Origin of the sequence: Streptomyces sp. TG1A-8 (assembly GCF_030499535.1) — a bacterium.
GTDB lineage: Bacteria > Actinomycetota > Actinomycetes > Streptomycetales > Streptomycetaceae > Streptomyces.
Window position 1 is genome coordinate 4816386 of the sequence record NZ_JASTLB010000001.1, and the last position, 57671, is coordinate 4874056.

Below are 57671 nucleotides of genomic sequence, written 5' to 3' on the forward strand. Positions count from 1 at the left end.
GCCCCGAGGGCCGGCACGCGGTCTCCGTGAAGCGGCTGCGGCCGGGCGAGGACGTCGTCCTCACCGACGGGCGCGGACGCTGGACGCAGGGCGTCGTGCAGGCGGCCGAGGGCAGGGACCGCCTGGTGGTCGGGGACCTGGAGCCGGTCCGCGAGGAACCCCCGCCCGCCCCCCGGATCACCGTCGTCCAGGCCCTGCCCAAGGGCGACCGGGGCGAACTCGCCGTCGAGACGATGACCGAGGTCGGCGTCGACGCGATCGTGCCCTGGCAGGCCTCCCGCTGCATCACCCAGTGGAGGGGCGAGCGCGGTCCCAAGGCCCTCGGCAAGTGGCGGTCCACCGCCCGCGAGGCCGGCAAGCAGTCCCGCCGGGTCCGCTTCCCCGAGGTCACGGACCCCGTGACGACCAAGCAGGTCGGCGCGCTGCTGGCCGGGGCCGCCTTCGCCGCCGTCCTGCACGAGGGCGGCGCGGAACGCCTCGCCGCCGCCCCGCTCCCCGAGGACGGCGAGATCGTGCTGGTCGTCGGGCCCGAGGGGGGCGTGTCCCCCGAGGAACTGGCGCTGTTCGAGGCGGCGGGCGCGCGGCCCCACGTGCTCGGCCCCACGGTGCTGCGCACGTCCACCGCCGGCACCGCCGCCGCCGCCCTGCTCCTGGGCCGCACCGGCCGCTGGGCCTGAAGCCCCGGGGGACCCCGTGGAACCCGCCCGGCCCGGGCCTCCCCGTCGAGGAGCGACTGCTGCCGCGCGCCTGGCGACGGCCCGGTGGCATCGCCCGAACGGGTGAGTGGCCGTATCCGGCCTTCCGTCGCGCGGAGGGGCGGTGGCACGCTGACCTGCATGGGGGATTCGAGACCGACGCGGCGCCGGCCGCGGGCCGCGCGGGCGGTGGCCGTGGCAGGGCTCGTGGTGGTGGCCGCGGGCGCGACGGCGGCGTGCGACCCGGCCGGGCTGGGTTCCGTCACGGTCGCCTACACCACCGACACGACCGCGACCGCCGAGCTGGGACGGCACCACGTGAACGTGGACTGGCTCACCTGCACCGGGGCCTACGCCGACGGCGGCAAACCCGCCGGCTCGCCCTCGCCGACGGAGACCGCCGTGGTCTCCGTCGACTGCCAGGGGCGGACGGAGGACGGACGGAAGATCACCGTCACCGGGAAGGTGACCAGGGCCGTCAACGGCGCCTGCGTGCGCGGGGACCTGACGGCGAAGGTCGGCGGCAGGCAGGTGTTCCACGCCGACGGGCTCGGCGACTGCGACGCCACACCCGGGCCGACGTACCGGCCGCCGACGGCCCGGCAGCCCTCCGGCGGGCGGCCCACGGTGACGGTCACCGTCACCCGCACCTTGTGGTGCAGGAACGACCCCACCTGCTGGCCCGTGGAGGGCAAGTGATCCGAACCGGCGGCGGGACGCGCCGGCCGCCGCATAAGGTGACGGGGTGACTCAGGGCACTGCGACAGGATCCTCCGGCTACCTCCGATTCCCGCACCTCCGCGGGGACTTGGTGACCTTCGTCGCCGAGGACGACGTATGGCTGGCCCCCCTCGACGGGGGCCGGGCCTGGCGGGTCGGCGCGGACAACGTGCCGGTGAACCACCCCCGTATCTCGCCCGACGGCGCCACCGTCGCCTGGACCTCCACCCGCGACGGCGCCCCCGAGGTGCACACCGCTCCGGTCGACGGCGGCCCCGCCGGACGGCTGACGTACTGGGGCAGTTGGAGGACCCAGGTGCGCGGCTGGACGCCGGACGGCGCGGTCCTCGCCGTCAGCACCGCCGGCCAGGCCAGCCTGCGCCGCAGCTGGGCCCGTGCCGTCCCGCTGGACGGCGGACCCGCCACCACCCTGCCCTACGGGCCCGTCGGCGACGTCGCGTACGGCCCGCACACCGTGCTGCTGTCCGCCCCGATGGGCCGTGAGGCCGCCTGGTGGAAGCGGTACCGCGGGGGCACGGCGGGCAAGCTGTGGATCGACCGCACCGCCGGGGGAGAGGAGGGCGGCGGGGAGTTCGTCCGGCTGCACGAGGACCTGGACGGCAACGTCGAGTACCCGTTCTGGGTGGGCGAGCGGATCGCCTTCCTGTCCGACCACGAGGGCACCGGCGCGCTGTACTCCTCCCTCGCCGACGGCTCGGGCCTGCGGCGGCACACCCCGCTCGACCGCTTCTACGCCCGGCACGCCGCCACCGACGGCCGCCGCGTCGTCTACTCCAGCGCGGGCGAACTGTGGCTCCTCGACGACCTCGACGCCGCCGAGCCGCGCCGCCTGGACGTCCGGCTCGGCGGCCCGCGCGTCGACCTGCAGCCCCGCCCGGTGAACGCCTCCCGCTGGTTCGACTCGGCCGCCCCCGACCACACCGCGCGCGGTAGCGCGGTCGCCGTGCGCGGCGCCGTCCACTGGGTCACCCACCGCTTCGGGCCCGCCCGCGTGCTCGCCGCCCGGCCCGGCGTCCGGGCCCGGCTGCCCCGCACCTTCCGCGCCGAGGGCGAGGAGTGGGTGGTGTGGGTGACGGACGCCGAGGGCGAGGACGCCCTGGAGTTCGCGCCCGCCACCGGCGTCGCCGTCGGCGCGACCCCGCGCCGGCTGGCCGCCGGCCGGCTCGGCCGCGTCCTGGAACTCGCCATGGCCCCCGACGGCAGCCGCGCCGCCGTCGCCTCCCACGACGGACGGCTGCTGCTCGTCGAACGCGAGACCGGCGAGGTGCGCGAGGTCGACCGCAGCGAGGACGGCGACGTCCGCGACCTCGCGTTCTCGCCCGACTCCGGCTGGCTCGCCTGGTCCCACCCCGGCCCCCGCCCGCTCAGCCAGCTGCGCCTGGCCCACACCACCGACCTGTCGGTCACCGAGGCGACCCCGCTGCGCTTCCAGGACTACGCGCCCGCCTTCACCCCCGACGGCAGGCACCTCGCCTTCCTGTCGAACCGCTCCTTCGACCCGGTCTACGACGAACACGTCTTCGACCTGGCCTTCGTGGAGGGCGGCCGCCCGTACCTGATCACGCTGGCCGCGACCACCCCGTCCCCGTTCGGCCCGCAGCGGCACGGCCGTCCCGCCGAGGCTCCCGACAAGGACGAGACCCCTGACAGCGAGGGCGTCCCGAACACCCGGATCGACCTCGACGGCCTCGCCGACCGCATCGTGCCCTTCCCGGTGGAGGCCGCCCGCTACTCCAACCTGCGCGCCGCCCGGGACGGCGTCCTGTGGCTGCGGCACCCGGTGCGCGGCGTCCTCGGCGCCTTTCGCGCCACGCCCGACGACCCGGACCCGAAGACCGAGCTGGAGCGCTACGACCTCGCCCAGCGGAGCCTGGAACACCTCGCCGCCGACGCCGACCACTTCGAGGTCAGCGGCGACGGCAAGCGCGTCCTGCTGTGGACCGGCGGCAGGCTCAAGGTCGTCCCCGGCGACCGGCGCGCCCCGGGCGACGAGGACGGCGACTCCCACTTCACCGTCGACCTCGGCCGGGTCCGGCAGACCGTCGACCCGGCCGCCGAATGGCGGCAGATGTACGAGGAGACGGGCCGCATCATGCGGGACAACTTCTGGCGGCCCGACATGGGCGGCCTGGACTGGGCCGGCGTCCTCGACCGCTACCGGCCCCTCCTGGACCGCCTCGCCACCCACGACGACCTGGTCGACCTCCTGTGGGAGGTGCACGGCGAACTCGGCACCTCGCACGCCTACGTCACCCCGCGCGGCGGCTTCGGCGGCGGCCCTCGCCAGGGCCTGCTCGGCGCGGACGTCTCCCGCCACGAGGACGGCAGCTGGCGCATCGACCGCATCCTGCCCTCGGAGACCTCCGACCCGGACGCACGCAGTCCGCTCGCCGCGCCCGGCGTCGCCGTGCGCCCCGGGGACGCGATCCTCGCGGTCGGCGGACACCCGGTCGACCCGGTGACCGGGCCCGGCCCGCTGCTCGTCGGCACGGCCGGCAAGCCGGTCGAGCTGACCGTCTCCCCGTCCGGCGGCGGCGACCCCCGGCACGCGGTCGTGGTCCCGCTCGCCGACGAGGAGCCGCTGCGCTACCACGCCTGGGTCGCCGATCGCCGGGCCCACGTCCACGGCAGGTCGGGCGGCCGGCTCGGCTACCTGCACGTGCCCGACATGCAGGCGCCCGGCTGGGCCCAGATCCACCGCGACCTGCGCGTGGAGGTCGCCCGCGAGGGCCTCGTGGTCGACGTGCGGGAGAACCGCGGCGGCCACACCTCCCAGCTGGTCGTGGAGAAGCTGGCCCGGCGCATCGTCGGCTGGGACTTCCCGCGCGGCATGCGGCCCGAGAGCTACCCCCGCGACGCGCCCCGCGGACCCGTGGTCGCCGTCGCCAACGAGTTCTCCGGCTCCGACGGCGACATCGTCAACGCGGCGATCAAGGCCCTCGGCATCGGACCGGTGGTCGGCACCCGTACCTGGGGCGGCATCATCGGCATCGACAGCCGCTACCGCCTGGTCGACGACACCCTGATCACCCAGCCGAAGTACGCGCTCTGGCTGGAGGGGTACGGGTGGGACGTCGAGAACCACGGCGTGGACCCGGACGTGGAGGTCGTGCAGCGCCCGCAGGACTGGGCGGCGGGCCGGGACGTCCAGCTGGACGCGGCGATCGGACTGGCGCTGGAGGCACTGCGGGAGCGGCCCGCCAAGACCCCGCCGGACCCGCCGGCCTGAGGGGCGCGGGGCGGTGCCCGCGCGCGGCTGCGCCCCACGTACCCGGCCGGCCGCCGCCGGCCCCGCCCGGCCGACTACCATGCCCCGTACTGGATCACCGGCGTCAGGAGGCACACGTATGGCAGGCGAACCGCAGGACGACTGCCTGTTCTGCAAAATCGTGGCGGGACAGATCCCGGCCACGGTCGTCCGGGAGACGGACACCACCCTGGCCTTCCGGGACATAAACCCCCAGGCGCCCACCCACGTCCTGGTGATCCCCAAGGCCCACTACGAGAACGCCGCCGCCCTCGCCGCCGGCGCCCCCCGGCTCGCCTCCGACGTGCTCGCCGAGACGCAGGCCGTCGCCGACGAGGAGAAGCTGGACAGCTACCGCACGGTCTTCAACACCGGCGGCGGCGCCGGCCAGACCGTCTGGCACGCCCACGCGCACGTCATCGGCGGGCGCGGGCTGGAATGGCCCCCCGGGTAGAGCCCCGTGTCCGTCCGCGAACTGGTGGTCCTCGGCACCGCCAGCCAGGTCCCGACCCGGCACCGCAACCACAACGGCTACCTGCTGCGCTGGGACGCCGAGGGCATCCTGTTCGACCCCGGCGAGGGCACCCAGCGGCAGATGCTGCGCGCCGGGGTCGCCGCCCACGACCTCGACCGGATCTGCGTCACGCACTTCCACGGCGACCACTCCCTGGGCCTGGCCGGGGTCATCCAGCGGATCAACCTCGACCAGGTGCCGCACGAGGTCACCGCGCACTACCCGCGCTCCGGGCAGCGCTTCTTCGACCGGCTGCGGTACGCCACCGCCTACCGGGAGACCGTCCGCCTCACCGAGGCACCGGTCGACGCCGACGGCACCCTCGCGGTGACGCCGTCGTACACGCTGGAGGCCCGCAGGCTGTCCCACCCCGTGGAGTCCTACGGCTACCGGCTCGTCGAGCCCGACGGGCGCCGCATGCTGCCGGGGCGGCTCGCCGCGCACGGCATCGCGGGGCCCGACGTCGGCCGCCTCCAGCGCGAGGGGGCGCTGCGGGGCGTGACGCTGGACGAGGTCAGCGAGGTGCGGCGCGGGCAGCGGTTCGCGTTCGTCATGGACACCCGGCTCTGCGACGGGGTGCACGCGCTCGCCGAGGGGTGCGACCTCCTCGTCATCGAGTCCACCTTCCTGGACGAGGACCGGCGACTGGCCGAGGACCACGGCCACCTGACGGCGGGCCAGGCGGCGGCCGCGGCCCGGGACGCCGGCGTGCGGCACCTGGTGCTCACCCACTTCAGCCAGCGCTACCCCGAACCGGAGGCGTTCGAGCGGCAGGCGCGCGCCGCCGGGTTCGCGGGCGAGCTGACCGTGGCGCGCGACCTGCAGCGGGTGCCGGTGCCCAAGCGCGGATGAAAGCGCAGGTGACGGGGTCGTAGGATGCTCTGATGCCCCTTCCCAAAGCTGAACTGCACCTCCATGTCGAAGGCACCCTGGAGCCGGAGCTGGCGTTCCGGCTGGCCGAGCGCAACCACGTCGCGCTGCCGTACGCGGACACCGGCGCGCTGCGCGAGGCGTACCGTTTCGAGGACCTGCAGTCGTTCCTGGACCTGTACTACGAGCTGATGGCCGTCCTGCGCACCGAGCGGGACTTCGAGGACCTGGCCGACGCCTACCTCGCCCGCGCCGCCGCGCAGGGCGTCCGGCACGCGGAGATCTTCTTCGACCCGCAGGCCCACCTCGCCCGGGGCCTGAGCATGGGCACGGTGGTGGAGGGGCTGTGGCGGGCGCTCGGGCGCAGCGAGGAGGACCACGGGATATCCACCCGGCTGATCATGTGCTTCCTGCGCGACGAGTCCGCCGGGTCCGCCCTGGAGACCCTCCGGGCCGCCGAACCGTACCTGGACCGGATCACCGGCGTCGGACTGGACTCGGCCGAGGTCGGGCATCCGCCGGCGAAGTTCCGCGAGGTGTACGAGGCCGCCGCCGCCCTCGGCCTGCGCCGCGTGGCGCACGCCGGTGAGGAGGGGCCGCCCGCGTACATCACCGAGGCCCTGGACGTGCTCGGCGTGGAGCGGATCGACCACGGCCTGCGCTGCGTGGAGGATCCGGCGCTGGTCGAGCGGCTGGTCCGGGACCGGGTCCCGCTGACCCTGTGCCCGCTGTCCAACGTCCGGCTGCGCACCGTGGACACCCTGGCCGACCACCCCCTGCCGGCGATGCTCGACGCGGGCCTGATGTGCACGGTCAACTCGGACGACCCGGCCTACTTCGGCGGGTACGCGGGCGACAACTTCGACGCGGTGCGCTCGGTGCTGGGCCTCGGCGAGGACCGACTGCGCGAGTTGGCCCGCAACTCCTTCCTCGCCTCCTTCCTGGAGGACGACGAGGAGCGGCGGGCGCGCTGCCTGGCCGAGGTGGAGGCGTACCGGTTCGGGTAGCCGTGCGGCGGTGCCCGGCGGCACCGCCCCATTGACGCCCGTGGTTCGCGTACCTAACCTCCATTTGCATATATGGACGACGTCTAGGAGCCGCCCCGTGAACCGCGACCTGACCATCACCGATGTCCGGCTCACGCCGATCCTGGTCGCCGACCCGCCGCTGCTGAACACCCAGGGCGTCCACCAGCCGTACACGCCCCGCCTGATCGTGGAGGTCGTCACCGCCGACGGCGTCACCGGTGTCGGCGAGACCTACGGGGACACCAAGTACCTGGAACTCGCCCGTCCCTTCGCCGACCGGCTCCGGGGCCGCCGGGTCAGCGACGTGAACGGTCTGTTCACGATCGCCGACGAGGTCGCCGTCGACGCCTCCCGGGTCCGGGACGCCGTCGACGTCGGCGGGCTGCGGGGCGTGCAGACCGCGGACAAGCTGCGCCTGTCCGTCGTCTCCGGATTCGAGGTCGCCTGCCTCGACGCCCTCGGCAAGGCCCTCGGCCTGCCCGTGCACGCCCTCCTCGGGGGCAAGGTCCGCGACGCCGTCGAGTACAGCGCCTACCTCTTCTACAAGCGCGCGGCCCACCCGGGGGGCGGGCCCGGCGAGAGGGACGACTGGGGCGAGGCCGTCGATCCGGCGGGGATCGTCGAGCAGGCGCGGCGCTTCACCGAGCGCCACGGCTTCACCTCCTTCAAGCTGAAGGGCGGCGTCTTCCCGCCGGACGAGGAGATCGCCGCGATCCGCGCCCTCGCCGAGGCCTTCCCCGGCCACCCGCTGCGCCTGGACCCCAACGGCGCCTGGTCGGTGGAGACCTCGCTGCGGGTGGCGGACGAGATCGGGGACGTCCTCGAATACCTGGAGGACCCCGCCCTCGGCACGCCCGCCATGGCCGAGGTGGCCGCCCGCACCGGCGTGCCGCTGGCCACCAACATGTGCGTGACCACCTTCGCCGAGATCGAGGAGGCGTTCACCCGCGGCGCCGTCCAGGTCGTGCTGTCCGACCACCACTACTGGGGCGGACTGCGCAACACCCAGCAACTCGCCGCGATCTGCCGCGCGTTCGGTGTCGGCGTGTCCATGCACTCCAACACCCACCTCGGGATCAGCCTCGCCGCGATGACCCACGTCGCCTCGACCGTCCCCGGCCTCCACCACGCCTGCGACTCCCACTACCCCTGGCAGTCGGAGGACGTCCTGACCCGGCGCCTCACCTTCGACGGCGGCCGGGTCACCGTCTCCGACGCCCCCGGTCTCGGCGTCGAACTCGACCGCGACCGGCTGGAGTTCCTGCACCGGCGCTGGCTGGACGACGACGGTGCCCTGCGCGACCGCGACGACGCGGCGGCCATGCGCGTCACCGACCCCGACTGGGTCACCCCGGCGGTCCCGCGCTGGTGACGCCCGGTCCGGCGGCATCCGGCGGCACCCGGCCCGGGTTCCCCCCGCCGACGCCCGGCCGCGGGCACCGTGGTGCACACTGGCCAGAACCCGCACCACGTCAGGGAGCGCACCGTGACCCCGTCCCACACCCTCGCCGGAGAGGAACCGGAGCACCTCACCCGGGCGGCACGCCGCCAGGCCCGGATCGACCCGCTCGCCGCCCTGCGCGCACCCGGCGATCCACCCTGGGACGTCTACCTCACGGGCACCGTCTTCCTCGACATCGTCTTCACCGGCCTGGACTCGGCGCCCGTGCGCGGCACCGAGTCTTGGGCCCGGGGCATGGGCTCCAGCCCCGGCGGGATCGCCAACATGGCCGCCGCCCTCGCCCGCCTCGGCCTGCTGACGTCCCTCGCGGCGGCGTTCGGCGACGACCACTACGGCGAGTACTGCTGGGACGCGCTGGAGCAGGGCGAGGGCATCGACCTGTCGCCGTCGCGGACGGTGCCCGGCTGGCACTCGCCGGTGACCGTGTCCATGGCCTACGAGGGCGAACGGACGATGGTCTCCCACGGTCACGAACCGCCCCCCGGGGAACCGGCGCCCGACTGCCCGCCGCGCGCCCGTGCGGCCGTCGCGTCCCTCACCCCCGGCAGACCCGCGCCCTGGATCGCGCAGGCCGCCCGGCACGGCACCCGGATCTTCGCCGACGTCGGCTGGGACGACACCGGTGCCTGGGACCTCGCGGGCCTCGCCGACCTGCGGCACTGCGAGGCGTTCCTGCCCAACGCCGAGGAGGCGATGCGCTACACCCGGGCCGGCTGCCCGCGGGCGGCGGCGCACGCCCTGACCGAGCACGTGCCGCTGGCCGTCGTCACGCTCGGCGCGGAGGGGGCGTACGCGGTGGACCGGCGCACGGGGGAGGCCGCCGAGGTGCCCGCGATCGCCGTGGAGGCGCTGGACCCCACCGGCGCCGGGGACGTCTTCGTGGCCGGGTTCGTCACCGGCACGCTGGCCGGCTGGCCACTGGCGGACCGGCTGGCCTTCGCGGGGCTCACGGCGGCCCTGTCCGTCCAGGAGTTCGGCGGTTCCCTGTCGGCGCCCGGCTGGGCGGAGATCGGGTCGTGGTGGCGCAAGGTGCAGTCCGTGCCGGGGCAGGACCCGACGGCCCTGCGCCGGTACGCCTTCCTGGACGGCCTGGTCCCGGAGGAACAGAGCCGTCCCTGGCCGCTGCGCCGGGCCGTGCCGACGATCGGCTTCCGCGGCCCGGCGTAGGCCGCCCGGGAGGAGGCGGGGCGGGCCCGGCGCCTCAGCCGGCCGGGACCGTCAGCCGCAGCGTCCCGTCCGGGGCGGCCAGCAGCACCGGGGTGTCCGCCCCGCCCAGGTCGGCCACGGCCGCCCGGTCCTCCGCCGTGACCTCCTGCGCCCCGCTGACCACGGCCGCCGCCTCCAGCGACTTCGCGCCGGACGCCACGGCCATGGCGACCGCCGTGCGCAGAGCGCTCAGGCGCAGCGAGGGCAGCGTCACCGATCCGGCGACGTAGGTGCGTCCGGTCTCGTCCCGCACGGCGGCCCCCTCGGGCACACCGTTGCGGGCCCGGGCGGAACGGGCCAGCGTGACGATCTTGCGGTCCTCGGGGTCGAGCTCGTTGCTGTCGGTCATGCCCCGAGCATACGAAGCCGCGAGGCGGCCGGGGCAGTCACCCCGGCCCGTTCACGGCCGGTCCAGCCGCAGCCGCTGCGCCCTGGGCAGCCCCGCGACGACGAGGTCGTACGAGTCCTCGACCAGCTCCCTCACCAGCCGGCCGGGCAGACCGCCGGCCACCGTCACGGTGTTCCAGTGCCGCTTGTTCATGTGGTAACCGGGGACGATCAGGCCCTCGTACCCGGTGCGCAGCCGGACCGCGTCGTCCGGGTCGCACTTGAGGTTGACCGTCAGGGGCCGCGCGTCCAGGTCCGTCAGGGCGAACACCTTGCCCAGCACCTTGAAGACGGAGGTCCGCGGGCCGAACGGGAAGTCCTCCACGGCCCCGTTGAAGGACAGGCACAGGGCGCGCAGCTCCCGAGGCGTCACCCGGACTCCTCCTCGCCGGCCGGCACCAGGGCCGGCGCCACGGGCTCCACCAGCACCGTCACGATCTTGTTCCGGCGGCCGGCCGCCGCCTCCGCCGTCAGCCGGAGCCTGCGCCCGTCGGGCAGCTCGACCTCGGCCGAGGCACCGGCGATGGGCACGCGGCCGAGCGACTTGGCGAGCAGCCCGCCGACGGTCTCCACGTCCTCGTCGTCGTACTCCTCCAGGCCGTACAGCTCGCCCAGGTCGGTGATGTCCAGGCGCGCGGTGACCCGGTACCGGCCGTCGCCGAGGTCCTCCACGGGCGGCAGTTCCCGGTCGTACTCGTCGGTGATCTCGCCGACGATCTCCTCCAGGATGTCCTCGATGGTGACGATGCCGGCGGTGCCGCCGTACTCGTCGATGACCACGGCGACGTGGTTGCGTTCCTTCTGCATCTCGCGCAGCAGGTCGCCGGCGTTCTTGGTGTCCGGGACGAAGACGGCCGGCCGCATCATCGTGGACACCGGGTCGCCCTCCGCGTCCCGGCTGATGTGCGTCCTGCGGACCAGGTCCTTCAGGTACACGATCCCCACGATGTCGTCCTCGCTCTCCCCGGTGACCGGTATCCGGGAGAAACCGGAGCGCAGGGCGAGGGTGAGGGCCTGCCGGATGGTCTTGTAGCGCTCGATGACGACCAAGTCCGTCCGCGGCACCATCACCTCGCGCGCCAGGGTGTCGCCCAGCTCGAAGACCGAGTGCACCATGCGGCGCTCCTCGTCCTCGATCAGCGACTCCTTCTCGGCCAGGTCGACCAGCGCGCGCAGCTCCGCCTCGGACGCGAACGGCCCGCGGCGGAAGCCCTTGCCCGGGGTGAGCGCGTTGCCGATGAGGATCAGCAGCGACGGAATGGGGCCCAGCACCCGGGCCAGCGGCAGCAGCACGTACGCCGCCGCCGTCGCGGTGTTCAGCGGGTGCTGGCGGCCGATGGTGCGCGGGGAGACGCCCACGGCGACGTACGACACCAGGACCATCACGCCGATGGCGACCAGCAGCGCCTGCCAGGTCGCCGGGAACTGCTGCAGGCAGGCGTACGTCACCAGGGCCGCCGCCGCCATCTCGCAGGCGACGCGGACCAGCAGGGCCAGGTTGAGGTAACGGGTGGGGTCGGCGGCGATCTGCGCCAGCCGGGCACCGCCCCGGCGGCCGGACTTCGCCGCCTCCTCGGCGCGGAAGCTGGAGACCCGGGCCAGGCCCGCCTCCGCGCAGGCGGCGAGCCAGGCCACGACGACCAGCGCGACCGCGCCGACCACGATCTGCGGACTCATGCGAGGACGGCCCGCCCTACGAGACGGTCGGCGCCGGGGAGGGCCCGGTCAGCCCCCGCTCGGCCCGCCAGCCGTCGACGATGGCGGCCTGCAGCCCGAACATCTCGGCCTTCTCGTCGGGCTCCTCGTGGTCGTAGCCGAGCAGGTGCAGCACCCCGTGGACGGTGAGCAGCTGCAGCTCCTCGTCCATCGAGTGCTGCGTCGGCGCCTCCGCGCCCTGCTTCGCGGCGACCTCCGGGCACAGCACGATGTCCCCGAGCAGCCCCTGCGGGGGCTCGTCGTCGTCCTTCGACGGCGGACGCAGCTCGTCCATGGGGAAGGACATGACGTCGGTCGGGCCCGGCAGGTCCATCCACTGGAGGTGCAGCTGCTCCATGGCGTCGGCGTCCACGACGATCACCGACAGCTCGGAGAGCGGGTGGATGCGCATCCGGGCGAGCGCGTAGCGGGCGACGTCGAGGATCGCCTGCTCGTCGACCTCGGTGCCGGACTCGTTGTTGACGTCGATCGACATGCTGGTGCTGGTCTACTTCCCCTGGGAGCCCTTGGCGCCGGTCCTGCCACGGCCGCCCCCGTGGGCGCCGTTCTCCGTGCCGTTCTTGCTGTCGTACTTCTCGTACGCGTCGACGATACGGCCCACCAGCCTGTGCCGTACGACATCGTCGGACGACAGCCGGGAGAAGTGGACGTCCTCCACGCCCTCCAGGATCTCCTGCACCTGCCTGAGTCCCGACTTCTGCCCGCCGGGCAGGTCGACCTGGGTCACGTCACCCGTGATCACGATCTTCGAGTCGAAGCCGAGCCGGGTGAGGAACATCTTCATCTGCTCGGGGGAGGTGTTCTGGGCCTCGTCCAGGATGATGAAGGCGTCGTTCAGCGTCCGGCCGCGCATGTAGGCGAGCGGCGCGACCTCGATGGTCCCCGCCGCCATCAGGCGCGGGATCGAGTCCGGGTCGAGCATGTCGTGCAGCGCGTCGTACAGCGGACGCAGGTAGGGGTCGATCTTCTCGTAGAGGGTGCCGGGCAGGAAGCCGAGGCGCTCGCCGGCCTCGACCGCGGGGCGGGTCAGGATGATGCGGTTGACCTGCTTGGACTGCAGGGCCTGGACCGCCTTGGCCATGGCCAGGTAGGTCTTGCCGGTGCCGGCGGGGCCGATGCCGAAGACGACGGTGTGCTTGTCGATCGCGTCGACGTACCGCTTCTGGTTGAGCGTCTTGGGCCGGATCGTGCGGCCCCGCGAGGACAGGATGTTCTGCGTCAGCACCTCGGCCGGGGTCTCCGGGCCGTCGCTCGTCCCGTTCTCGCTCGCCTTGAGCATGGCGATCGAGCGTTCCACTGCGTCCTCCGTCATCGGCTGTCCGGTGCGGAGCACCAGCATCATCTCTTCGAACACGCGGGACACCAGGGCGACGTCCACGGGGTCGCCGACCGCGCTGATCTCGTTGCCCCGGACGTGGATGTCGGCCGCCGGGAAGGCCTTCTCGATCACGCGCAGCAGGGAGTCGCCGGAACCCAGTACGGTGACCATCGGGTGCTGGGCGGGGACGGTGAACTGCGCTCTCGCCTGCTCCTGCGCGGAGGTGCGGTCTGTGGGTGTGTGAGTCATGGGCCGGCGCTGTAGGCCTGCGGTTCCTCCTCGTCACGGCCGCGTAGCTGAGGGCGGCCTCGCACTGTCCAGGGTACGACGGTGCGCCGACACCGGCGCAGGACTTTCCGACCGGCCGCCGCGGGAGGGCGGCGCGGGACGGCGCGGGCGCGGCGCGGGGGCGGCCGGGGGCCGCCCGGTGGTCACAGCGCGTCGGGGCCGCGCTCGCCGGTGCGCACCCGCACGACGGTCTCCACCGGCACCGCCCAGACCTTCCCGTCCCCGATCTTCCCCGTCTGCGCGGCCTCGACGACCGCGTCGATGACGTCGTCGGCGACCGCGTCCTCCACCACGACCTCGATGCGCACCTTCGGCACCAGGTCGATCCGGTACTCGGCCCCCCGGTACACCTCCGTGTGGCCGCGCTGCCGGCCGTACCCGCTCGCCTCGGTCACGGTCAGACCCCGCACGCCGAGTTCCTGCAGGGCGGTCTTGACCTCGTCCAGCCGGTACGGCTTGACGATCGCGGTGATGAGCTTCATGCCTGGCTCTCGACCTTCCGGGTGGGGGCCGTGGGGGCTTTGTGGGCTCCGGCGACGACGGAGTGGGCGACCGGGGCGCCGTGGCCCAGGACCCCGTGATCGTAAGCGGTCTCGGCGTGCACCGTAAGGTCCAGGCCGGTCAGCTCCTCCTCCTCGCTCGCGCGGAACCCCATCACCTTGTCGATCAGCCGGCCCAGGCCGTACGACACCGTGAACGCGTACCCCGCGACGGCCACCACGGCCACCAGCTGCTTGCCGAGCGGGACGAGCCCGCCGCCGTAGAGGAGGCCCTCCGTGCCGCCGGTCATCGCCCGCTGGGCGAACAGGCCGATCAGCAGGGTGCCGATGACTCCGCCGACCAGGTGAACGCCGACCACGTCGAGGGAGTCGTCGTAGTCCAGCCGGAACTTCCAGCCGACGGCGCGGGAGCACACGACACCCGCGGTCAGCCCCACGACCAGGGCGCCGGGCAGGGAGACCGTGCCGCAGGACGGGGTGATCGCGACCAGGCCGGCCACCGCGCCGGAGACGGCGCCCAGGGTGGTCGGGTGGCCGTCGCGCCGGTGCTCGACGAGGAGCCAGCCGAGCAGGCCGGTGCAGCCGGCGGCGAGGGTGTTGAGGAAGGCGGCGGCGGCCAGGCCGTTCGCGCCGAGCGCGGAGCCCGCGTTGAAGCCGAACCAGCCGAACCACAGCAGTCCGGCGCCGAGGACCACCATGGGCAGGTTGTGCGGGCGCACGGCGTCCTTCTTGAAGCCCAGCCGCGGGCCGAGGACCAGGCACAGGGCGAGTCCGGAGGCGCCGGAGGTGATCTCGACGGGCAGACCGCCCGCGAAGTCCAGGGCGCCGAGCCGGCTCCCGATCCAGCCGTCCGGGCCCCACACCCAGTGCGTGACGGGAACGTACACGAGCAGGGTCCACACCGGCACGAGGACCAGCCAGGCCGGGAACCGGGTGCGGTCGGCGACCGCACCGCTGATCAGGGCCGCCGTGATGATCGCGAAGGTGAGCTGGAAGGTGGCGAACAACAGGGTCGGGACCGTGCCGCGGACGCTGCCGGGGGTCAGGTGCGCCATGCCGGCCTCGCCGAGCCCGCCGATGAGCCCGCCGCCGACGTCGTCGCCGAAGGCGAGGGAGTAGCCGACCGCCAGCCACACCACCGTGACCAGGGCGATCGACACGAAGCTCATCATCAGCATGTTGAGGACGCTCTTCGCGCGGACCATGCCCCCGTAGAACAGGGCCAGTCCCGGGGTCATCAGCAGGACGAGGGCGGTCGCGGCGAGCAGCCAGGCGGTGTCGCCGGTGTTCACGTGGGCGGCGGCGAGGGTCACGGGCGTCTCCAACGGGACGGGGGCTCGTCAGAGGGTCACCGGTGGGCGTTTCCGGCCGTGTACGGGGATGTTTCCGCGACGTTTCGTTGCGCGTGGGTTTCCGGAAGCTCACCGGAGGCCGGGGTGGGGCCCGCTGGTACGGCGCGGTCCCGTGGATCAGGGACAATGGGCGCCATGAGCGTCCGTACCCAGTCATCCGAGCAGCCGGCCGAGGCCGTCCACCGCGCCGGCTTCGCCTGCTTCGTGGGCCGCCCCAACGCGGGCAAGTCCACCCTCACGAACGCTCTGGTCGGGCAGAAGGTGGCGATCACCTCCAACCGCCCGCAGACGACCCGGCACACGGTGCGCGGGATCGTGCACCGCCCGGACGCGCAGCTGATCCTGGTGGACACCCCCGGTCTGCACAAGCCGCGCACGCTGCTCGGCGAACGGCTCAACGACGTGGTCCGCGCGACGTGGGCCGAGGTCGACGTGATCGGGTTCTGCCTGCCGGCCGACCAGAAGCTCGGCCCCGGTGACCGCTTCATCGCCAAGGAACTGGCGGGGATCAAGCGGACCCCGAAGGTCGCGATCGTCACCAAGACGGACCTCGTCGACTCCAAGGCCCTGGCCGAGCAGCTGATCGCGGTCGACCAGCTCGGCAGGGAACTGGGCGTCGACTGGGCGCAGATCGTGCCCGTGTCGGCGGTCGGGGCCAAGCAGGTGGACCTGCTGGCCGACCTGCTGATCCCGCTGCTCCCCGAGGGCCCGGCGCTCTACCCCGAGGGCGACCTCACCGACGAGCCCGAGCAGGTGATGGTGGCCGAGCTGATCCGCGAGGCGGCCCTGGAGGGCGTCCGCGACGAACTGCCGCACTCCATCGCGGTGGTGGTGGAGGAGATGCTCCCGCGCGAGGACCGCCCCGCCGACCGCCCCCTGCTGGACATCCACGCCAACGTCTACATCGAGCGCCCCAGCCAGAAGGGCATCATCATCGGCCCCAAGGGCAAGCGCCTGAAGGACGTCGGCATCAAGTCCCGCAAGCAGATCGAGGCCCTGCTCGGCACGCCCGTCTTCCTCGACCTGCACGTCAAGGTCGCCAAGGACTGGCAGCGGGACCCCAAGCAGCTGCGCCGCCTGGGCTTCTGACGCCCGGCGGGGGCGGGCCGGACCGGGCCGTGGGAGTTGGCGATGCCGGTGTCCGCCGCCCCGGCCGCGCGCAGCGCCCGTACCGCGAGGCCGTGGGCGAGGAGTTGGTGGTGGGCGACCGGGAGCGCGTCGAGGAGGAGCCGCCCGCCGGGGGCGTGGGTGCCCGGGGCGTGCCCCGGGCACGTGTGCTCGGCGGGTTCGTTGAGGGTGATCCACTTCCGGACGCGGTCCCCGAGCCGTTCCGCGACGGTGGACGCGTACGCGGCGAACCGCTCCGCCGTGTCCCGCTCCCGCCAGTCCAGCGAGGCGGGCAGGTCCCAGTGGAAGAGGGTGGGCACGGGCCGCACCCCCGCCGCGCACACCTCGTCCACCAGGCGGTCGTGGAAGTCCAGGCCGCCGGGGGAGTTCACCCGGGGCCGGGAGACGGAGAAGCGGTACGCGCCCACGCCGAGGCCGGCCAGGAGCGCCGCGTCCTCCCGGTAGCGGTGGTAGTGGTCGCAGGCCACCGCCGCCGTCGAGCCGTCCTCCCCCCGCCCCGGCTCGGCCGTGAACACGTCCCACACCGACGCCTCGCGCTCCTCGGCGGCCCCTCGATCTGGTGCGCCGAGGTCGAGACGCCCCACGGGAAACCGGCCGGGAAGCGCGGGAACGGGGCCGGGCCGCCGCCCGGTGCGTCAGTCGCCATGGCCGGATCGTCGGCACCGCGGTGGGGGGAGTCAACGCCCCGGTGCCGCACGGGCGTCGCGGCACCCGGCGGTCGCCGGGGAGGACGCCGCCGGCACCCGTCAGGCGCCCTCCTTCAGCACGCGGGAGATCAGCTCCCGCTGGTCCTCGCTGAGTCGCGGGTCGGCCGCGTGGACCGTGCGGCCGTCCACCGTGATCTCGTAGCGGAAGCCGTCCGGGACCCCCGCCGGGGGCGCGGCCCGGCCGTCGGCGAGGGCCCGTTCGGCCAGGGCCCGCCACTCACCGGCGTCGGGCCGGCTCGAGGTGTCCACCTCGGCCCGGCGCTCGATGCCCGCGAAACCGCCCGTGCGCCGTACTCGAATCCGCATGGGTCACTGTGTAGTACGGATTCACGGCGTCCGCACCCCGACCTCCTCCCACGCCTTCTGCACGGCCCGGGTCTCGTCGCCGGCGCCGTAGCGTTCCCGGGCCGCCTCGACGGTCAGGGCGGCGAAGTCGGCGAACAGCGCGTCCTGCCGCAGCCCGCCGCCGGTCAGCGTGTCGTACCAGATCCGGCCGGCCTTCTCCCAGGCGTAGCCACCCAGGGCGGTGGCGGCCAGGTAGAAGGCGTGGTTCGGGATGCCGGAGTTGATGTGCACGCCGCCGTTGTCGCGGCCGGTGCGCACGTAGTCCTCCATGGTCGCCGGCTGCGGGTCCCTGCCGAGGACGTCGTCGTCGTACGCCGTGCCCGGCGCCTTCATCGAGCGCAGCGCGCTCCCGGTGACGCGCGGGGCGAGCAGCCCGGCGCCGATCAGCCAGTCGGCCTCGGCGGCGGTCTGCCGCAGCGCGTACTGCTTGATCAGCGAGCCGAAGACGTCGGAGAGCGACTCGTTCAGCGCGCCCGGCTGGCCGAAGTAGGTGAGGTTGGCGGTGTGCTGGGTGACGCCGTGGGTCAGCTCGTGCCCGATGACGTCGACGGGGATGGTGAAGTCCAGGAAGATCTCGCCGTCGCCGTCGCCGAAGACCATCCGCTCGCCGTCCCAGAAGGCGTTGTCGTAGTCCTCGCCGAAGTGCACGGTGGCGTCCAGCGGCAGCCCGCGGTCGTCGATGGAGTGCCGGCCGTACGCCTTCAGGTACAGCTCGAAGGTGGCCCCGAGGCCCGCGTAGGCGCGGTTGACGGAGGCGTCCGGACCCGGCTCGGAGCCCTCCTCGCGGACCTCGGCGCCGGGAAGGTCCCGGGTGTGCCGGGCGTCGTAGACGGTGCGGTGCGGCCGGTCGGCGGCGGCGTCCGCGGGCGGGGCGGCCGTGGGCGCCCCGATCACCGTGGTCAGGCGGCGGCGGGTGCGCTGGAGGGCGTCGTGCTCCAGGGAGCGGCGGGCGGGGCCGGAGAGCGCGGGGTCCTCGTTGCGGGCGAGCCGGTCGAGGACGTGCGGTGGCACGATCGTGCAGAAGACGGGCTGGAAGCCCCCGTTGGTGGTCATACCGGGCACCTTCGCACTGCGTGACGGCCCTGTCACCACTCGCCACCGTGATTGGTGAAATGCCGGGACATTCGGCGCCACGCAGGGTCACGAAGTGGTATGACGCACTTTTCGTCTCGTTTGTCCGGGCGGTCCCGCATACTGGAACAGGCCCGCACGCCGGGTGCGGCTCGGCTAGGCTGCGGAACATCATGCGTTTCGGGCTGCTCCTCCTTAGCTGCCGCGGCGAGGGCCTGTAGTCGAGGCCGACCCCCTCCCCGCGGAGCTTGGCGTTGCGTCGTCGGCCGTCCATCCGGACCCGGGAGCCGCCGGACCACCGGCAGCCCGGACTTCTCGAGGAGCCCACGCGATCATGGCGAACCGCCAGCAGCCCACCTCCATGCCGATCCACAAGTACGGCCGGTACGAGCAGGTCGACATCCCCGACCGCACCTGGCCCGACCGGCGGATCACCGCAGCCCCCCGCTGGCTCTCCACCGACCTGCGCGACGGCAACCAGTCCCTGATCGACCCGATGTCGCCCGAGCGCAAGCGCCGGATGTTCGACCAGCTGGTCAAGATGGGCTACAAGGAGATCGAGGTCGGCTTCCCCGCCTCCGGCCAGACCGACTTCGATTTCGTCCGCTCGATCATCGAGGAGGAGGGCGCGGTCCCCGAGGACGTGACGATCTCCGTCCTCACCCAGGCCCGCGAGGACCTGATCGAGCGCACCGTGGAGTCCCTGAAGGGCGCCCACCGCGCCACCGTCCACCTGTACAACGCCACCGCCCCGGTCTTCCGCCGGGTGGTCTTCCGCGGCTCCAGGGACGACATCAGGCAGATCGCCGTCGACGGCACCCGCCTGGTGATGGAGTACGCCGACAAACTGCTGGGCCCCGAGACCGAGTTCGGCTACCAGTACAGTCCGGAGATCTTCACCGACACCGAGCTGGACTTCGCGCTGGAGGTCTGCGAGGGGGTCATGGACGTCTGGCAGCCCGGCCCGGACCGCGAGATCATCCTCAACCTGCCGGCCACCGTGGAGCGTTCGACGCCGTCCACGCACGCGGACCGCTTCGAGTGGATGCACCGCAACCTCTCCCGCCGCGCGCACGTCTGCCTGTCCGTGCACCCGCACAACGACCGCGGCACGGCCGTCGCCGCCGCCGAGCTGGCGCTGATGGCCGGCGCCGACCGCGTGGAGGGCTGCCTGTTCGGGCAGGGCGAGCGCACCGGCAACGTCGACCTGGTCACCCTGGGCATGAACCTGTTCTCCCAGGGCGTCGACCCGCAGATCGACTTCTCCGACATCGACGAGATCCGTCGCACGTGGGAGTACTGCAACCAGATGGAGGTCCACCCGCGCCACCCCTACGTGGGCGACCTGGTCTACACGTCCTTCTCCGGCTCCCACCAGGACGCCATCAAGAAGGGCTTCGACGCGATGGAGGCCGACGCGCGGGCCAGGGGCGTCACGGTGGACGACATCGAGTGGGCGGTGCCGTACCTGCCGATCGACCCCAAGGACGTCGGCCGCTCCTACGAGGCCGTCATCCGCGTCAACTCGCAGTCCGGCAAGGGCGGCATCTCCTACGTCCTGAAGAACGACCACAAGCTGGACCTGCCGCGCCGCATGCAGATCGAGTTCTCCAGGCTCATCCAGGCCAAGACGGACGCCGAGGGCGGCGAGATCACCCCGAAGGAGATCTGGGCGGTCTTCCGGGACGAGTACCTGCCGAACCCCGACAACCCCTGGGGCCGCATCCAGGTCAGGACGGGCCAGTCCACCACCGACACCGACGGCGTGGACGCCCTGACCGTCGAGGCGACCGTGGACGGCGTGGACACCGTGCTGACCGGTTCCGGCAACGGCCCGATCTCCGCCTTCTTCGACGCCCTGCAGTCCCTCGGCATCGACGTGCGCCTGCTGGACTACCAGGAGCACACGATGAGCGAGGGCGCCTCCGCGCAGGCCGCCTCCTACATCGAGTGCGCGATCGACGGCAAGGTCCTGTGGGGAATCGGCATCGATGCGAACACGACGCGTGCGTCGCTGAAGGCGGTCGTCTCCGCGGTGAACCGCGCGACCCGCTGACGCCCCTGACCGGCTCTTTCGGGGCCCCGGCCGCCGTGCACGGCGGCCGGGGCCCCGTCGGTTATCGGCCACCGCGCCGACGAGGTCACGGAAAGGTCTCGTCCGGGGTACTGACTCAGGCTCCGTGGTGTGGCTAACATCACGCCAGCACGGCGATGCTGCCGTGCGGTTACGGAGGTGCGACGTGCTGCCAGTACGGGGACGAGACGGCCGTGCCACCAGGGCTGTGCGCATCCTGGGCACCCGCACCGCGTGGACACCCGTGGGGGACGGCGAGTTCTTCTGCCCCGGCTGCGGGGGCGACCGCAACTACCAGCGGCTCACCGGCCGCCGCCGCGTCACCCTCCTCGGGCTGCCCGTCCTGCCCCGCGGGTCGGCCGGACCGGTCGTGGAGTGCGCCGCCTGCCGCCACCACTACGGCACCGACGTCCTCGGCCACCCCACCACCCGTCGCTTCTCCGCGATGCTCCGCGACGCCGCGCACACCGTCGCCCTCGCCGTGCTGGCCGCGGGCGGCACCTCCTCCCGCACGGCCCTGGAGACGGCCGCCGCCACCGTCCGCGCGGCCGGCTTCGACGACTGCACGGAGGACCAGCTGGCCGCCCTGGTCGAGGCCCTCGCCGCCGACACCGGCCGGGTCCTGGGCGGGCCGTGCGGGGCCGGCCTGACCATAGAGCTGCACGAGGCCCTCGACCCGCTGGCCCCGCACCTGGCCCCGGCGGGCCGCGAGTCCCTCTTCCTGCAGGGCGCCCGCATCGCCCTGGCCGACGGCCCCTACACCCCCGCCGAACGCGGCGCCCTGACCACCGTCGGCGCGGCGCTGACCATCCGCGCCGACGACGTGACCCGGCTGCTGGCCGCCGCGCGGACCCCGTCCTGACACCCCGCCGGGCGGTTGCCGCCGCCGGCCGCACCTCCACCCGGCTCCCGGCGCTCCCCGGGCGGCCGGCCGCCCGCTCCGGCCCCGTCCGGCCCCGGCCCGGCCGGGATCCTGCACCGGACGGGCACGGCGGGCCCCTACGACACCGTCGGGTTCCGCCGGCCGGCCGTCCCCGGCGGCCGCTGGAGCAGTCCCGCCCCCGCGAGGAACCCGCCGACCCGCGCGACCTCGTCCGCCGACAGCGGCACCTGCGGCTCGGCCGTCACCGGGCAGTCGATCACGCCCCGCAGGTGCAGGGCCGCCTTGAACGCGCCCAGCGCCGAGGAGCTGCCGCCCATGCGCGCCGGGTCCCCGGCCCCGACCATCCCGAACAGCGCGCACAGCCGCTCCTGCTCCCTGCGCGCGCCGTCCCGGTCGCCGGCCCGGCACAGCCGGTGGAGGCGGACGTAACCGTGCGGGTCGACGTTGGCCAGGCCGGGCACCGCGCCGTCGGCGCCCAGCGCCAGCGCGGCGTCGACGACCAGCTCGGAGCCGGTCAGCGCACTGAACCCGGCGTGGGCGCGGGCCCCGGTGACCACCTCCCGGAAGGCGGCCAGGTCCCCGCTGGAGTCCTTCACCCCCGCCAGCACGCCGTCGGCGGCCAGGCCCAGGACCAGCTCGGCGGGGAGCTTGCCGTGCACGGCGGACGGGATGTCGTAGGCGAACACCGGGACCGGGCTGGCGGCGGCGATCCGGCGGTAGTGCCGGACGATCTCGGCGGGGTGGGTGCGGGCGTAGAACGGGGCGGTGACGACGACGGCCTGCGCGCCCGCCGCGGTGACCGCGGCGACGTGGTCCAGCACCCGGGGGGTGGTCATGTCGATGGCCCCGGCCAGGACGGGCAGCTGTCCGCCGACGTGGCCCACGACCGCCTCCACCACCCGCGCGCGCCGGCGGTCGGTGAGGAAGGCGGCCTCGGAGGTCGAGCCCAGCAGGAACAGCCCGTGCACCCCGCCGTCGATCAGGTGGTCGACCAGTCTCAGCAACGAGGGGACGTCCACCTCGCCGTCCGGTGTCAGGGGGGTGCAGACGGGCGGGACGACACCGGTCAGCGGGGCGGGGAAGCTCATTCACTGCTCCTGGGCGGGCTCTGGGCGCACGGGGTCGCGGGTCGGTTGGTCCTCCACGGGATGGTGGCAGCGGTAGCGGTGCCCGGGGTGCGACGCGGCCGAGAAGTCCGGCATCGACCCGGCGCACACCGCGTCGGCCCGCCAGCAGCGGGTGCGGAACGGGCAGCCGCTCGGCGGGCGGGTCGCCGAGGGCACCGGTCCCGTCAGCGGAATCGGCCGGACGGGCTCCAGCAGGCCGGGCGTGGCGGAGAACAGGGCGCGGGTGTAGGGGTGGCGGGCGCCGCCGGTGACCCGGTCGGCCGGGGTCTCCTCGACGATCCGGCCGAGGTACATGGTGATCACCCGGTCGCTCATCCGCCGTACGGTCCGGATGTCGTGCGAGACGAACACCATGGCCAGGCCGAGGCGTTCCCTCAGCTCCAGCAGGAGGTTGAGGACCTGCGCGCGGACCGACACGTCCAGCGCGCTGGTCGGCTCGTCGGCGACCACCAGGGCGGGGTCGAGGGCGAGCGCGCGGGCGATGGCGACACGCTGCCGCTGCCCCCCGGACAACTGGCCGGGCAGCGCGTCGGCGAGGGCCCCGGGGAGGCCGACCAGGGACATCAGCTCCCGGACCCGGTCCTCCCGTCCGGCCCTCGTGCCGCGGCCGTGCACGTCCAGCGGGTCGCGCAGGACGCGCCGTACCGTCAGCCGGGGGTTCAGCGCCGTCGACGGGTCCTGGAGGACCAGGCCGGTGCCCGCGCCGACCGTGGACCGGCGCTCGGCGGGCGGCATCGACCACAGGTCGCGGCCCCCGTACGACACCGTCCCGGAGGTCGGCCGCTGGATCCCCACCAGCACCTTCACCAGCGTCGACTTCCCGCACCCCGACTCGCCGACCACGCCGACCGTCTCACCGGGCGCCACGGACAGGTCCGCGCCGGTGAGGGCGTGGACCCGGTCCCGGCCGAACAGGCCGCCGCCGCGGACCCGGTGGACGACGTGGGCGTCCCGCACCTCCACGATCACCGCGGGCCCCCGCTTCCCGCCGCGGCCAGCCGCACCGCCGGGTGGTGGCAGGCGGCCGTGTGCGCGGGCGTGCCCGCGAGCACGGGCACGGTGGTGCGGCACACCCCGGTGGCCGACGGGCAGCGGTCGGCGAAGCGGCAGCCCGCCGGGAAGCCGGCGGGGGCCGGGACGGCGCCCCGGATCTGCGTCATCCGCTCCTCGGCCGACTCCAGCGACAGCACGCTGCCGAGCAGCCCGCGCGTGTAGTGGTGGGCCGGCGCCCCCACCAGGTCGGCGGTCACGCCCGTCTCCACGATCCGCCCGCCGTACATCACCGCCATCCGGTCGGTGACGTCGGCGACCAGGGCCAGGTCGTGCGAGACCAGGACCAGCGCGAACCCCAGCTCCGCGCGCAGCCGCAGCAGCAGTTCCATGACCTGCGCCTGCACGGTGACGTCCAGCGCGGTGGTCGGCTCGTCGGCGACGACCAGGCCCGGGTCCCGGGACAGGGCCATCGCGATCAGCACGCGCTGGCGCTGGCCCCCGGACAGCTCGTGCGGGTAGCTGCGCAGGGTGCGGTCCGGGTCCAGGCCCACCAGCGCCAGCAGCTCGCGCGGGTCGCGCCGGCCCCCGCGCCGGACGAGCTGCCGCAGCTGGGCGCGGACGGTCATCCCCGGGTTCAGGGAGGACAGCGCGTCCTGGTGGACCATCGCCATCTCGTGCCCGAGCAGCCGGCGCCGCACCCGCGCCGGTTCGGCCAGCAGGTCGCGCTCCCGGAAGCGCACCCGGCCGCTGACGCGCGCCCCCTTCGGCTGGAGTCCCATCACCGCGAGCGCGGTCAGCGACTTGCCGCAGCCGGACTCGCCCACCAGGCCCAGCACTTCACCGGGGTACACCTCGAAGCCGACCCCGTCGACGACGTCCACGCCCCGGTGCCGGTCCGGGAAGCCGACGGCGAGGTCCTCCACCGCGAGCACCGGCCGCGCGCCGGGGCCGGGCAGCGGGCGGGCCCGGGAGCGCAGCCGCCGGGCGGCCCCGGCCAGGCCGGGCAGCCGCAGCACCTCCCCGGTGCCGGGTTCCGGGGTCTTCCCCCGGTCCCCGGGCGCCGCCGCCTCCCGGGCGGCCGGGGCGGCCCACGCGTCCGAGACGCCCTCGGACAGGACGTTCAGCGACAGCACGGTGAGCAGGATCAGCAGCCCCGGGAACACGGTCGCCCACCAGCCGCCGGTCAGCACCATGTTCCTGCCGTCGGCGATGACACCGCCCCAGGACGGGGCGGGGGGCCGCACGCCCGCGCCGACGAAGGACAGCGACGCCTCGAAGACGATGGCCTCGGCGACCTGGACCGTGCAGAACACCAGCACCGGGGCGGCGCAGTTGACGGCCACGTGCCGCAGCACGATGTGCGCGGTGCGCGCGCCGATCACCCGTTCCGCCGTGACGTAGTCCTCCCCGTACTGGTCCAGCACGTTGGCCCGCACCACCCGGGCCACCGGCGGGGTGAACAGGAAGGCGAGCGCGCAGACCAGCACGCCGATCCCGCCGCCGAACACGGCGACCAGCACGGCCGCGAGCGCGATGCCGGGGAACGCCATCACCACGTCCAGGCAGCGCATCAGCGTCTCGTCCACCGCCTTGCGGGAGGTGGCCGCGAGCGCCCCGAGCAGCGCGCCGGCCACCAGTGCCAGCCCGGTCGCGCCCAGACCGACCGCCAGGGACCAGCGGGCGCCGTACATCAGCCGGCTCAGGACGTCCCGGCCTAGGCTGTCCTGGCCCATCCAGTGCGCGGCGGACGGGTGCCCGGTGCCGCCGGCCGGGTCCTGCTGGCCGAGCGGGTCGTCCGGGGCGAGCAGCGGCGCCAGGACGGCGACCAGGACGACCAGCGCCAGGAAGCAGACGGCCGCCCGCGACCGCAGCGGCAGCCGGCACCGGCCCCGGAGGCGGGCGCCGGGCCGGGAGGGCCGTTCGGTGAGGCTCGCGCGCGTGACCATCAGGCCGCCCTCAGTCGTGGGTTGACGAGCAGGTACAGCAGGTCGATGACGAGGTTGACGACGGCGAACCCGGTGGCCGTGGTCAGCACGACCCCCTGCACGACGGCCGGGTCGCCGTTCTGCACGGCGTCGATCATCAGCTTGCCCATGCCGGGCAGCGCGAAGACGGTCTCGATGACGACGGCGCCGCCGAGCAGGTAGCCGATCCGCAGCCCGAGCACGGTCAGCGGGTTGACCAGCGCGTTCACCAGGACGTTGCGCCCGACCACCACCCGGGGCGGCAGCCCGCTGCCGATCGCGGTGCGCACGTAGTCCTTGTCCAGCTCCTCCACCACCGAGGTCCGTACGATCCGGGTGAGCTGCGCGGCCACCGGCAGCGAGAGCGCGAGGGCGGGCAGCGCCATGGTCCTCAGCCAGCCGGTGACCGAGTCGGCCGGGTTGACGTAGCCGCCGGTGGGGAACCAGCCCCGGTCCACCGCCAGGTACTGGATCATGAGCAGCGCCAGCCAGAACCCGGGCGCGGCCACCCCGATCAGCGACACGACCCGGACGGCCTGGTCCGGCAGCCGGTCGCGGTGGACCGCCGCGGTGATCCCGCCCGCCAGTGCCAGCACCACCGCGATGCCGAGGCCGAGGAAGGTCAGCTGGAGGGTGAGCGGCAGCGCGGTGGCGACCTGGTCGGCCACCGGGGCGCGGGTCAGGGCGCTGGTGCCGAGGTCGCCGTGGAGCAGCCCGGCGAGGAAGCGGACGTAGCGCACCGGGAGCGGATCGAGCAGCCCGTTGCGCTCCCGGAAGTCGTGCAGCTGCCGCGGGGTCGGGTTCGCGCCCTGGAAGAACGCGGACGCCGGGTCCACGTCCGAGAAGCGCATCACCAGGAACACGAACAGCACGATCCCGAGCAGCAGCGGCACGAGCAGGGCGGTCCGGCGCAGCAGGATGCGCACGACGGCCGTCATGCGGCTAGGCCCACGAGGCCCGCAGGAGGCTGACGCCGGGGTAGGGCTGCGCCCTTATCCCGGTCAGCTCGCGCGGGTCCCAGGCCGTCATCAGCTCGTTGTGGACGACCGGGTAGAGCACGGCCTGCTCGGCGACGACGTCGACGCAGTCCTGGATCATCGCCCGCTTCCCCGCCGGGTCCGGTTCCCGGGTCGCCCGGTCCAGGTCCGTGAACAGCCGCCGGGCGACCGGGTCGCCGGCCCACCGGGCGTAGCGCATCCAGAGGTTGTCGGGCCCGTAGTTGTACCGCATGATCAGGTCCGGGTCGACGCCGAACTGGTTCGGGTTCGAGGCGGCGGCCACGACCTGGTAGTCCTGCCGCTGGTCCAGCTTGGTGAAGACGGCCGTGGTCTCCTGCGGGGCGAGGGTCGTCCGCACGCCGACGGCGTCCCAGGACGACTTGACGGTCGGCAGGCAGTCCACGACCCAGCTGACGTTCACCGCCGTGATCTCGACCTCCAGGTCCTCGGCCCCGGCGGCCCTCAGCAGCGCCCTGGCCCTTGCGGGGTCGTGGCCGTAGACGGTCCGGGCCCGCCGGTGGGCGGGGTTGCCCTCGTCCAGGAACGACGTCGACGGCTTCCCGTGGCCCTTCAGCGCGACCCGCACCATCCGCTCGGTGTCGATGGCGTAGTGCAGGGCCTGCCGCACCCGCACGTCGTCGAACGGCTTGTGCCGGGTGTTGAACATCAGGAACAGGTTGTTCATCCCGGCGCCGCCCGCGACCCTCAGGCCGCCCCGCTCCAGGCTCGGGACGTTGGCGTAGGGGATGTTGTCGGCGATCTGCGCGCCGGCGCCCGTCCCGGAGATCCGCGCCACCCGCGAGGCCGCGTCCACGACCGTCAGCCAGTTCATCCGGCGGAACGCGGGCCTGCGCGGGCCGTTGTAGGCGCTGGACGCCTCGAAGACGGTGTTCGACTTCGGGTGGTGCGCGGTCTGCCGGTAGGGCCCCGAGCCGACGGCCAGTCCCTTGACCGCGTCGTCCCAGGCGCCGGGCCGGGAGAACACGTGCCGCGGCATGACCTTGGCCAGGGTGAGCCGGGCGAGCCCGTCGGGGAAGGGGAACCGCAGCACCAGCTCCACGGTGCGCGCGTCGACCGCGCGCGCCTCCTGCAGCCAGCTCGCGAAGAAGCCCCTGGCGAGGGTCTGGGTGTCCGGGCCGAGGATCCGGTCGAAGACGAACTCCACGTCGTCGGCGGTGACCGGCTCGCCGTCGTGGAAGGTCGCGCCCGGGCGCAGCGTGAACCGCCACGTGGTGGCGTCCGCGTCCTCGGGCAAGGCCGTCGCCAGCGCCGGGTAGGGCACCCGGGAGATCGGGTCGGTGTCGAGCAGCCCTTCGTAGACGTGGTTGTTGGCGGCCATCGCGAACGCGGACGCCGTCTGCGTCGGGTCCCAGCTGCCGTCGTTGCCGTACCCGATCACGGCGGTCAGCGTCCGGTCCCGTCCGGTGCCCCCGCCGCCGGTGTCGTTCGTGGACGGCGGTCCGGCGGAACAGGCCGACAGGGCGGACGGCAGCACGGCCGCCGCGCCGAGCGCTCCCGCGGACGCGAGGAGGGACCGGCGGGGCGGGGCCGGGAAGCCGCGGGTCACGTCGTCGCGCACGGTTCCTCCAGCGGGTCGGGGCGGCGAGGGCGGACATCCGACGTCCTACGTCCGGTCGGTCAGCGTGACCATAGGAGGGCTCGCGGGGGCGGTCAAGGCGTCGCGCACGAATGGTGCGGCCGTCCCGGGCGCACCCGTGGCGGTGGGGCGCCGCGGGGTCCCGGCGGGCCGGCGCCGGCCGGGCGGCCGGGACCCGTCCGGACGTGGTGACGCTGGGCCACCAGGGGTACGCGAAGAGTGAAACCGCCGCGGGCGGGGGAGCGACCGGGGGTGGACGCGATGAAACTTCCCGTAGGCGCCTGTGCCGTCGACACCCGTACCGGACGCCTCGGCGTCGTCATGGGGCACGAGGGGCCGTACGTGCAGCTGCGGCCGTTCGGCGGCGGGCGGGAGTGGGACACGAGGCCGCAGGACGCCCGCCGGGCCACCGCGGCCGAGTGGCAGCGGGCCGCGACGGCCCACGCGGCCGTGCTCAGCCGGGCCGGGACCGCCTGAAGGACCGCCCCGGGCCCGGGCGACTCCCGCGGGCGGGCAGAATGGAGCCATGAGTCTGTTCCGCGACGACGGCATCGTCCTGCGGACCCAGAAACTCGGCGAAGCGGACCGCATCATCACGCTGCTCACCCGCGGGCACGGCCGGGTGCGGGCCGTGGCCAGGGGTGTGCGTCGCACGAAGTCGAAGTTCGGGGCCCGGTTGGAGCCGTTCTCCCACGTCGACGTTCAGTTCTTCGCGCGGGGCGGCGAACTGGTGGGGCGCGGGCTGCCGCTGTGCACGCAGAGCGAGACCATCGCCCCCTACGGCGGCGGGATCGTGGCGGACTACGCCCGCTACACCGCGGGCACCGCCATGCTGGAGACCGCCGAGCGGTTCACCGACCACGAGGGCGAGCCGGCGGTCCAGCAGTACCTGCTGCTGGTCGGCGCCCTGCGCACCCTCGCCCGCGGCGAGCACGCCCCCCACCTCGTCCTGGACGCCTTCCTGCTGCGCTCCCTCGCCGTCAACGGCTACGCGCCCAGCTTCGGCGACTGCGCGCGGTGCGGCATGCCCGGCCCGAACCGGTTCTTCTCGGTCGCCTCCGGCGGCTCGGTCTGCGCCGACTGCCGGGTGCCGGGCAGCGTCGTGCCCTCCCCGCAGACCCTGGTGCTGCTGGGGGCGCTGCTTACGGGAGACTGGGGGACGGCGGACGCCTGCGAGGCACGGTACGTCCGCGAGGGGAGCGGGTTGGTGTCCGCCTACCTGCACTGGCACCTGGAGCGCGGGCTGCGCTCACTGCGGTACGTAGAGAAGTAAGCAAGGCGAGGAGACGAGGGACACATGGCCGTACGCGGATTCCTGGGGCGCCGGCGCCGGGAGTACAGGACGCCGGAACCGCACCCGTCCGGCGCACGGCCGCCGAAGCTCCCCGGCGAGCTGGTCCCGAACCACGTGGCGATCGTCATGGACGGCAACGGCCGCTGGGCCAAGGAGCGCGGGCTGCCCCGCACCGAGGGCCACAAGGTCGGTGCCGAGCGCGTCCTGGACGTGCTGCAGGGCTCGATCGAGATCGGCGTCCGCAACATCTCCCTGTACGCCTTCTCCACCGAGAACTGGAAGCGCTCGCCCGACGAGGTCCGCTTCCTGATGAACTTCAACCGCGACTTCATCCGCCGGACCCGCGACCAGCTCGACGAACTCGGCATCCGGGTGCGCTGGGTGGGCCGCATGCCCAGGCTGTGGAAGTCGGTCGCGAAGGAACTGCAGGTCGCCCAGGAGCAGACCGAGGGCAACGACCTGCTCACCCTCTACTTCTGCATGAACTACGGCGGCCGGGCGGAACTCGCCGACGCGGCGCAGGCCCTCGCCGAGGACGTGAAGGCGGGCCGCCTCGACCCGTCCAAGGTCACCGAGAAGACCATCCAGAAGTACCTGTACTACCCGGACATGCCGGACGTCGACCTGTTCCTGCGCCCCAGCGGCGAGCAGCGCACCTCCAACTACCTGCTCTGGCAGAGCGCCTACGCCGAGATGGTCTTCCAGGACGTGCTGTGGCCCGACTTCGACCGGCGCGACCTGTGGCGCGCCTGCCTGGAGTTCGCCTCCCGCGACCGCCGGTTCGGCGGAGCCGTGCCCAACGAGCAACCGCCGGCGACGCAGGGCGGGTCCGCCTCGTAGCCGGTGGCCGGGGGGTGTCCGGGGGCGCCGCCGGACACCCCTCAGCCCGTGGCGCAGTCCGCGCAGGTGCCGAAGATCTCCACCGTGTGGGCCACGTTCACGTAGCCGTGCTCGGCCGCGATGGCCTCGGCCCACTTCTCCACCGCCGGGCCCTCCACCTCGACCGCCTTGCCGCAGGCGCGGCAGACCAGGTGGTGGTGGTGTTCGCCGCTGGAGCAGCGGCGGTAGACGGACTCGCCCTCGGCGGTGCGCAGGACGTCGACCTCGCCGGCGTCGGCGAGGGACTGCAGCGTGCGGTAGACGGTGGTGAGCCCGACCGAGTCGCCCTTGTGCTTGAGCATGTCGTGCAGCTCCTGGGCGCTGCGGAACTCGTCGACCTCGTCCAGGGCCGCCGCCACGGCTGCACGCTGTCGGGTCGCGCGGCCCTTCACGGGCGGTCCAGCGATCGTCACCGGTTGCCTCCTCACGTCTGGCGTCTGGCCGGGCCATTGTGCCAGCCCGGGATGCGCGGTGGTCAGACGCCGATCCCGTCGCCGGCCTCCCGCGCGGCGGGGACCGGGCCCTGTGCCGGGCCGTCCGCGGGCTGCGCCGCGGCGGCCGCGCGGGCGCGCCGCCGGGCCAGCGGGGCGGCCAGCGCGGTCAGTACGGCGAACGCGGCGATGGCCAGCAGCACGATCGTCGCGCCGGGCGGGACGTCCTGGTAGAAGGAGGTGGCCGTGCCGCCGACCGCCACGGTGACGCCGAGGGCGACGGCGATCGCGAGGGTCGCCGCGAAGCTCCGGGTGAGCTGCTGCGCGGCGGCGACCGGGACGACCATCAGCGCCGAGACCAGGATCAGCCCGACCACCCGCATGGCGACCGTCACGGTCACGGCCGCGGTGACGGCCGTGAGCAGGTTCAGGGCGCGCACGGGCAGCCCGGTGACCCGGGCGAACTCCTCGTCCTGGCTGACCGCGAACAACTGACGGCGCAGACCGAGGGTGACGGCGACCACGAAGGCCGCCAGCACCGTGATCGCGGTCACGTCGGACGGGGAGACCGTCGACAGCGAGCCGAACAGGTACGAGGTCAGGTTGGCGTTGGAGCCGCCCGGCGCGATGTTCACGAACATCACGCCGCCGGCCATGCCGCCGTAGAAGAGCATCGCGAGGGCGATGTCGCCGCGCGTCCTGCCGTACCAGCGGATCAGCTCCATCAGCACCGAGCCGAGCACGGAGACGGCCGTGGCCATCCACACCGGCGACGCGTTCAGCAGGAAGCCGAGGCCGACGCCGGTCATCGCCACGTGCCCGATGCCGTCGCCCATCAGGGGCTGGCGGCGCTGGACCAGGTAGATGCCGATCGCGGGCGCGGTGATGCCGACCAGGACGGCCGCGAGGAGCGCCCGCTGCATGAAGGCGTAGTTCAGGAGGTCCATCAGCTCAGCAGTCCCGTGCGGAAGGGTTCGGCGCCCGTGGGCGCCTGCGGGTCGAGGCAGTGGTGCGAGGCGCCCCCGCCGAGGGCGGTGACGGCCGCCGGGCCGGCCCGGTCCTGGCCGGACGGGGTGTGCCGACCGGCCGCCGACGGCGGGCCGTCGTGCAGCACGCGGCCGTCGCGCAGGACGACCGCCCGGTCGATCAGGGGCTCCAGCGGGCCCAGTTCGTGCAGCACGAGCAGGACCGTCGTGCCGGCGGCGACCTGTTCGCGCAGCGTCCGCGCGAGCACCTCCTGGCTGGTCAGGTCCACGCCCGCCATCGGTTCGTCCATGATCAGCAGTTCGGGCTCGGCGACCAGGGCGCGGGCGATCAGCACCCGCTGGTGCTGGCCGCCGGACAGCGCCGTCACCGAGTCCCCGGCGCGGTCCGCCATGCCGACCAGCTCCAGGGCGCGGTGGACGGCCTCCCGGTCGCTCCTGCGGAAGAGGCCGAAGCGGGTGCGGGACAGCCGGCCCGAGGAGACGACCTCGGTCACGGTGGCCGGCACCCCGCCGGCGGCGCTGGTGCGCTGCGGTACGTACCCCACCCGCGCCCAGTCCCGGAAGGAGTGGTGCGGAGTGCCGAACAGCTCGACGCCGCCGCCGGTCACCGGCACCTGGCCGATGACGCTGCGCACGGCCGTCGACTTGCCGGAGCCGTTCGCGCCGAGCAGCGCGACGACCTCCCCGCGGCGCACGGTCAGGTCGATCCCGCGCAGCACGGGGCGGGAGCCGAGTTCGGCGCTCACCCGGCGCATCGCGATGACGGGTTCGTCCATGTCGCCCTCCGTACCGGTCATGCGGCGCCCAGGGCCTGCCGCAGGGCCTTGAGGTTGGCCTCCTGGACCGAGAAGTAGTCCTTGCCGCGGGACTTCGCCGTGATGCCCTCGATCGGGTCGAGGACGTCCGTCCGCAGGTCCGCGTCGTCCGCGATGGTCCGGGCGGTCTTGTCGCTGACCAGCGTCTCGTAGAAGACGGTGGTGACGCCGTCGGCCCTGGTCATCTTCTCCAGGGCCCGCACGCGCGCGGTGCTGGGCTCGGACTCCGGGTCGAGGCCGTTGATGGCCTCCTCGGTGAGGCCGTAGCGCTCGGCGAGGTAGCCGAAGGCGGCGTGGGTGGTGACGAAGACCTTGGTCTTCGTGTCCGCGAGCCCCTTCTTGAAGCGGGTGTTGAGGGCGTCCAGCCTCTTCACCAGGGCCGCGGTGTTCTTCTCGTAGTCGGCCGCGTGGTCGGGGTCGGCCTTCGCGAAGGCCTTGCCGACGCCCTCGGCGACCTGGGCGTAGCGCACCGGGTCGAGCCAGATGTGCGGGTCCTTGCCCGTCGCCTCCCCGCCCCGGGCGGTGTCGTGCGCCGCCGCGTGGCCGCCGACCTCGTTGCCGTGGTCCTCCAGCGTGGTCAGGGCGGCCGCGTCGATCTTGGTCGTCACCGCGGACTGGGCCACCGCCTCGTCGACGGAGGGCTGGAGGTTCCTCAGGTAGAGCACGGCGTCGGAGTCCTGGAGCCGGGCGATCTGCTGCGGGCTGATCTCCAGGTCGTGCGGCTCCTGGCCGGGGGAGGTGAGGGTGGTGACGTGGACGTGGGCGCCGCCGATCCGCTCGGCGAGGAAGGCCATCGGGTAGAACGACGCGACGACGTCGAACCTGCCCGTGGTGCCCGCGGCGGCGTTGTCGGTGGAGCAGGCGGAGAGGGTGCCGAGCCCGAGGACGGCGACCGCGGTCGCGGCGGCGGCGGGTATGAGGCGTCGTCGTACGTTCATGACAGTCATTTTCATCTCATATGGAAACCGTTGTCAACAAGCTTCCGGGCGGCACCGATTTGGTCGAGGGGGAGCCCTCGCCGGTACCCTGAGTCATTCGCTGGAAGCATCTCGCTTCAACGCCCGTCGTCGTAATGAAGAGAGCACCGTGGCCGCCGACAAGATCGACACCATCGTCAGCCTGAGCAAGCGCCGTGGCTTCGTTTTCCCCTGTAGTGAGATCTACGGTGGACAGCGTGCCGCCTGGGACTACGGACCGCTGGGTGTCGAGCTCAAGGAGAACATCAAGCGCCAGTGGTGGCGCTACATGGTGACGTCGCGCGAGGACGTGGTCGGTATCGACTCGTCCGTCATCCTGGCCCCCGAGGTCTGGGTCGCCTCCGGCCACGTCGCCACCTTCACGGACCCGCTGACCGAGTGCACCTCGTGCCACAAGCGGTTCCGTGCCGACCACCTGGAGGAGGCGTACGAGGAGAAGAAGGGCCACGCCCCGGCCAACGGCCTGGCCGACGTGAACTGCCCGAACTGCGGCAACAAGGGCCAGTTCACCGAGCCCAAGCAGTTCTCCGGCCTCCTCTCCACCCACCTCGGCCCGACCCAGGACTCCGGGTCCGTCGCCTACCTGCGCCCCGAGACCGCCCAGGGCATCTTCACCAACTTCGGCCAGGTGCAGACGACTTCGCGCCGCAAGCCGCCGTTCGGCATCGCGCAGATGGGCAAGTCCTTCCGCAACGAGATCACGCCGGGCAACTTCATCTTCCGCACCCGCGAGTTCGAGCAGATGGAGATGGAGTTCTTCGTCAAGCCGGGCGAGGACGAGCAGTGGCAGGAGTACTGGATGGAGCAGCGCTGGGGCTGGTACACCGGCCTCGGTCTCCGTGAGGAGAACATGCGCTGGTACGAGCACCCGAAGGAGAAGCTCTCCCACTACTCCAAGCGCACCGCCGACATCGAGTACCGCTTCCAGTTCGGCGGCAGCGAGTGGGGCGAGCTGGAGGGCGTCGCCAACCGCACCGACTACGACCTCTCCGCCCACTCCAAGGCCTCGGGCCAGGACCTCTCCTACTTCGACCAGGAGGCCGGCGAGCGCTGGACGCCGTACGTCATCGAGCCGGCGGCGGGCGTCGGCCGCACCATGCTGGCCTTCCTGCTCGACGCCTACGTCGAGGACGAGGCCCCCAACGCCAAGGGCAAGATGGAGAAGCGCACGGTGCTGCGCCTCGACCACCGCCTGGCCCCGGTGAAGGTCGCGGTCCTGCCGCTGTCCCGCAACCCCGAGCTGTCCCCGAAGGCCAAGGGCCTGGCCCAGGCGCTGCGGCAGCACTGGAACATCGAGTTCGACGACGCCGGCGCCATCGGCCGCCGCTACCGCCGCCAGGACGAGATCGGCACGCCGTACTGCGTGACCGTCGACTTCGACACGCTCGAGGACAACGCGGTGACCGTGCGCGAGCGGGACACCATGAAGCAGGAGCGCGTGTCCCTGGACCAGATCGAGGGCTACCTGGCCGGACGTCTGCTGGGCTGCTGAGTCCCGGGGCGGTGACCGCCCCCGGGGGCCCCGCCCCCGAACGTGCCCGAGGACGCCCGTCCATCGCCGACCCGGTCGGCCGGTGGGCGGGCGTTCGGGCGCGACGGGCCGCTGCCGTGCCCTCAGCGGCTCTGCCTTCAGCGGCCCTGCAGCGCCTTGACGTGGTCGCCGAAGGTCCGGTCCTTCGAGCCGTCCCCGTCGGCCGACCAGGTCATGAGGCCCTTGAGCGAGCCGCCGTAGCGGCGCCGGGCCGGGCGGCCGGCGAGGGCGCCGTGTAGCCGCCCGCGCCCGGCCGGGCGGGCGGACCGGGCGCCTGTTTGTCGTACGGCACCCTGATCGTCGTGCCCTGCACCACCAGGCCCCGGTCGAGGCGGTCGGTCTGCGCCGTGGAGCCCGCCACGGTGCCCGCCGCGCAGGAGTCGCCGGAGCAGCCGCACGTGCTGCCGCTGCGGTACTCGTGTCCAGCCACCACGGCCGGCCGTTGTCCGCGTCCTTCTTGACGACCGGCAGGTGCGCGCCCCGGATCGAGCCGTAGATGGCGTTGCCGCCGGTGACGTACGCCGTCTCCGGGTCCACGGCCGGGCCGAAACCGGGCGGCACCGCGGCGAGGACGCCGTCGACGACGCGGATCGGGTCGGCCTGTCGTGCCAGGGTGGTGGCATGACGATGCGAACCCGAACCCTCGGAACCACCGGCCCCCGGGTCTCCGCCCTCGGCCTCGGCTGCATGGGCATGTCCGCGCTGTACGGCGACGCGGACCGCGCGGAGTCCGTCGCGACCGTCCACGCCGCCCTGGAGGCCGGCGTGACCCTGCTGGACACCGGCGACTTCTACGCCATGGGCCACAACGAGATGCTGCTCGGCGAGGCCCTGCGCACCGCACCCGCCGCCCGGCGCGAACGGGCGCTGGTCAGCGTGAAGTTCGGCGCCCTGCGTGACCCCGACGGCAACTGGAGCGGCTACGACGGCCGCCCCGCCGCCGTGAAGAACTTCGCCGCCTACTCCCTGCAGCGCCTGGGTGTCGACCACATCGACGTCTACCGGATCGCCCGCCTGGACCCGGACGTGCCCGTCGAGGACACCGTCGGGGCGATCGCCGAACTGATCGAGAAGGGGTACGTCCGGCACGTCGGCCTGAGCGAGGTCGGTGCCGAGACCGTCCGCCGGGCCGCCGCCACCGCCCCGGTCGCCGACCTGCAGATCGAGTACTCCCTCGTCTCCCGCGGCATCGAGCGGGAGATCCTGCCCGCCACCCGGGAACTGGGCATCGGCATCACCGCGTACGGCGTGCTGTCCCGCGGCCTGATCTCCGGACACTTCTCCCCCGACCGGCAACTGCCGGCAAACGACTTCCGCGCCTTCTCGCCCCGCTTCCAGGGCGAGAACCTCCGGCACAACCTGACCCTGGTCGAGGCCCTGCGCGCGATCGCCGAGCACAAGGGCGTGACGGTCGCGCAGATCGCCGTCGCCTGGGTGCTCTCCCGCGGCGAGGACATCGTCCCGCTCGTCGGCGCCCGCACCCGCGAGCGGCTGGCGGAGTCGCTCGGCGCACTGGAGGTGACCCTGGACGAGGCCGACCTGGCCGCCATCGAGGAGGCCGTCCCGGCGGACGCGGCGGCGGGCGACCGCTACCCGGCCGCGCAGATGGCACACCTCGACAGCGAACGCTGATCCCGCCCCCCGGTACGGTCTACGCCACGGCACCGTCCAGCGAGACCCGGACCGCCGAGCGCATCCTCGAGGCGACCGAGGAGGTGCTGCGCCGCCACGGCCCGGCCAAGGCCACCGTGGTCGACGTGGCCCGCGCGCTCGGCGTCAGCCACGGCAGCGTCTACCGGCACTTCCGCACCAAGGCGGCGCTGCGCGAGGCCGTGACCAAGCGGTGGCCGGACCGCACCTCGCAGCGGCTCGCCGGCATCGCCGCCGGGGACGGCACCCCGGAGGAGCGGCTGCGGGCCTGGCCGGCCGCCCTGTTCGAGGCCAAGCGGCACAAGGCGGGCGACGACCCGGAGCTGTTCGCCACCTCCTCGGTGCTGGCCGGCGAGAACGGCGAAGCGGTCGGTGAGCACATGGCCGACCTGACCGTGCGGCTGACCCGGATCGTCGCGGCCGGCGTCGCCTCGGGCACCTTCGCCGCCACCGACCCGGCCGTCACGGCCCGCGCCGTCTTCCACGCCACCGGCCGCTTCCACGACCCCTTCCACGCCCGCGAGTGGCACGGGCCCGGCATCGCGCAGGAGTTCACGGCGGTGGCCGACCTGGTCGTGCGGGGCCTGCGGGCCGGCGCCGGTCCGTGACCGGCCGGGGTCCCCCCCTCAGGCCCCCTCCGAGGCCCCCACCACCTGGCGGACCTCGACCGACTCCAGCCGTTGCGCCGTGCGCTCCGCGGTGCGGCGGGCCCACGGTCCACTGGTCAGCAGGCCGAGCACCAGGACCGCGAAACCGCAGGCCGCGAGGATCCACCAGCCGGGCCGGGCGGCCGTGACGAAGGCGTCCCGGTACGGCGACGAGCCCACCCCGGACGCCAGCACCGCTCCGACCACGGCCACGCCGAGCGTCTGGCCGAGCTGCCGGCTCGTGGAGGCGACCGCGGCCGCGACGCCGGCCTGGGCCCTGGGCATCCCGGAGACGGCCGTGTTGGTGATCGGCGCGTTCACGAAGCCGAAGCCGATGCCGAACAGGACGTACCCGGCGAACAGCGTGACGTTCGAGGTCTCCGCCTCGAAGGCGGCGAACAGCACCCCGCTCACGGTCATCGCGGCGCCCGCCACCAGCAGCGGCAGCCGCGGACCGCGGCTGCCGACCAGCCGTCCGGACAGCGGCGCGCACAGGAAGCACGGCGCCGCCATCGGCAGCATCCACAGGCCCGCGTGCAGGGCGTCGAGACCGCGCACGTTCTGCAGGTACAGCGTGGACAGGAACAGGAACCCGCCGAGCGCGGCGAACGCGCTGACCGCGATCACGGTGGCCCCGCTGAACGGCGCCGACCGGAAGAACCGCAGGTCGATCAGGGGCTCCGGGCGCCGGGGCTCGTAGCGGAGCAGGGCCAGCAGCGCCACGGCGGCGAGGGCGGCGAAGGGGGCCACCGTGCCGAACCCGGCGTCGGGCGCCTCGATGATCGCGTACGTCAGCGCGCCGAACAGGGCGATCACCAGCACCTGGCCGACCGGGTCGGGGCGGCGGGCCCTGGGCGCGCGGGACTCCGGGATGAACCGCAGGGTGAGCAGGAGGGCCGCGAGGCCGACCGGGAGGTTGACCCAGAAGATGGACCGCCAGCCCACCGACTCCACCAGCAGGCCGCCGACCAGCGGGCCGGCCGCCATCGAGATGCCGACCACCGCGCCCCAGACGCCGATCGCGCGGGCGCGTTCACGGGCGTCGGTGAAGGTGTTGGTGATGATCGACATGGCGACCGGGTTGAGCATCGAACCGCCGACCGCCTGCACCATGCGGAAGACGACCAGCAGTTCCAGGTTCGGGGCCAGGGAGCAGAGCAGCGAGCCGGCGCTGAAGACGACCAGGCCCGTCAGGAAGACCTTCCTGCGGCCGATCCGGTCGGCCGTGGAGCCGGCCAGCATCAGCAACGAGGCCAGGACCAGCGTGTAGGCGTCGATCGTCCACTGCAGGCCGGAGGTGGTGGCGTGCAGCTCGCGCTGCATCGAGGGCAGGGCGACGTTCAGGGCGGTGTTGTCGAGGCTCACGATCAGCAGGCTCATGCAGCAGACCGCGAGCACGAGCAGGCGTCGGCGGTGGCTCAGCTCGGGCATGCGTACCATCGTACGTGCATTTCGATAGTGCACCTAACTAATGAGTCGTGCACGTTTGTTTCCGCGCACCGTCCGCGGGCCGGGGCGGGCACCGTCACCGGTGCGGGACAATGGGGCAATGTCCACGCTCGAGTCCCCCTGCAGATCGGTTCCCACACGGTCCGCCCGCCCGTCGTGCTCGCGCCCATGGCGGGGATCACCAACGCGCCCTTCCGCACGCTGTGCCGGGAGTTCAGCGGCGGCAAGGGACTGTTCGTCAGCGAGATGATCACCACCCGGGCGCTGGTCGAGCGCAACGACAAGACCATGCAGCTCATCAGGTTCGACGCCAGCGAGCGCCCGCGCTCGATCCAGCTGTACGGCGTCGACCCGGCGACCGTCGGCAAGGCCGTCCGCATGATCGCGGAGGAGGACCTCGCCGACCACATCGACCTGAACTTCGGCTGCCCGGTCCCCAAGGTGACCCGCAAGGGCGGCGGCTCGGCCCTGCCGTACAAGCGGAACCTGCTGCGGGCGATCCTGCGCGAGGCCGTCTCCGGCGCCGGTGACCTCCCGGTGACGATGAAGATGCGCAAGGGCATCGACGACGACCACATCACCTACCTCGACGCCGGCCGCATCGCCGTCGAGGAGGGCGTCACGGCCATCGCCCTGCACGGCCGCACGGCCGCCCAGCACTACGGCGGCACGGCCGACTGGGAGGCCATCGCCCGCCTGAAGGAACACGTCCCGGAGATCCCGGTGCTCGGCAACGGCGACATCTGGTCGGCCGGGGACGCGCTGCGCATGGTCCGCGAGACCGGCTGCGACGGGGTCGTGGTCGGGCGCGGCTGCCTGGGCCGGCCGTGGCTGTTCGCCGACCTGGTGGCGGCCTTCGAGGGCCGCACGGACTTCGTGCGGCCCACCCTGCGCGAGGTGGCCGGGGTCATGGTCCGCCACGCCGCCCTGCTCGGCGAGTGGCTCGGCGACGAGTCCCGCGGCGTCATCGACTTCCGCAAGCACGTCGCCTGGTACCTGAAGGGCTTCGCGGTCGGCTCCGAGATGCGCAGGCGGCTCGCGGTCACCTCCTCGCTCGACGAGCTGCGCGCCGGCCTGGACGAGCTGGACCTGGACCAGCCCTGGCCGGCCGGTGCCGACGGCCCCCGGGGCCGTACGTCCGGCAACAACCGCGTGGTGCTGCCGGACGGCTGGCTGAAGGACCCGTACGACTGCGCGGGCGTCGCCGAGGACGCCGAGCTCGACACCTCGGGCGGCTGATCAGCTCCCGCCGGGGTGCGGGGTGGAGCCGTAGGCCGTCAGGAAGCGGTCGCGGAAGGCGCTCATCCTCCACACCGGCGCGTCGTGCGCGGGCCGCAGTCCCTCGGTCCAGCCCCAGCCGGCGATCGCGTCGAGGACCTTCGGGTCCCTGGCGACGATCGAGACCGGCACGTCCCGGCTGGCGTGGTCGCCGCTGACCCGGGCGATGGGCTGGTGGTCGCCGAGGAACACCAGGACCGTGTCGTCGCCGCCGTAGCGCTCCAGCCACTGGGTCAGGGCGGTCACCGAGTACTGGATCGACCTGCCGTACTCCTGGCGGGACCTGGTGGTGTCGGCGATGACGTCGGCCGGCCTGTTGCCCGCCGCCTCGATGCCCCGGAACACCGAGCCGTCGCCCAGCTCGTCCCAGCCGACCATCTTCGGGACCGGCGCCCAGGGCTGGTGGCTGGAGGTCAGGATGATCTCCGACATCAGCTGCTTGCCGCCGGTGCGCCGCTTGCCGTGCACCCGCTGCTGGAACTGCTCCAGGGCGTACTGGTCGGGCATGGTCGACCAGCTGAACCTGGGCCCCCGGTACCCGAGCCGGAAGGCGTCGTAGACCTTGTCGAGGCCGTAGAACTCCCGTTCGGGCCAGCTCTTCTGCACGCCCGGCATGACGCCCACGGTGTCCCAGGCACCGGTCTTCCGGAAGGCCCCGGTGAGGCTGAGGCGGTCGCTCGCCATGACGGTGCGGTAGCGCTGCTGGTTGCTGACCCACAGGCCGGACAGGGCGGTGGAGTGGCCGAGCCAGCTGCTGCCGCCGTAGGTGGCCGAGGTCAGCCAGCCGCTCCTGGCGTGGAAGCCCGCACGGGCCAGGGCCTCGGTGCGCTCGTCGAGGGTCCTGTCGACGCCGGGGGACATCACCGGGTCCTCGACGGCGCTGCGGCCGTAGCTCTCGATGAACGTGAAGATCATGTCCTTGCCGCGCAGGCCCGGCACGAGCTGGGAGCCGGGGGTCGCGCCGAAGGCGTCCACCCCGGCCACCTTCCGGAACTCCGCCTCGTCCCTGAGGGTGTCCCGCACGGTGCGGGCCTGGGCCTTGAGGACGCCGGCGGTGTGCTGCGAGGCGAGGGGCGCGCCGCCGACCTGCAGACCGAGGGCGGTGCAGGTGATCCAGACGGTGCCGGCGACCAGGGTGGCCCGGGACGCCCGCGCCCGGTGCCCGGCCAGCAGCCCGCCCAGCCGCACGGTGGCCAGCGCGGCGAGGCCGACCAGCAGGAGCACCAGGACGGCCGCCCCGGCCGAGACGCCGAGTTCGGCCCCGGTGCCGAGCGTGTCGTCCAGGTAGGCGCGGGCGTCGCCGAGCAGGGCCCAGTCCAGGACGACGTTGAAGGGCCGGCCCAGGTACTCGTTGAAGCCCATGTCGGCCATGTTCACGACGGTGACGGCGCCCAGCACGGCGCCGGCCAGCGCCGACACCACCAGCCGCGGCCCGCGCGGCAGGCTGAGCAGCACCACGGCCCCCATGACCGCCTCGGCCGGCAGCCGCAGGAACTGCCCCGGTCCGAGCTCGCCGAGGGTGCCCGGCATCTGGAGGCAGACGTGCACGAGGAGGACGGACAGGGCGGTCGCGGTCCCGGACAGGACGCGGGCGGCGGTGGGGTGCCCGGCGCGCCAGTGCTGCCGGACCCGCCGGACGGACCCGCCGGCCCGGCCCCCGGCCCCCGGCGCGGACGGCCCGTTCGCTCCGGCGGGCACGGAGGGGGGCCCGCCGGGCGCGGGGGCCGGCGCGGCGGCTTCGGACGCGGCGGGCGCGGCGGCGGGTGCGGCGCCTTCGGGCGCCGCCTTCCCCTGCGCCCCGCCCTCCCCGGCGGGGCCGTCCGCCGCCGGCGGCGGGACCTCGCCCCCGGATTCCCCGGCCGTACCGGCCGGCTGGCGCGTGTTCGTGTGCTGAGGCAACCCGGAGGTCCTTCCCTGCGCGACCCGTGATCGACGGCCGTCGAAGACCGGCGGGCCGCGCGAGAGGCCGGCGCCCGCCGCCCTCCCGTACGGCTCGCTCCCGGCGCCCGTTCAGGGCCGCCGGCAAACACCCGGCAAACGGCGCGTCAACCCACCGTCAGGCACCCCCGACGGCCGTGAGCAGGGCCAGCGGGGCCGCCGCCGACCGGGACTCCCGCACGCACGCGTGCGGGCAGGGGACCGGCTCCGGGTGGGTCCCGCGGCCGTAGCCCGCCAGGACCCCCGGGAGGCGGTGGCCGGTGGCGGTCGCCGCGTCGACCAGGGCGCGGGCCACCGTGCGGGCCTCGTCGTGCAGGCCGTAGCGGGCCAGGCCCAGCGCGATCAGCGCGTTGTCGTGCGGCCAGACCGAACCCCGGTGGTGGGACAGCGGGTGGTACGCCGGCTGGCCGGAGGCGAGGGTGCGCACGCCCCAGCCCGAGAAGAAGTCCGGCTCCAGGAGCCTGCGGCCCACCGCCCCGCCGTACTCCTTGTCCAGCAGGCCGGACCACAGCAGGTGCCCGGCGTCGGACGCGAGCGCGTCGACCCGGCGGCCCTCCCCGTCCAGCGCGAGCGCCGGGAAGGAGTGCTCCCGCATCCAGAAGTCCCGCTGGAAGCGGTCCCTGAGGTCGGCAGCCGCCTGCTCCAGCAGGGCCGCGTACGTCTCGTCGGCCCACACCGTCCGCGCCAGCGCCGCCGTACGGCGCAGCGCGTCGTACGCGTAGCCCTGCGCGCCCGCCGCCATCACCGCCCCGGTGGGCCGGGTGCCGTCGGCGGAGCAGATCGCGCCGGGGGAGTCCTTCCAGTTCTGGTTGGCGAGGCCGCCCCCGTCGGCGCGGTAGACCAGGTAGCCGTGCGAGGTCAGCCCGCCGTGGTCCAGCATCCAGCCGACCGCCGCCCGGGCGTGCGGCTCCAGGCGCCGGGCCGTCGCCGCGTCCCCGGTCCGCTCGACGTACGCGCCGAGCAGGACCAGGAACAGCGGGGTGGCGTCGACCGAGCCGTAGTACCGCCCGTACGGCACCTGCCCGAAGTGCGCCAGCTCGCCGTGGCGCACCTCGTGCACGATCTTGCCGGGCTGGGCGAGCGGGGAGGCGCCGGACCCGCCGGCCTGGGTGGCGGCGAGCGCGAGGAGCGTGGCGGCGGCCGGCTGCGGCCGGTACGGCAGCGCGAACAGCGAGGTGAGCAGGGCGTCCCGGCCGAGCAGGGTGAGGAACCAGGGGGCACCCGCCGCCGGGACGCGTAACTCCTCGCCGTCCGGTCCGGTCGCCGGGACCTGGAGGGTGGCCAGGTCCGCGAGTCCGCGCGCGCAGGCCGCCGCCAGCTCCGGCCAGCCGGCCGGGAGGGCCACGCCCTGCGCGAACCCGTCCTCCAGCGCCAGGAGCTGGTCGTTCACGGCGGCGGGCGAACGGGGTACGCGCAGGGCCCGGCGGTCGCCGTGCGGACGGGCCACCACGCGCAGCGTCAGCTCGGTCGTGCCGAGCGGTGCCAGCTCCAGCGTCCACACCAGGCGGCGGGCGCCGGTGCCGGTCTCCTCGACGGCGTCCGGGGCGGGCTCGGCCGTGATGGCCGTGCAGGCGTGCCACTCGGCCCGCCGGTAGCCGAACTCGATGCCGTCGTCCAGGAGGTGGCGGGAGCGCACGGCGCCGGCCTTGACGTAGGTGCGGTGGTCGGAGCGGAGCTCGAACTGGTCGGTGAAGTCGGCGTCGGCGGTGATCGCCAGGCGCACGGTGACCGGCACCGGGCGGTTGCTGGTCACCCGCAGCAGCTCCACGAAGGAGCTGTCCCCGACCGCCTGCTCACGGAAGACGGTGTACGCGGGCGGCTCCTGCCGGTCGCCGCGCGGGACGAGCACGCAGCGCGCCGCGCCCCCGTCCGCGACCGGGCTGAGCACCTCGGGCACCGCGCCGTCGACGGTGAGCTGCCAGCGGCTCAGGTGCCGGGCGTCCCGGACGAACAGCCCGTCCGGTGAACCGCCGCCCCGCACCCCGCTGATGTCGCCCCGGTCCCCCACCGCGGCGAAGGTCGCCCCGTGCACGAGCAGATGATGCCGGTCCGTCATCCCCCATCCCCTCCCTTGTCGTCCCTTGCCATCCTTTGTCGTCCCTTGCCCGGCCCGACCGTGGCTTGACGTGGCTTGACGTGGCTTGACGTGGCTTGACGCGGCTCGGGGTGACTCGCCGTCGCCCGTCATCCCCTGCCGTCCCGGTGGAACGTGCCGGCGGCCGTGGGGGAGGCGCCGGCCTCCAGCGGCTGGTGCAGCAGGTCGAGCGCCAGCGCGGCGGTCCAGCCGAAACCGGTCGCGCCGCAGGCCTCGCCGGTGTACGGGTCGACGTACTCGGCGAAGGCGGTGGCGCCGGCGGCGCGCAGGGACTCCTCCCGCAGCGCGTCGGCCGCCGTCCGCTCGCCGTGCGCCCGCAGCCCGCGCTCCAGCAGCCAGTTCGTGTTGAACCAGGCCGGGCCGCGCCAGTAGCGGCGCGGGTCGAAGGCCTCGCCGAGCAGGTCGTGGCTGGGCACGAGCCGGGTGGTGCCGCCGAGCCCGAAGTGGGGCCCGCGCAGGGTGCGGACGAGGGCGGCGGCGATCCCGGCCGGCAGGCCGGGCAGCAGCAGGGGGACCAGCCCGGAGACGCTCCTCACGCCGATCGGCCCCCCGCCCCGCAGGTCCCGGCACAGGAAGATGCCGCGCACCGGGTCCCACAGGCGCTCCACCAGCGCCGCCGTCAGCCGTTCGGCGCGCGCGCGGCGGGCCGTGCCCGCCGCGCCCAGTTCCCCGGCGATCCGCGCCAGCGCGTGCTCGGAGGCGATCAGCAGGGCGTTGAACGCCGGGTCCTCCACGGCGAACCGCCCGCCCCCGTCGGCGTAGCCGGCGTCGCGGTAGTCGGCGGCCAGCCGCACGTACCGCCCGTAGTCCAGGTCCGTCGGCCGGTCCCCGGGCGCGCCGTGGGCGAGGTCGGCGCGGCGGAAGGAGCGGGCCGGGGCCGGGGTGACGCGGGCGAGTGGGGCGTCCCAGCAGGGGCTGTTGTCCATGCCCTGTTCCCAGGGGTGCACCACGGACACCAGGCCGCCCCCGCCCAGGTCCCGCCGGTGCAGCAGGTACCGGTGCCAGGCGGCCAGCCGTGGGTACAACCGGTCCAGGAAGCCCCGTGCCCGCGAGAGCCCGGGGTCGGCGCGGTGCACCAGCCAGGCCGCCAGGGCGTGCACCGGTGGCTGCACGATGCCGGACGTCTGTACGGTGCGTGGGGCGCCCGCGGCGCGCCCCGCGGCCGAGGAGCGCCAGAAGTCGGGGCTCGGGAAGTAGGCGTCGAGCGGCACGGAGGGGTTGAAGACGATGTGCGGGACGCGGCCGTCGGCCCACTGGGCGCCGAACAGGGTCTCCAGCTCGGTCTGCGCCCGCAGCGGCGACAGGTGCCTCAGGCCGATCGCGATGAACGCCGAGTCCCACGACCACTGGTGCGGGTACAGGCTGCGGGAGGGGACCGTGGAGGCGCCGGTCCAGTTGGCCGCCAGCACCCGGGCGGCCCGGACGTGCAGCGACGTGGCCGGGGACGGGGGACCGCATGCGGTCCCGCCCTCCGTCGCACGGGCGCTGAGCTGGGCGGTGCGATCCACTGGGGGCTCCCCGAAGACGTCCGGCCGACTGGTTCTGTTGTGACTACCATGGGGTTGTGCCTGCTGAATGCGCAGAACTCAATATGTGACGCAGGACCGGGAAGCACAAGGGGGTGCGCGTGACCGGACGGCCCGACAGGACCGGGAGGGGCGGGAGCCGGGCGAGCGCCGGCGATCTGCTCGAACTGGTGCGCAGCGGACGGGCCGTGACGCGCGGTGCGCTGCAGCGGGCCACCGGGCTGTCCCGCGCCACCGTCGGCCAGCGGCTCGACCGGCTGTTCCGCGCCGGCTGGCTGCGCGAGGGCGCCGGCGGCCCGGTCGGCTCCCCGCTCGGCGGCCGCCCGTCCATCACCCTGGAGTTCGACGACTCGCACGCGGTGGTCCTCGCCGCCGACCTCGACACCCGGCACGCCCGCGCCGCCGTCCTCACCCTGACCGGGGAGGTCCTCGCCGAGCACGCCGGCACCCTGCTGGTCGAGGACGGGCCGGAGGCGGTGCTCGGCGAGCTCGGGCGCTGGTTCGGCGAGGTGCTGGGGAAGGCCGGGGCCGCGGCGGCGGAGGTCTGCGGGATCGGGCTCGCGGTGCCGGGTCCGGTGGACGGCGGGACCGGCCGGGTGGTGCAGCCGCCGATGATGCCCGGCTGGGACGGCTACGACATGGGGGGCCGCCTCTCCCGCGCCCTCACCGAGCACACGGGCGCGCCCGCCGTGCCGGTCCTGGTCGACAACGACGCCAACCTCATGGCGTACGGCGAACAGCGCACCGGGCACCCCGACTGCTCGGCCTTCGTGCTGGTCAAGGTGTCCACCGGGATCGGCGCCGGCGTCGTGGTGGACGGCTCGGTCTACCGGGGCGTGGACGGCGGTGCCGGGGACATCGGGCACATCCGGGTGGGCACGGAGGCGCTGTGCCGGTGCGGTTCGCGCGGCTGCCTCGCGGCCGTCGCCAGCGGCGGTGCCGTGGCCCGGCGGCTCGCGGAGGCCGGGGTGCCGGCCGCGTCCGGCTCGGACGTGCGGGACCTGCTGGCCTCGGGGCACCCGCAGGCCGCCGCGCTGGCCCGGGAGGCCGGACGCGCGGTCGGCGACGTCCTGGCGACGGTGGTGACCCTGCTCAACCCGGGCGTGCTGATGATCGCCGGGGACCTGGCCGGCACGCCCTTCCTGACCGGGGTGCGGGAGCTGCTGTACCAGCGGGCGCTGCCGCGTTCCACGGCCCGCCTGGACGTGGTCACCTCGCGGCTCGGCGAGCGGGCCGCGCTCATCGGTGCCGGGGCGCTGGTCGTGGAGCACCTGTACGCACCGGAGCGGGTGGAGGAGCGCCTCCTGGCGCTGGGCGTGTGACGAGGGGGTGTGCCGCCGGGTGCGCCGTCCGCGTCCGCATGGTGGAACCGGACACCGTGTGGCAGCGTGATTCTCGCCACCCTTGATAAGGGCTGCGCTCATACGAGCGGATCATGAGCGGCTGCACTTCTCCAAGGGGTGGCACTGGGTGCCACCCCTTGATCGTTCATCGATCGAAATCGGATGTCCCACTTCCCGCTCATCAGAGCGGAAATCGGCACTGGTGGGCGCGAAGACCTTCAAGAAGTGAACACGGCGGGGTGCCGCCGTCCGTCCCGCCTGGACTTTCGATCCGCTGGCGGATGGCCGGTTACAGGAGCACGACCACCAAGTGGACGTACTCAGGCGCCTTCGATCTGGGTATGTTCCTCGCCGTCAGGGCAGCCACCGCGGCCTCAAGGAGTCGAGACCCGTGTCGGAAAACAAAGAACCCCACGCAGCGAAGTTCGTTTACGACTTCACCGAGGGCAACAAGGACCTCAAGGATCTCCTCGGTGGCAAGGGTGCCAACCTGGCCGAGATGACCAACCTGGGACTCCCGGTCCCTCCCGGCTTCACCATCACCACGCAGGCCTGCAAGGTCTACCTGGACAGCGGCGAGGAGCCCGCGGCACTGCGTGACGAGGTGAGTGCGCACCTCGACGCCCTCGAGCAGAAGATGGGCAAGGAACTCGGCCGCCCCGACAACCCCCTCCTGGTCTCCGTCCGCTCCGGCGCGAAGTTCTCCATGCCCGGCATGATGGACACCGTCCTGAACATCGGCCTGTCCGACGCGTCGGTGCAGGGCCTGGCCCGGCAGGCCGGTGACGAGCGGTTCGCCTGGGACTCCTACCGCCGCCTCATCCAGATGTTCGGCAAGACCGTCCTCGGTGTCGACGGCGACCTCTTCGAGGAGGCCCTGGAGGCGGCCAAGGCGGCCAAGAAGGTCGGCGTCGACACGGACCTCGAAGCGGCCGACCTGAAGAAGCTCGTCACCACGTTCAAGAAGATCGTCAAGGACGAGGCCGGCCGGGACTTCCCGCAGGACCCGCGCGAGCAGATGGACCTCGCCATCAAGGCGGTCTTCGACTCCTGGAACGGCGACCGCGCCAAGCTGTACCGCCGCCAGGAACGCATCCCGCACGACCTCGGCACGGCCGTCAACGTCTGCTCCATGGTCTTCGGCAACCTCGGCCCCGACTCCGGCACGGGCGTGGCGTTCACCCGCGACCCCGCCTCCGGGCACCAGGGCGTCTACGGCGACTACCTGCAGAACGCCCAGGGCGAGGACGTGGTGGCGGGCATCCGCAACACCGTGCCGCTCGCGGAGTTGGAGAACATCGACAAGAAGTCCTACGACCAGCTCATGCGCATCATGGAGACCCTGGAGAACCACTACAAGGACCTCTGCGACATCGAGTTCACCATCGAGCGCGGCAAGCTGTGGATGCTCCAGACCCGCGTCGGCAAGCGCACCGCGGGCGCCGCCTTCCGCATCGCCACCCAGTTGGTGGACCAGGGCCTGATCGACGAGACCGAGGCACTCCAGCGGGTCACCGGCGCCCAGCTCGCGCAGCTGATGTTCCCGCGCTTCGACGAGCAGACCAAGGTCGCCCAGGTCGCGCGCGGCATCGCGGCCTCGCCGGGCGCGGCGGTCGGCAAGGCGGTCTTCGACTCGTACACCGCCGTGAAGTGGTCCCGCTCCGGCGAGAGGGTCATCCTGATCCGCCGCGAGACCAACCCCGACGACCTGGACGGCATGATCGCCGCCGAGGGCATCCTGACCTCGCGCGGCGGCAAGACCTCCCACGCGGCCGTCGTCGCGCGCGGCATGGGCAAGACCTGCGTCTGCGGCGCCGAGGAGCTGGAGGTCGACACCAAGCGCCGCCGGATGACGGTGCCGGGCGGTCACGTGGTCGAGGAGGGCGACGTGGTCTCCATCGACGGCTCCTCCGGCAAGGTGTACCTGGGCGAGGTCCCGGTCGTGCCCTCCCCGGTCGTGGAGTACTTCGAGGGCCGGATGCACCCGGGCGCCGACGACGCCGACGAACTGGTCGAGGCCGTGCACCGCATGATGGCCTTCGCCGACCGCAAGCGACGCCTGCGCGTGCGCGCCAACGCCGACAACGCCGAGGACGCGCTGCGGGCCCGGCGCTTCGGCGCTCAGGGGATCGGCCTGTGCCGCACGGAGCACATGTTCCTCGGCGAACGCCGGGAGATGGTGGAGAAGCTGATCCTCGCGGACACCGAGGAGGAGCGCCGGACCGCCCTCGCGGAGCTGCTGCCGCTCCAGAAGAAGGACTTCGTGGAGCTGTTCGAGGCGATGGACGGCCTGCCGGTGACGGTCCGGCTGCTGGACCCGCCGCTGCACGAGTTCCTCCCCGACATCACGGAGCTCTCCGTCCGCGTGGCGCTCGCCGAGTCCCGCCAGGAGCCGCACGAGAACGACCTGCGGCTGCTGCAGGCGGTCCACCGGCTGCACGAGCAGAACCCGATGCTCGGCCTGCGCGGGGTACGCCTCGGCCTGGTCATCCCCGGCCTGTTCACCATGCAGGTCCGCGCGATCGCGGAGGCGGCGGCCGAACGCAGGGCGGCCAAGGGCGACCCCCGCGCGGAGATCATGATCCCGCTCGTTGGCACGGTGCAGGAGCTGGAGATCGTCCGCGAGGAGGCCGACCGGGTGGTCGCCGAGGTGCAGGCGGCCACCGGCACCGAGCTGAAACTGGCGATCGGCACGATGATCGAGCTGCCGCGCGCCGCGCTCACGGCGGGACAGATCGCGGAGGCGGCCGAGTTCTTCTCCTTCGGCACCAACGACCTGACCCAGACGGTGTGGGGCTTCAGCCGCGACGACGTCGAGGCGTCCTTCTTCACCGCCTACCTGGAGAAGGGCATCTTCGGCGTCTCCCCGTTCGAGACCATCGACAAGGACGGCGTCGGCTCCCTGGTGAAGTCCGCCGTCCGGGCCGGCCGGCAGACCCGCCCCGACCTGAAGCTCGGCGTCTGCGGCGAGCACGGCGGCGACCCGGAGTCCGTCCACTTCTTCCACCAGGTCGGCCTGGACTACGTCTCCTGCTCCCCGTTCCGCATCCCGGTCGCCCGCCTGGAAGCGGGCCGCGCGGCCACCCAGTCGGCGGGCAGCGACCACCGCTGACCCCGGGCGGCGCCGACGCCGCCCGCCCGCCCGGACCCCGGAGCCGTCGCCGGTCCCCGACCCTCAGACCGATCGGCGGCGGCTGCGGCGCCCAGAAGGAGGGGCGGCACCCTGTGCGGGGGTGCCGCCCCTTCGCGCATCGTCTGCGGAGACTGTCAAGCTACGTCGCTGAACAGGTAAAACGCCGTTTGCTGGCGTTGGCTGCCGTTGAACCTGCGTGATGCCGTTGTGCCCTCGTTGTGCCCTCCGTATGGGGCTGAGTCCCGTCACGAGCCGTCGCCAAAGGGGTCCCGCACCGATTGGCATCCCCTAGATGGCGGGCAGATGAGCACCGCTTTAGGAGTTCTGTCCGACGTCTTCAGCAGTCGGTTGAGGCGAAGCTCGAGCTGATGCCTACGACTGCCCGAGGTTGCTGGCGTCCGGCGCTGTTGATGTCAGGTACCCCCGCCTGGTTCGGGCTACGGGCGATGGTAGACGGCAGGGTCGGTTCCGGGTGCCGGAGCCCGGGACAGGTCGAGGTAGCACGGGTAATCGGGGTCGCCTACCTCCATGAGTACGAACTGATCGACGTCGTGGTTGGCGAAGCGATGGAGGTACTGCAAGAAGAGTTCCAGTTCCTCGTCGGAGAGAGGCTCGTCATGTCGGTCGTTTCGCACGCCCTCACCCTACGGCTGGCCTGGGCGGCATGACCTCTTCGTCCCGAACTACCGGCTGGACGGTCATTGCGGTCCAGCACCCAGGTCGTGGGGTCTTCGACGGCCTTTGGTGGTCGGTTGCGGTTGCGGTGGTTGCTGTACTCCGCTGCTGTACAGCAACCACCGCAGAAGCCCAGAGACGGCCTCAGGTCGGCGAACGTCTACGTCTCTACGATGCAGGCCATGGGGACATCTGATTCCGCACCGCTCATACGCGCCTGTTGGCTTTCATGGCTTGCGGTCGAGACTGTCGATCAGGCGGAGGTAGTGAAGGCCCTCGGCTTGACGGAGGTACAGGAGACGAGCTGGGCCGAGGGTGTGGCACTCATCGACGAGGTGGCGCACGACGGGGATGAGCCGTTCTCCACCGTCGTAGTCACGCCGCCCATGCAGGGGTGGACCCTGGTCGTCGGACCGTACTTCGGCCTGCCGTATACCCAGCAGACGGCGCACGTCACCAGCCTGTGCCGAGATTTGAGCGCGGTCTTCGGTAAGGCCCAACTCTTCTTCCACAGTCAACAGAACGACGGAGAGGCGTGGCTGATCGCCGAAGGCGGACGGATTCTCAGGCGCTGGATCAGTGAGTACCCGGAGTTCGCCATGGGCGAGCCGTTCGGCGTGGAGCGACGGCTCCTCGATGCCTACGGAATCACGGGCAAGCCCGAGGATCTCGATCCCGACAGCGACCTGGCCGGCGACTGGGCAGCCACTTGGGGGGATTGCTGGGCCACGACGGTCGCGGAGGAATCAAGCATCGATCCCACTAGCGCCGCTGCCGACACAGGTTCGATCAGCAGCATGCTGGTGGCAGCCGCTCCGACTTTCGAGTAGGCGTACCGCCTGCCACCGAAGGGGGCGTCGCCGACCACCGCTTTCGGACTTCGATCCGGGCCTGCTCCGGGAGCTATCGTCGACCGGCGCGGCAGCCGATCAGATGCGTTGAGGTACGCCTCTGTCCGACGTCTTTGATGTCAGCGGTGGATATCGACGCCTTCTGTTGCCAGCTTGGCGGTGTGGTCCTGCAGTCTGTGCCGGCACTCGAGTAGGGCATGCCGTGACCTCATGCCGCCATGTGCTGATGTCGCGCTCTGCGCTAGTGCTCCTTGGAGCCGCTGCCAGGGCATAAGTGCCGGTGACAGCAGCATCTTTCGGTCATTGCGCGATAATCGGCCAAACCCATAGGATGTTTTGACTCATCCCTCCGATGAAGACTCTCAGTGCGAGATCATCGAGCTGCAATTGATCAGCCACATGGGGGCGGATATGTACAAAGCGGTCAAAATCGACGGTAGCGAGTCGGAGTTCCTGGTTGAGGTCACCCCCCTCGCCGAGCAATCAAAGATTCTTCGAGGACGAGGGACGCCAGAGCAGGCCTTGACCGGCCTGCGCCAAGTGGGAGATGCCATCGTTCAAACTTGCGAAGACGTGTCAGCGGCGATTCGCGAGCGCTTCGCCAACACTGCCCCGAACGAGTTGGAGGTCAAGTTCGGGGTATCCCTCAGTGGGGAGGGGGGTGTCCCCTTGGTGGGCAAAGTCAAGGCTGACTCGACCTTCGAGGTCAGAGCGCGCTGGACTCGCTGACCAGCGATGACTCGGTGGTTCATGTAGGCGTCAAGAGTGAACTGCATGTACCAGTTGACGCATGTGGCCTGGTCAGAGGCGTGAACTAGTTGGTAACCTACGCGGCATGAGTAAGCCGGAGGATGGCAGCTGGTCGGGCCTGAGCGACACTGAACACGCACTGCTTGAGCTGATGTCGGCTGCGCTGAAGGCAGACGAGCGGGCCGCGCAGGAACTATGCCGACGGTGGGTGCGGAAGCCTCCAACAGTCACAGGTCATGCAGTCGCTCTCCGGGCAGAGCTGAGGGCTTTGCTCACAGCTCTGCCGGGGCGCTCTCCTCTCCGTGGAGGCGCGGTACCTAACACTGACTGGAGGCCGTCGGCGGCCTCCGATTTGCCGAGAGACCCAGAAACTAACCAAACGTTGCTTCGCTTGGGTGAGCCGCCTACAAGTTCAGGGCCTGTGCTTGACGAGACTTGCAGGGCTCAAGTCGACAGAATTGTCGCTGAGCGCCCCCTACGCGAGCGTCTCATCGAAGTTGGCCTGCAGCCATCTCGCAGCCTTCTCTTGAGTGGCCCCCCAGGGGTGGGTAAGTCCATGACTGCTGCGTACATCGCTGAGCAAATGAAGCAGCCGCTTCTTATCGTGGACCTGGCCGCCGTAATGTCGAGTTACTTGGGGCGGACTGGGCGCAACTTGAGAGCGGTACTTGATTACGCATCACAAACAGAGTGCGTTCTATTTATAGACGAGTTTGACGCTCTCGCGAAACGGCGAGACGACAACACGGACGTTGGCGAACTAAAACGGTTGGTTAACGTCTTGCTGTTGGAACTCGATCGGTGGCCTGCTGGAAGCTTTTTGGTCGCTGCCACAAATCACCTAGAGCTGGTTGATGCCGCTATCGCAAGACGCTTCGATGTAAAAGTCGAGATGCCTATGCCTGAATGTGAGCAGCGGAAAAATTTGCTAGCTCAAATTCCCGTAGTAGTCGCTGCGGGTGTTGGCGCAGATTGTATTTCTTTGCTAGCGCTCGCAACTGAAGGAAAGTCGCATTCCGATATCGTCAAGTTCGTGAGTGGCCTGGCTCGTGAAGTGATCATTCAAGACGGGAACCTGGAGAAGTTCTCAGAGCGGATCGTAGAATACGCGATGGTCACGCTTCGTGAACAGTCGAAGTCGGATTCAGAAACTCGATCTCAGATCATCCGTCTTGCCTATCAATCACTCGGTTACTCGCAACGAAAGATCGCCAGCATTCTCGGTGTAAGTCACCCGACAGTGAGTCGAGCCTTGGCGTCGCAGGAAAAATAACGACACGTAGGTAATTTCCCGGGGGGGAATAATGAATCGGAAGACAGGCGGGCGAATACTCGTCGGAGGCGAGCAGATGTCCGAAATGATTGATCGAGTTTCAGGAGGGGGAAATAAGTTCTATCCATTCTCCATGGAAGAGACCAGGGAAATTCTTGGTCCCCAAGCACGATCACTCCGTGACTCTGCAGTGCAGATTGATCCGTTACTGCGGGCTGAACATGTAGTCTTCGAGGCCACTCTGTTGCCAAACTTTCTGGCTAACAGTTACTTCCCGGACCGTCTTGTAAGGCTGCTAGGTCTCACTCCCCTCGGGTCTCGCCCGGCTACGGGGGACTTAACACTTCGCACTGGCACCACACCCGATGTTCCCACTAAATCGCTGATCGTCGCTGGCGACGATGCTAGCCTGAGTCGCTTGGCCCATATGCTTGAGGGCGGCGACCTGAACCGTGTCGAAAAGGCGGCTGCAGAGGAACTGCGTCAGTTCTCGCAGATTAACCTGCCGCGTCGCGAGGAAGTTCTGCGGGATTCCCGGGTAGACGACGGTGCTTCAGGCCGTGATCGTGTGGTCTATGAGGCGGTCCTTCACCCTGACCCCGATAATCCTGGGTCGGGCCGTCAGCCGATGAATAATCGACTTTTCCATAAGTTTGAAGAATACATCGCGAGTCTGGGTGGGGAAGTAGCGGCTACGCGTCGCGATGTAGTTGGAGGGTTGACGTTCGTCCCTGTGCTGTTGCCCGAGGGACAAGCGGAGCAGGCTGCTGCTTTCAATCCCCTTCGTTCGATTCGGCGTATGCCGCGGATTCGTCCTGTGCCTACATCGCCGCTCCGGTCAGCGCCGCGGGTAGGACGGCCGGCGCCTCCAGCCGCAGACGCGACTGCGCCCGAGGTGCTTATATTTGATGCCGGAATAGATGAGGATGGCGACTACTTCGCTGGTTCTGCTCAGCAAGTGCATTTGACAAGTGAAAATCCCGAATACGGCTGCATCGAGCATGGCAGTGCTGTTACGGGGGCGGTCCTTTACGGGAATGTGCAACCGGGGGAGAAATTGTCGAAGCCGCCGGTCAGAGCCACTCATTACAGGTGCATTCCGGGACCAGCCGAGGACGGAACAGAACTTTACTGGCTTCTGGATCAGATTCAGAAAACGGTAGCGGAAAACGACGCTATGATTGTGAATCTTAGCCTCGGCCCGGAAGTGTCCGTAGACGATGGAGAGCCGCACCGCTGGACGGCTGTCCTCGATAGCCTGGCCTATGAGCGGGACATTCTTTTCGTGACCGCCGTTGGGAATAACGGTGAAGCCAGCGATAACCGAATAATGGTTCCGGCTGATATGGTTAATGGGCTTAGTGTCGGAGCGTGTGATCGCCCCTATCCTGAGGCATTGTGGACACGTGCACCCTATAGTTGCGTGGGTCCAGGCCGACCTGGAGCCCTGATACAGCCGACGGTCGTGGCGTTCGGAGGCGACGACCAGCTGCCATTCGCTCGGCTAAGGGCCGACGGAAGGATTTCATACGACTGCGGGACAAGTTACGCAGCGCCTCTGGTTTCGCACGAGCTGGCTGTGTTGTCTGGTGAGCTCGGGGACCGGGCAAGCGCTTCAGCACTGAAAGCATTTGCCGTTCATTTCGCAGAATCGCATGCTGACCCGGACGTGAGTACAGGGCATGGACGGCTTATTAGCGACCATGCTTCCGCACTTTGGTGTGACAGTAATGAAGTCACTGTCATGTACCAGGCGTCCGTTGAGCGGGACCAGGTCCTGGGATTCCAGCTTCCGGTACCAGAAGGTCTCGACAGAGGGATGGTGAAAGTTAGGTGGACGCTCGCCTATGCGTCACCCACAGATCCGACTGAGGCGGTGGAGTATACGGAATCTGGGCTTGAGTTCACGCTCAGGCCGCATGCGGCAATCTACTCCTTTCGTGATCCGGAAGGCTCATCAGGTGCCGTGAAAGTCAATATTCGTGATGAACCGGAGCGGGTAGCGGAGTTGGAGGCTGACGGCTGGATCCGCAGCAAGAATCCAGTGTCCCGTTCTCAAGGGAAAGGGCCCAAAGAATCTGAGGCCAGAAGGCGACGTGGGGGGAAGTGGGAGACGGTTATGCAGGGGCAGGACCGTCTCCGAGCGAAGAGCCTCTGGCTTCCTAGGCTGGATATCGAGTATTTGACGCGGGCTGGTGGCATCCTCACTCGGGGTGCAGCGCCGGTGGACTTCACGCTGCTGGTTACCGTAACGTCCCTTTCCGGGGTTCCGGTTTATCAGCTGGCGCAGGCGGAGTTCCCGGTTCTTTCAGTGCTTCCTGTGCCCGTCTCGGCTCAGGTGCGAGCGCAAACCTGATCGGGCCATCGCGGGCGGTGGAGCGGCTTTGGGCTGGAGCTGCTTTGGCGCGAGTGATCATGGCCCCGTAAGCTTGCGGCGCGTCGGGCAGTCTGTGGACCTGCCCCGTAAAGCACGACGTTGGGGCCATGATCTGCGAGGCTCGCGCCAAAGTGGCTGCCTAAGACTATGTCCTATGTGGTGGGCTTGAGGAGTCGCTTGTAGCAGCAGAGGACTGCGGCAAGCCCCAGAAAGGCCAGGTAGTTGCGGGGATTGCGTTCGTAGCGGTGGTTGAGCCGACGGTAGCCGGTCAGCCAGGACATGGTCCGTTCGATCACCCAACGACGCCGGCCCAGCCGTTCGCTGGACTCGATGCCCTTGCGGGCGATGCGGACGCCGATGCGCTTGCCGCGTACCCATTTCCGCAGCTCAGGGACGTCGTATGCCTTGTCGGCATGCAGGCGCTGGGGCTTGAAGTACCGGCCGTTGTGCGGGTCGTGTCTCGTTAGGTGACCGAGCACCATGGGCTTCAGGGCCTGGCTGTCGTGGACGTTGGCCGCGGAGATGCCGACGAGAAGGGGCAGTCCCTTCGCGTCCGACAGGATGTGCATCTTGGAACCCGGCTTGCCCCGGTCCACGGGACTCGGACCTGTGTGTTCGCCCCTTTTTAGCCCTCACGTGGGCGGAGTCGAGGACGACACGGGAAAGATCGAGGAGGTCCGTGTCGTCGAGCCGGCGCAGGATCTCCTCATGGAGCCGGCCCCACACACCGGCCCGCGACCAGATCACGAAACGGCGATGCGCAGTGGACTTCGATATACCGAAGCACGGTGGCAGTGCCCGCCAGGCGCAGCCGCTGACCAGCACATAGATGATCGCGGCAAACAGCGTCTCATCAGGCGTGTCCTGCGTCCCGCCACCCTGCGGCCGCACCTTTGACGGCGGGATCAGCGGCCTCGCGATCTCCCACAGCCCGTCCGGAACAATCCAACTCCACGTACCCCGCCCCATACGCAGCTCAACGAGCCATCACCACATAGGACACGGTCTTAAGCCGCCTGAAGTGTTCTATCCGGAGATTCACCCGCTCGACCCGGAGGCGGTGAAGGCGCTGATCGCCACAACGTCCCCCCGGTATCGGGCGCTGGTGCGGCAGGCGGCTTCCACCGGACTCCGCCAAGGCGAGCTGTTCGGCCTGGAAGACGAGGAGCCGGCCGGGATCGTCGCGGTCAAGCAGCAGTTGATCGGCCCCGACAAGGGTGTGCCGTACCTGGGCGAGCTGAAGACCAAGCAGAGTTACAGAGCAGTGCCTCAAGGACAGTCTGTCGTCAACGAGATCGAGCTACACCGGAAGGCTTTCCCGCCCAGGGTCGTGCACATCGAGGACCGGACGAACCCGCGTAAGCCAGTGTGGCGGCATGCTCGGCTGCTGTACACGAGCGAGACGGGCGGAGCGATCCGGCGCGGCAGCTGGGCGAAGGTGTGGGCCCGTAACATCAAGCGGGCGAACGCCTACTTGGCGAAATCCGGCAGCAAGGTACGCGTCCCCGCGGGCACCACGCTTCACGACCTGCGCCACTTCTACGCCTCCGTGCTGATCAAGA

The 57671-nt window shown here is 72.1% G+C and carries 48 protein-coding genes and 2 pseudogenes (2 of these 50 cut by a window edge); 25 read left to right on the forward strand and 25 right to left on the reverse strand.

Annotation, left to right across the window (positions count from 1 at the left end; all coding sequences use genetic code 11):
• From QQY24_RS21075 to QQY24_RS21110, 8 genes are all read left to right on the forward strand, one after another.
• Window positions 1-677, forward strand: the 3' portion of a protein-coding gene (locus QQY24_RS21075) for a 16S rRNA (uracil(1498)-N(3))-methyltransferase (RefSeq protein WP_301974261.1). Its footprint begins 64 nt before the window's first position; the window shows 677 of its 741 coding nt (coding positions 65-741); the start codon falls outside the window, past its left edge; the stop codon is at window positions 675-677.
• Between the two features lie 159 nt (window positions 678-836).
• Complete coding sequence (locus QQY24_RS21080; protein WP_301974262.1) at window positions 837-1394, forward strand: hypothetical protein; 558 nt, start codon at window positions 837-839, stop codon at window positions 1392-1394.
• Window positions 1395-1503: 109 nt separating this feature from the next.
• Window positions 1504-4665 (forward strand): S41 family peptidase, encoded by a 3162-nt coding sequence (locus QQY24_RS21085; protein WP_301976310.1) that lies wholly within the window; start codon window positions 1504-1506, stop codon window positions 4663-4665.
• A gap of 118 nt (window positions 4666-4783) precedes the next feature.
• Window positions 4784-5137, forward strand: a complete 354-nt coding sequence (locus QQY24_RS21090; RefSeq protein WP_301974263.1) for a histidine triad nucleotide-binding protein — start codon at window positions 4784-4786, stop codon at window positions 5135-5137.
• 6 nt (window positions 5138-5143) lie between these two features.
• The gene (locus tag QQY24_RS21095; protein WP_301974264.1) at window positions 5144-6049 is read left to right on the forward strand and encodes a ribonuclease Z; all 906 of its coding nucleotides are present in this window, start codon (window positions 5144-5146) and stop codon (window positions 6047-6049) included.
• A gap of 32 nt (window positions 6050-6081) precedes the next feature.
• Window positions 6082-7074, forward strand: coding sequence for an adenosine deaminase (locus tag QQY24_RS21100; protein WP_301974266.1), 993 nt, complete (start codon window positions 6082-6084; stop codon window positions 7072-7074).
• A 97-nt stretch (window positions 7075-7171) separates the two neighbouring features.
• The gene (locus QQY24_RS21105) at window positions 7172-8467 is read left to right on the forward strand and encodes a glucarate dehydratase family protein (protein WP_301974267.1); all 1296 of its coding nucleotides are present in this window, start codon (window positions 7172-7174) and stop codon (window positions 8465-8467) included.
• Between the two features lie 186 nt (window positions 8468-8653).
• Window positions 8654-9724 (forward strand): carbohydrate kinase family protein, encoded by a 1071-nt coding sequence (locus QQY24_RS21110; protein WP_301976311.1) that lies wholly within the window; start codon window positions 8654-8656, stop codon window positions 9722-9724.
• 34 nt (window positions 9725-9758) lie between these two features.
• Here QQY24_RS21110 and QQY24_RS21115 read toward each other — a convergent pair whose 3' ends face one another.
• The 7 genes from QQY24_RS21115 to QQY24_RS21145 all read right to left on the reverse strand — a co-directional run bounded on the left by QQY24_RS21115 (window position 9759) and on the right by QQY24_RS21145 (window position 15285).
• Window positions 9759-10112, reverse strand: coding sequence for a cytidine deaminase (locus tag QQY24_RS21115; RefSeq protein ID WP_301974269.1), 354 nt, complete (start codon window positions 10110-10112; stop codon window positions 9759-9761).
• A gap of 51 nt (window positions 10113-10163) precedes the next feature.
• On the reverse strand, window positions 10164-10523 hold the full coding sequence (locus QQY24_RS21120; RefSeq protein WP_301974270.1) for an MmcQ/YjbR family DNA-binding protein: 360 nt from the start codon (window positions 10521-10523) through the stop codon (window positions 10164-10166).
• Entirely contained in the window at window positions 10520-11827 is a 1308-nt protein-coding gene (locus QQY24_RS21125) for a hemolysin family protein (RefSeq protein WP_301974271.1), read from the reverse strand. Before QQY24_RS21125 ends, QQY24_RS21120 begins: the two co-directional genes overlap by 4 nt.
• Window positions 11828-11843: 16 nt before the next feature.
• Window positions 11844-12341: an rRNA maturation RNase YbeY gene (ybeY, locus tag QQY24_RS21130; RefSeq protein WP_301974272.1), complete on the reverse strand. Its 498-nt coding sequence runs from the start codon at window positions 12339-12341 to the stop codon at window positions 11844-11846.
• Between the two features lie 12 nt (window positions 12342-12353).
• Entirely contained in the window at window positions 12354-13433 is a 1080-nt protein-coding gene (locus QQY24_RS21135; protein WP_301974273.1) for a PhoH family protein, read from the reverse strand.
• Between the two features lie 182 nt (window positions 13434-13615).
• Window positions 13616-13954 carry a P-II family nitrogen regulator gene (locus tag QQY24_RS21140; protein WP_301974275.1) on the reverse strand — a complete coding sequence of 113 codons (339 nt, stop codon included), beginning with the start codon at window positions 13952-13954 and terminating at the stop codon, window positions 13616-13618.
• Window positions 13951-15285, reverse strand: coding sequence for an ammonium transporter (locus QQY24_RS21145; protein WP_301974276.1), 1335 nt, complete (start codon window positions 15283-15285; stop codon window positions 13951-13953). The genes QQY24_RS21140 and QQY24_RS21145 overlap by 4 nt, the downstream gene beginning before the upstream one ends.
• A 174-nt stretch (window positions 15286-15459) precedes the next feature.
• Between QQY24_RS21145 and era the strand changes: the two genes are divergently transcribed.
• On the forward strand, window positions 15460-16413 hold the full coding sequence (era, locus tag QQY24_RS21150; protein WP_301974277.1) for a GTPase Era: 954 nt from the start codon (window positions 15460-15462) through the stop codon (window positions 16411-16413).
• An 11-nt stretch (window positions 16414-16424) separates the two neighbouring features.
• Here era and QQY24_RS21155 read toward each other — a convergent pair.
• The 3 genes and pseudogenes from QQY24_RS21155 to QQY24_RS21165 all read right to left on the reverse strand — a co-directional run.
• A pseudogene (locus QQY24_RS21155) lies at window positions 16425-17098 on the reverse strand (family 1 glycosylhydrolase); the annotation flags it as partial.
• 100 nt (window positions 17099-17198) lie between these two features.
• Complete coding sequence (locus QQY24_RS21160; protein ID WP_301974278.1) at window positions 17199-17465, reverse strand: protealysin inhibitor emfourin; 267 nt, start codon at window positions 17463-17465, stop codon at window positions 17199-17201.
• Between the two features lie 21 nt (window positions 17466-17486).
• Window positions 17487-18557 (reverse strand): M4 family metallopeptidase, encoded by a 1071-nt coding sequence (locus tag QQY24_RS21165; RefSeq protein WP_301974280.1) that lies wholly within the window; start codon window positions 18555-18557, stop codon window positions 17487-17489.
• A gap of 352 nt (window positions 18558-18909) precedes the next feature.
• Between QQY24_RS21165 and leuA the strand changes: the two genes are divergently transcribed.
• Both leuA and QQY24_RS21175 read left to right on the forward strand, forming a co-directional pair.
• Window positions 18910-20631, forward strand: a complete 1722-nt coding sequence (leuA, locus tag QQY24_RS21170) for a 2-isopropylmalate synthase (protein WP_301974281.1) — start codon at window positions 18910-18912, stop codon at window positions 20629-20631.
• A 184-nt stretch (window positions 20632-20815) separates the two neighbouring features.
• A complete protein-coding gene (locus tag QQY24_RS21175; RefSeq protein WP_301974282.1) occupies window positions 20816-21511 on the forward strand; it encodes a TerB family tellurite resistance protein in 696 nt (231 codons plus the stop codon).
• A 137-nt stretch (window positions 21512-21648) separates the two neighbouring features.
• Here the strand turns inward: QQY24_RS21175 and QQY24_RS21180 are convergent, their stop codons facing one another.
• From QQY24_RS21180 to QQY24_RS21200, 5 genes are read right to left on the reverse strand one after another with little or no spacing between them, the layout of a single operon-like run.
• Window positions 21649-22620: a dihydrodipicolinate synthase family protein gene (locus QQY24_RS21180; RefSeq protein WP_301974284.1), complete on the reverse strand. Its 972-nt coding sequence runs from the start codon at window positions 22618-22620 to the stop codon at window positions 21649-21651.
• On the reverse strand, window positions 22621-23622 hold the full coding sequence (locus QQY24_RS21185; protein ID WP_301976312.1) for an ABC transporter ATP-binding protein: 1002 nt from the start codon (window positions 23620-23622) through the stop codon (window positions 22621-22623). It lies immediately after the preceding gene.
• Between the two features lie 2 nt (window positions 23623-23624).
• Complete coding sequence (locus tag QQY24_RS21190; RefSeq protein ID WP_301974285.1) at window positions 23625-25598, reverse strand: dipeptide/oligopeptide/nickel ABC transporter permease/ATP-binding protein; 1974 nt, start codon at window positions 25596-25598, stop codon at window positions 23625-23627.
• Complete coding sequence (locus QQY24_RS21195; protein ID WP_301974286.1) at window positions 25598-26554, reverse strand: ABC transporter permease; 957 nt, start codon at window positions 26552-26554, stop codon at window positions 25598-25600. The genes QQY24_RS21190 and QQY24_RS21195 overlap by 1 nt, the downstream gene beginning before the upstream one ends.
• 4 nt (window positions 26555-26558) lie before the next feature.
• On the reverse strand, window positions 26559-28193 hold the full coding sequence (locus tag QQY24_RS21200) for an ABC transporter substrate-binding protein (protein WP_301974287.1): 1635 nt from the start codon (window positions 28191-28193) through the stop codon (window positions 26559-26561).
• Window positions 28194-28472: 279 nt separating this feature from the next.
• Between QQY24_RS21200 and QQY24_RS21205 the strand changes: the two genes are divergently transcribed.
• The 3 genes from QQY24_RS21205 to QQY24_RS21215 are packed head-to-tail and all read left to right on the forward strand — an operon-like array spanning window position 28473 to window position 30345.
• Complete coding sequence (locus tag QQY24_RS21205) at window positions 28473-28688, forward strand: hypothetical protein (protein WP_301974288.1); 216 nt, start codon at window positions 28473-28475, stop codon at window positions 28686-28688.
• Between the two features lie 49 nt (window positions 28689-28737).
• Window positions 28738-29484 (forward strand): DNA repair protein RecO, encoded by a 747-nt coding sequence (gene recO, locus QQY24_RS21210; RefSeq protein ID WP_301974289.1) that lies wholly within the window; start codon window positions 28738-28740, stop codon window positions 29482-29484.
• 24 nt (window positions 29485-29508) lie between these two features.
• A complete protein-coding gene (locus tag QQY24_RS21215; RefSeq protein ID WP_301974290.1) occupies window positions 29509-30345 on the forward strand; it encodes an isoprenyl transferase in 837 nt (278 codons plus the stop codon).
• Window positions 30346-30386: 41 nt separating this feature from the next.
• On the opposite strand, the gene QQY24_RS21220 is transcribed toward QQY24_RS21215, so the two are convergent.
• The 4 genes from QQY24_RS21220 to QQY24_RS21235 form a co-directional block, all read right to left on the reverse strand.
• Complete coding sequence (locus QQY24_RS21220; protein WP_301974291.1) at window positions 30387-30797, reverse strand: Fur family transcriptional regulator; 411 nt, start codon at window positions 30795-30797, stop codon at window positions 30387-30389.
• Window positions 30798-30859: 62 nt separating this feature from the next.
• Entirely contained in the window at window positions 30860-31762 is a 903-nt protein-coding gene (locus QQY24_RS21225) for a metal ABC transporter permease (RefSeq protein WP_301974292.1), read from the reverse strand.
• The gene (locus QQY24_RS21230) at window positions 31762-32577 is read right to left on the reverse strand and encodes a metal ABC transporter ATP-binding protein (protein ID WP_301974293.1); all 816 of its coding nucleotides are present in this window, start codon (window positions 32575-32577) and stop codon (window positions 31762-31764) included. Before QQY24_RS21230 ends, QQY24_RS21225 begins: the two co-directional genes overlap by 1 nt.
• A 17-nt stretch (window positions 32578-32594) precedes the next feature.
• Window positions 32595-33554: a metal ABC transporter substrate-binding protein gene (locus QQY24_RS21235; protein WP_301974294.1), complete on the reverse strand. Its 960-nt coding sequence runs from the start codon at window positions 33552-33554 to the stop codon at window positions 32595-32597.
• Window positions 33555-33702: 148 nt separating this feature from the next.
• On the opposite strand from QQY24_RS21235, the gene QQY24_RS21240 reads away from it, so the two are divergent.
• The gene (locus tag QQY24_RS21240; protein WP_301974295.1) at window positions 33703-35085 is read left to right on the forward strand and encodes a glycine--tRNA ligase; all 1383 of its coding nucleotides are present in this window, start codon (window positions 33703-33705) and stop codon (window positions 35083-35085) included.
• A 137-nt stretch (window positions 35086-35222) separates the two neighbouring features.
• Here QQY24_RS21240 and QQY24_RS21245 read toward each other — a convergent pair.
• Window positions 35223-35733: pseudogene (locus QQY24_RS21245) on the reverse strand (chitinase); the annotation flags it as partial.
• A gap of 12 nt (window positions 35734-35745) precedes the next feature.
• Between QQY24_RS21245 and QQY24_RS21250 the strand changes: the two are divergent.
• Both QQY24_RS21250 and QQY24_RS21255 read left to right on the forward strand, forming a co-directional pair.
• A complete protein-coding gene (locus QQY24_RS21250) occupies window positions 35746-36756 on the forward strand; it encodes an aldo/keto reductase (protein ID WP_301974296.1) in 1011 nt (336 codons plus the stop codon).
• A complete protein-coding gene (locus QQY24_RS21255; protein ID WP_301976313.1) occupies window positions 36756-37382 on the forward strand; it encodes a TetR family transcriptional regulator in 627 nt (208 codons plus the stop codon). Before QQY24_RS21250 ends, QQY24_RS21255 begins: the two co-directional genes overlap by 1 nt.
• A gap of 18 nt (window positions 37383-37400) precedes the next feature.
• Here the strand turns inward: QQY24_RS21255 and QQY24_RS21260 are convergent, their stop codons facing one another.
• Window positions 37401-38852 (reverse strand): MFS transporter, encoded by a 1452-nt coding sequence (locus QQY24_RS21260; RefSeq protein ID WP_301974297.1) that lies wholly within the window; start codon window positions 38850-38852, stop codon window positions 37401-37403.
• A gap of 186 nt (window positions 38853-39038) precedes the next feature.
• Between QQY24_RS21260 and dusB the strand changes: the two genes are divergently transcribed.
• Window positions 39039-40109, forward strand: a complete 1071-nt coding sequence (dusB, locus tag QQY24_RS21265) for a tRNA dihydrouridine synthase DusB (RefSeq protein ID WP_301974298.1) — start codon at window positions 39039-39041, stop codon at window positions 40107-40109.
• On the opposite strand, the gene QQY24_RS21270 is transcribed toward dusB, so the two are convergent.
• From QQY24_RS21270 to QQY24_RS21280, 3 genes are all read right to left on the reverse strand, one after another.
• Window positions 40110-41678, reverse strand: coding sequence for a CDP-alcohol phosphatidyltransferase (locus QQY24_RS21270; protein ID WP_367658051.1), 1569 nt, complete (start codon window positions 41676-41678; stop codon window positions 40110-40112).
• 526 nt (window positions 41679-42204) lie between these two features.
• On the reverse strand, window positions 42205-44142 hold the full coding sequence (locus tag QQY24_RS21275; protein ID WP_301974299.1) for a glycogen debranching N-terminal domain-containing protein: 1938 nt from the start codon (window positions 44140-44142) through the stop codon (window positions 42205-42207).
• Window positions 44143-44270: 128 nt separating this feature from the next.
• Window positions 44271-45689 (reverse strand): hypothetical protein, encoded by a 1419-nt coding sequence (locus QQY24_RS21280; protein ID WP_301974300.1) that lies wholly within the window; start codon window positions 45687-45689, stop codon window positions 44271-44273.
• A gap of 119 nt (window positions 45690-45808) precedes the next feature.
• Between QQY24_RS21280 and QQY24_RS21285 the strand changes: the two genes are divergently transcribed.
• The 6 genes from QQY24_RS21285 to QQY24_RS21310 all read left to right on the forward strand — a co-directional run bounded on the left by QQY24_RS21285 (window position 45809) and on the right by QQY24_RS21310 (window position 56088).
• Complete coding sequence (locus tag QQY24_RS21285; protein WP_301974301.1) at window positions 45809-47029, forward strand: ROK family transcriptional regulator; 1221 nt, start codon at window positions 45809-45811, stop codon at window positions 47027-47029.
• Window positions 47030-47441: 412 nt separating this feature from the next.
• Window positions 47442-50162, forward strand: coding sequence for a pyruvate, phosphate dikinase (gene ppdK, locus QQY24_RS21290; protein ID WP_301974302.1), 2721 nt, complete (start codon window positions 47442-47444; stop codon window positions 50160-50162).
• Between the two features lie 878 nt (window positions 50163-51040).
• Window positions 51041-51688 carry a hypothetical protein gene (locus QQY24_RS21295; RefSeq protein WP_301974303.1) on the forward strand — a complete coding sequence of 216 codons (648 nt, stop codon included), beginning with the start codon at window positions 51041-51043 and terminating at the stop codon, window positions 51686-51688.
• A gap of 357 nt (window positions 51689-52045) precedes the next feature.
• Complete coding sequence (locus QQY24_RS21300; RefSeq protein ID WP_301974304.1) at window positions 52046-52438, forward strand: CU044_2847 family protein; 393 nt, start codon at window positions 52046-52048, stop codon at window positions 52436-52438.
• Window positions 52439-52610: 172 nt separating this feature from the next.
• Window positions 52611-53732, forward strand: coding sequence for an AAA family ATPase (locus QQY24_RS21305; protein WP_301976315.1), 1122 nt, complete (start codon window positions 52611-52613; stop codon window positions 53730-53732).
• Window positions 53733-54159: 427 nt separating this feature from the next.
• On the forward strand, window positions 54160-56088 hold the full coding sequence (locus tag QQY24_RS21310) for a S8 family peptidase (protein ID WP_301976316.1): 1929 nt from the start codon (window positions 54160-54162) through the stop codon (window positions 56086-56088).
• Window positions 56089-56261: 173 nt separating this feature from the next.
• On the opposite strand, the gene QQY24_RS21315 is transcribed toward QQY24_RS21310, so the two are convergent.
• Window positions 56262-57078, reverse strand: a protein-coding gene (locus QQY24_RS21315) for an IS5 family transposase (RefSeq protein WP_301970800.1) whose coding sequence is annotated in 2 segments (ribosomal slippage) — window positions 56262-56730 and window positions 56729-57078 — 819 coding nt in all. Because the reading frame shifts where the segments join, the coding sequence is not laid out codon by codon here.
• 52 nt (window positions 57079-57130) lie between these two features.
• On the opposite strand from QQY24_RS21315, the gene QQY24_RS21320 reads away from it, so the two are divergent.
• Window positions 57131-57671, forward strand: the 5' portion of a protein-coding gene (locus tag QQY24_RS21320; RefSeq protein ID WP_301974305.1) for a site-specific integrase. Its footprint extends 143 nt past the window's final position; 541 of the gene's 684 nt are visible here — the first part of the coding sequence; the start codon lies at window positions 57131-57133; the stop codon falls past the right edge of the window.

What these genes read in the sequence shown, in the direction of transcription:
- QQY24_RS21080 (WP_301974262.1), top strand. Translation starts at nt 837, where the DNA reads ATGGGGGATTCGAGACCGACGCGGCGCCGGCCGCGGGCCGCGCGGGCG.
- QQY24_RS21090 (WP_301974263.1), top strand. Translation starts at nt 4,784, where the DNA reads ATGGCAGGCGAACCGCAGGACGACTGCCTGTTCTGCAAAATCGTGGCG.
- QQY24_RS21100 (WP_301974266.1), top strand. Translation starts at nt 6,082, where the DNA reads ATGCCCCTTCCCAAAGCTGAACTGCACCTCCATGTCGAAGGCACCCTG.
- QQY24_RS21115 (WP_301974269.1), bottom strand. Translation starts at nt 10,112, where the DNA reads ATGACCGACAGCAACGAGCTCGACCCCGAGGACCGCAAGATCGTCACG.
- QQY24_RS21125 (WP_301974271.1), bottom strand. Translation starts at nt 11,827, where the DNA reads ATGAGTCCGCAGATCGTGGTCGGCGCGGTCGCGCTGGTCGTCGTGGCC.
- ybeY (WP_301974272.1), bottom strand. Translation starts at nt 12,341, where the DNA reads ATGTCGATCGACGTCAACAACGAGTCCGGCACCGAGGTCGACGAGCAG.
- QQY24_RS21135 (WP_301974273.1), bottom strand. Translation starts at nt 13,433, where the DNA reads ATGACTCACACACCCACAGACCGCACCTCCGCGCAGGAGCAGGCGAGA.
- QQY24_RS21140 (WP_301974275.1), bottom strand. Translation starts at nt 13,954, where the DNA reads ATGAAGCTCATCACCGCGATCGTCAAGCCGTACCGGCTGGACGAGGTC.
- era (WP_301974277.1), top strand. Translation starts at nt 15,460, where the DNA reads ATGAGCGTCCGTACCCAGTCATCCGAGCAGCCGGCCGAGGCCGTCCAC.
- QQY24_RS21160 (WP_301974278.1), bottom strand. Translation starts at nt 17,465, where the DNA reads ATGCGGATTCGAGTACGGCGCACGGGCGGTTTCGCGGGCATCGAGCGC.
- QQY24_RS21165 (WP_301974280.1), bottom strand. Translation starts at nt 18,557, where the DNA reads ATGACCACCAACGGGGGCTTCCAGCCCGTCTTCTGCACGATCGTGCCA.
- leuA (WP_301974281.1), top strand. Translation starts at nt 18,910, where the DNA reads ATGGCGAACCGCCAGCAGCCCACCTCCATGCCGATCCACAAGTACGGC.
- QQY24_RS21180 (WP_301974284.1), bottom strand. Translation starts at nt 22,620, where the DNA reads ATGAGCTTCCCCGCCCCGCTGACCGGTGTCGTCCCGCCCGTCTGCACC.
- QQY24_RS21190 (WP_301974285.1), bottom strand. Translation starts at nt 25,598, where the DNA reads ATGGTCACGCGCGCGAGCCTCACCGAACGGCCCTCCCGGCCCGGCGCC.
- QQY24_RS21195 (WP_301974286.1), bottom strand. Translation starts at nt 26,554, where the DNA reads ATGACGGCCGTCGTGCGCATCCTGCTGCGCCGGACCGCCCTGCTCGTG.
- QQY24_RS21205 (WP_301974288.1), top strand. Translation starts at nt 28,473, where the DNA reads ATGAAACTTCCCGTAGGCGCCTGTGCCGTCGACACCCGTACCGGACGC.
- recO (WP_301974289.1), top strand. Translation starts at nt 28,738, where the DNA reads ATGAGTCTGTTCCGCGACGACGGCATCGTCCTGCGGACCCAGAAACTC.
- QQY24_RS21215 (WP_301974290.1), top strand. Translation starts at nt 29,509, where the DNA reads ATGGCCGTACGCGGATTCCTGGGGCGCCGGCGCCGGGAGTACAGGACG.
- QQY24_RS21225 (WP_301974292.1), bottom strand. Translation starts at nt 31,762, where the DNA reads ATGGACCTCCTGAACTACGCCTTCATGCAGCGGGCGCTCCTCGCGGCC.
- QQY24_RS21230 (WP_301974293.1), bottom strand. Translation starts at nt 32,577, where the DNA reads ATGGACGAACCCGTCATCGCGATGCGCCGGGTGAGCGCCGAACTCGGC.
- QQY24_RS21235 (WP_301974294.1), bottom strand. Translation starts at nt 33,554, where the DNA reads ATGAACGTACGACGACGCCTCATACCCGCCGCCGCCGCGACCGCGGTC.
- QQY24_RS21250 (WP_301974296.1), top strand. Translation starts at nt 35,746, where the DNA reads ATGACGATGCGAACCCGAACCCTCGGAACCACCGGCCCCCGGGTCTCC.
- QQY24_RS21260 (WP_301974297.1), bottom strand. Translation starts at nt 38,852, where the DNA reads ATGCCCGAGCTGAGCCACCGCCGACGCCTGCTCGTGCTCGCGGTCTGC.
- dusB (WP_301974298.1), top strand. Translation starts at nt 39,039, where the DNA reads ATGGCGGGGATCACCAACGCGCCCTTCCGCACGCTGTGCCGGGAGTTC.
- QQY24_RS21270 (WP_367658051.1), bottom strand. Translation starts at nt 41,678, where the DNA reads ATGCCGGGCACCCTCGGCGAGCTCGGACCGGGGCAGTTCCTGCGGCTG.
- QQY24_RS21275 (WP_301974299.1), bottom strand. Translation starts at nt 44,142, where the DNA reads ATGACGGACCGGCATCATCTGCTCGTGCACGGGGCGACCTTCGCCGCG.
- QQY24_RS21295 (WP_301974303.1), top strand. Translation starts at nt 51,041, where the DNA reads ATGGGGACATCTGATTCCGCACCGCTCATACGCGCCTGTTGGCTTTCA.
- QQY24_RS21305 (WP_301976315.1), top strand. Translation starts at nt 52,611, where the DNA reads ATGTCGGCTGCGCTGAAGGCAGACGAGCGGGCCGCGCAGGAACTATGC.
- QQY24_RS21310 (WP_301976316.1), top strand. Translation starts at nt 54,160, where the DNA reads ATGCTTGAGGGCGGCGACCTGAACCGTGTCGAAAAGGCGGCTGCAGAG.